This is a genomic window from Methylobacterium mesophilicum, assembly GCF_036441335.1.
Classification (GTDB): domain Bacteria; phylum Pseudomonadota; class Alphaproteobacteria; order Rhizobiales; family Beijerinckiaceae; genus Methylobacterium; species Methylobacterium mesophilicum_B.
On sequence record NZ_MLBW01000001.1, the window covers coordinates 224176 to 281846 of the forward strand.

Sequence of the window (57671 nt, forward strand, 5' to 3'; positions counted from 1 at the left end):
GCGCGATCGGCTTCGGCCCGTACTCGCCGGCGCTCGCGGGCGATCTCGCAGTGCTGACGATCGACGGGCGCGCGCCGCGCGATCCGGCCTATCCGAGCGCCGTGACTCTGGCGCTCATCTACAAGGCCGCCACGCGCGACGCGGCGGCGGCCGCGTTCGTCGCCTTCGCGACGTCCGATCGCGCCGGGCAGGTCATGGCGGAGCGGGGCGGCGCCCCGCTCAGGCCGTGACCGGGACCGTCTTCTCGCGATCCCTGCGCGCGCGCCTCGTCGGCGCCACGCTCTCGACGGCCGCGGTCGCGCTGGCGGCACTGGTCTTCCTGGTGGTCCTGCGCTCCGGGCAGACGCTCCGCGAGCAGGCGCAGGAGGTCTCGACCTGGTCCGAGGCCCAGCTATCCGACCGCCTGCTCAGCGACGCCAAGCTCGCCGCCGCCCGGCTCCAGATGCAGCGCGAGGACGTCGAGCGGCGCTTCGCCACCATGGCGAAGCGCTGGGACGTCGCCAAGGCGGTCTTCTCCGGCAACACGGTGGCGGCCTCGGAGCTGCTCCGGCCGGCTCTTGCCCTCGCCGATCTCGACGGCGCCATCGCCTTCGATCTGAATCTCCGCGCCCTCACCGCCGACCGCGTCGACGCGGACCTCCTCGCCGCCAACGCGGCGTTCGGGACGTCACCGGTCGCGCCGGCCCTGCGCGCCGTGCTCGCCCGCAACGACCGGGAGCACGCGGACGGGTTCGTGCTGTCTCTGCCGTGGGACGACGCGCTGGCGCGGGCGCTCGCCGCCAACGAGAGCGGCACGGTCGCCGACATCTTCGGCCAGCCGCTGTTCGACGATTTCGGCGAGGTGATCGGGGGCCTCGTCGGTTACCGCATCCTGCGCCCGCACGAGCCGACCCTGACGGCCTTCGCGTCGCTCAGCGGACGCGACGTCCTCATCCTCGCCGGCCAGAACCTCCTGTCCTCGGCCGGCTCCGCGGTCTCGAACGCCCAGCTCGGACCCGCGTCGGGTGCGCAGCTGCACGCCGTGCTCGGGGCCGAGAAGGTGGCGCGCTGCGTCCCGCAGCCGCCTGACATCCGCCTCTGCGTCGCGGCGCCGCTGCGGGAGCTGCAGCAACTCGCCGGCAAGGTCGTGGGCATCGGCGAGGAGAGCTCGCGCTCGCTCCTGCGGACGCTCAGCGTCGTCGCGGGTCTCACCCTGTGCCTGGTCGCCGTGGTCCTGCTCGTCCTGTCGAGCCGGATCACCCGCCCGCTGGTGCGCATCACCCAGACGGTCTCCGAGGTCGCGCGCGGCAACTGGCACGTCAGCGTGCCCGATATCGACCGGGCCGACGAGGTCGGCGATATCGCGCGCGCCGTCGTGGTGCTCGAGCACTCCCTCTCGGAGCGCGACCAACTGCGCGACGACGTGTTCCGTCAGAACACGGTCCTGACGGAGCGCGAGCGGCAGCTCCAGGAGCAGAACGAGCGGTTCGACGCGGCCCTGAACAACATGTCCCAGGGCCTGTGCATGTTCGGAGCCCGGGGCCGGCTCAAGGTCTACAACGCCCAATTCTGCCGGATCTACGGGATCGCTCCCGGCGCGCTGGATCTCGAACCGACACAGGACGACGTTCGCCGGCTCGCGGGTCTCACGGACGGGTCGGACGCGGAGGGCGGGTCGAGCCGCCGGACCCTCACCCGGACGCTCGCCGACGGCCGCTGCGTCGAGATCACGGTCGAGCCGATGGCCGATGGCGGCTGGGTGGAGACGCACGAGGACGTCACCGCGAGCGTCACCGCGCAGGCGCGGATCGCGCATCTCGCGACCCACGACGCGCTGACCGGCCTGTCGAACCGCGCCCTGCTGGCCGACCGCCTGGCGGCCGCCTTCGCGGACCGTGCGGGGGACGACCGGGCGGTGACGGTGATCTGCCTCGATCTCGACGACTTCAAGGGCATCAACGACACCCTCGGGCATCCGGCCGGCGACGAGCTCCTCCGGCAGGTCGGCCGTCGCCTGAGCGGCCTGTGCCCGCCCGGCGGCACGGTGGCGCGCCTCGGCGGCGACGAGTTCGCGATGGTGCTGTCCGAGGCAAATCTGCCGGACGGCGTCCTCGCCCTGGCCGAGCAGATCCTGATCCAGCTCAGGCGGCCGTTCTTCCTCGCCGGTCAATTCGTGTCCGTCGACGGGAGTCTGGGCATCGCGGTGTCCGGCGCGGAGGATACCGACGGCGACGATCTGCTGCGGCGCGCCGACGTCGCCCTCTACGCCGCGAAGGCCGACGGCGGTCGGCGCGTCCGGGTCTTCGAGCAGGAGATGGAGGAGCGCCAGAACCAGCGGCGCTGGCTGGAACGCGAGCTGCGGCTGGCGATCGGCACCGAGCAGATCGCGCTGCACTATCAACCCCTGTTCGACCTGACGACGAACGCGGTGACGAGCTTCGAGGCCCTGGCCCGGTGGCACCATCCGGAGCGCGGGATGATCTCGCCCGGCGAGTTCATCCCGGTGGCCGAGGCGACCGGGCTGATCGACGCCCTCGGCGCCTACGTGCTCGAGCAGGCCTGCGCCGATGCCATGACGTGGCCCGGATCCCTCCGGGTCGCCGTCAACATTTCCCCGATCCAGTTCCGGGAAGGTAATCTCGACCGTTTCGTCGAGGAGGTCTTGCTCAAGACCCGGCTGCCGAGCCAGCGGCTGGAGCTGGAAATCACCGAGTCGGTGATCCTGAGCCAGGATCAGGCGAGCTTCGACATGCTGAACCGCCTCCGCCGCCTCGGCGTGCGGTTCTCGATGGACGATTTCGGGACCGGCTACTCGTCCCTCAGCTCGCTGAACACGTTCCGCTTCGACAAGATCAAGCTGGACCAGTCCTTCGTCCGGAATCTTCTCGAGAAGGACGAGGCCGCGGCCATCGTCCACGTGGTGGCCGAGCTCGGCCGCAGCCTGAAGATCACGACGACGGCCGAGGGTGTCGAGACCCCCGAGCAGCTGGCCCGGCTGCGGGCGAGCGGGTTCTCGGAGGTCCAGGGCTACCTGCTCAGCAAACCGATCCCGGCCGCCGCGGTGGCCGCCTTCATCGACGCGCAGGAGAACCTCCACGTCGCGGCCTGACGGGAGACCGGCGCCGCTCCGTCCGGGCGCGGGTCGATGATCGCCCTCAACCGGTCACGCGCTCCACGCGCGCGAGCAGGCATCCGGGTCGGGCCGTGTGGATGTTGACGAAGCGGGTTCGCGGATCGCCGAGGGCACGACGGAGCGGGATCTCGGCCTCGCGCCCCGGACAGACCTGGCCGAGATCGTAGAGACAGAGATGGTCCGCGTCGTAGGCGCGGACCGACACGAGCGCGTTCGCGAGGACGATCGGCGCGACGGCGTCGACGGCTTCGGCACGCGGGCAATCGTCCGCGTGCAGGAAGATCGGGCTCGGGGTCCAGTAGATGCCGCGCGGCTCCGGCAGATCGTAGGATCCGAGCAGCATGGTCTCGCCGGGCCGGCCGAGCTGCAGGCAGTGGCGGCACGGAAAGCCGCCGCCCGCCGTCGCGGCGACGCGGCGGACCGGGTTGCCCCGGTCATCCAGGCCGGTGGCGCGGAAGCGATCGGCGGTCTCCGTCGCGATCGGTACGCAGCGAAATCGGGTCATGGGGCACCTCCGGGACGTGCCCTAAGCCCCGCGCCGGCGCGCCGCATCCCGCTTCTTGCTGCGCAATCCGGAGCGGCCTGCCTCCGCCGAGAGCGCTTCAGACCGGGGCCGGGTCGCCGGCGGCCAGGGCGTGGCAGTACACGTCGACCGCGCCCTTGCCCTTGAGCGTCACCGCGCCGATCGGGCGGACGTCGCGCGGATCCGGCAGGCGCGCGAAGGCCTCGCGGGACAGGTGCAGCGCGCACCCGTCGCCGAGGCCCGCGAGCCGGGCGGCGACGTTCACGGTGTCGCCCCACAGGTCGAAGGTGAACTTCGTCCGTCCGACGATGCCGCCGACGACCGGCCCGATGTGGATGCCGCCGCGGATCCGCCAGCCCGGCTCGCCCGCCGCGGCGATCGCCACCATGTCGGCGGCGCAGCCGATGGCGGCGGAGACCGGGTCGTCGTGGGGCCGCAGCAGGTTGGCCGTCGCCATGAAGGCGTCGCCGATCGTCTTGATGTTCTCCAGGCCGCGCGCCTGCGCGACCACCTCGAAGGCTTCGGCGAGGCGCTGGATCTCCGCGACGACGACGTCCGGGCCCTGGTCGTGGCACCAGGTGGTGAAGCCGACGAGGTCGATGAACAGGACGGCGACGTCGCCGAACAGCCGCGGCTTGACCTGCCCGGTCTCCATCAGCTCGGCCACCGCCGAGACCGGCAGGATGGCGTGGAGGAGCTCGTCGGCGCGCTTGCGCTCGCGCTCGATCGTCCGCAGATGCGCGACCTCCCGGTCGTGCGCCCGCTTCCGCTCGAGGCAGGACCGGATGCGGGCCTCGAGGATCACGGGCTCGAAGGGCTTCGGCAGGTAGTCGAACGCGCCGAGCTCGATGCACCGGACGATGCTGCCGATCTCCATCAGGGCGGAGATCATGACGACGGGCGTGTGGCGCCACGCCTCGTGGGCCTTCATGCGCTCGAGCACGGCGTAGCCGTCCAGGGCCGGCATCATCACGTCGAGGAGGACGAGGTCGAACGGCTCCTCGCTCAGGCGGTCGAGGGCCGCCCGCCCGTTCGCCGCCCGCACGCTGGTATGTCCGAGGAGTTCCAGCTCCTGCTCCAGCAGGTCGAGGTTGAAGGGCTCATCGTCGACGATGAGGATGCGGGCTGGCTCCACGGGTCCTCCCTTCCTGGCGTGCGGCGGCCGCGCTCAGCCGAGCCAGTGCTGAAGCTTGGCGAAGAGGAGGTCCTCGTCGACGGGCTTGGTCATGAAGTCGTCGCAGCCGGCGGCCCGCGCGCGGTCCTCGTCGCCGGTCATCGCGTTGGCGGTGATCGCCATCACCGGAATGGCGGCGGTGGTCGCGTTCGCCTTGATGCGGCGCGTCGCCTCCCAGCCGTCGACGAGCGGCAGCGACAGGTCCATGAGGATGAGGTCGGGCCGGTGCGCGATCGCCATGTCGACCCCGGCGGCCCCGTCGACCGCGATCAGGATCTCGTACTCGTCCTCCAGCAGCTGGGTCAGCAGATCGCGGTTGAGCGCGACGTCCTCGACGATGAGTATCCGCTTCATCGACGGATCCCGGACGATGCGGGTCGCTGCGCGCGGGTGGTCCCGAGCCTCATCGGCCACCGTCGGCGGTCTCGGTCTCCAGGACCGGCAGCACGCGGCGGACCTCGCGGACCAGGGCGGCGCGGTCGAGTCCGCCCTTGTCGATCAGTCCGAGCACGCGCTCCCGCAGCATGCCGCGCTCGGCCGTGTCCAGCGACGCGGCGGTCAGGACCACGACCGGGATGGACCGGGCGGCGGGATCCGCCTGCAGGGCGTCCAGGAAGGCGAGGCCGTCCATCCGCGGCATGAGCAGGTCGAGGAGGATGACGCTCGGCCGGGCCTGCGCGATGCGCTCCAGGCCGGCCGCCCCGTCGGCCACCCAGTCGACGGTGCAGCGCTCCGAGTCGAGCAGCTGGCGCACGAGGTCGGGCACGTTCGGATCGTCGTCGATCACCAGGACGCGCTCGTTGTCGGGGGCGATGCGTGCGAGGGCGCCGATCAGGGCCTCCCGCTCGAACGGCTTCACGATGTAGTCGGTCGCACCGAGCCGGAAGCCGAGCTCCTTCTGGTCGACGATGGAGATCAAGACGACCGGGATGTCCCGGGTCAGCGGATCGGTCTTCAGCGCGTGCAGCACCTGCCAGCCGTCGGTCCCGGGCATCATGATGTCGAGGGTGATCGCCCGCGGCTGCAGCTCCCGGGCCTTCGCCAGCCCTTCCTGTCCACTCGCAGCCCCGATCACCGTGTAGCCGGCATCGGCGAGATTCTCCTTGAGCAGGTAGACCACGTTGGGATCGTCGTCGATCGCCAGCACGACCTTGGCACCGGAGCGCGGCGCGGTCACGGCGGCGGGCACCGGCTTCGGTGGCGGCGCCTCGGCGCCGCCGGCGATCCGCGGCGGGATGGTGAGGGTGAAGGTCGAGCCCTCGCCCTCGCGGCTCTCGACGTCGATCCGGCCGCCGAGCAGGCGGGCGAGACGGTGGCTGATCGCCAGGCCGAGCCCGGTGCCGCTGTGGGACCGCGTCGCGCTGTTGTCGACCTGATGGAACTCCTCGAAGATCGCGTTCAGAGCGCCGGCCGGGATCCCGATCCCGGTATCCGCCACGGCGAACTCAACACCCGCGTCGACGGCGCGGACGCGCAGCGTGACCGATCCGGCTTCGGTGAACTTGATGGCGTTGCTGAGCAGGTTGATCAGGATCTGCCGCAGCTTCTCCTCGTCCGTGCGGAGCGCCGCGGGCGGGTCCCGGACGTCCCGGACGAGGCGCACGCCCTCGTTCTTGACGAGCGGCTCCACCGTGCGGAGGCAGAGGTCGAGGACCGGCTCCAGGGTGAAGTCGGAGGGCTTCACCTCCATGCGCCCCGCCTCGACCTTGGCGAGGTCGAGGATGCTGTTGATCAGCGAGAGCAGGTGCTCGGAGCTCGCCAGGATCTTCTCGAGATTCTCGAACTGCTTGACCGGCAGGACATCCTTCGCCCGCCGCATCACCAGCCGGGTGAAGCCGATGATCGCGTTGAGCGGCGTCCGCAGCTCGTGGCTCATGTTGGCGAGGAAGCTGCTCTTGGCGCGGCTCGCCTCCTCGGCCGCCTCCTTCGCCTCGCGCAGGGTCTCCTCGGCCTGCTTGCGCTCGATCACGCGGCCGAGCTGCGCGCCGATGTTGCTCATGACCCGGAGCAGCGAGGCGTCCGGCGGGGAGGCCTCCCGGGCGAAGAATTCGAGCACCGCGACGACGTCGCGCCCGACCGTGACCGGAAAGGCGAACCCCGCCCGGATGCCGTCCTCCGCGGCCGCCGGCGCGCGCGGGTCGGCGGCGAGCGACGGGTCGCCGACGCTCCATTCCGGCGCGCCCGAGACGAGGACGCGGCCGGCGAGGCCGGACCCCGCGCCCAGCCGCACGTCGGCCGTCGCGGACTGGAACCGCGCGACGTCCGCGCCGGCCTCGGCGTGCCAGATTCCGGTCGGGATCAGCGTCCGCGTCCCGTCCCGGGCCAGGATATGGGCGTGACCGACGGGCCAGCCGGCGTGCTGCGCGACGCGCTCGAGGCAGAAGCGCAGCGCGTCCTCGACCGTCGGCGCCTCGTTGGCGGCCGCGGCGGCGGCCTGGAGCAGCTCGACGAAGGCGGTCTGCTTCTGCAGCGCCAGCTCGGCTTCCTTGCGCTCGGTGATGTCGCTCCACGACTCGACCACCTCGACGGGCTGGCCGCCGGAGTCGCGCAGGAGGCGCTGCTCGTCCCGCACCCAGCGATAGGTGCCGTTCGCGTGCAGGAACCGGTACTCGATGACGTTGTGCCCGTCCGCGAGCAGGTGCGGGAACTCGGCGAGCACGCGGTCCCGGTCTTCGGGATGGAGCCGCTCCAGCCAGAATTCCGGGCCCGCCAGGTAATCGCCCGGCTCGTAGCCGAGGAGATCGCGCACGTTCTCGCTGATGAAGGTCGGCGCGTTCCGGCCGCCCACCTCGAAGCTGCAGATCATCGACGGGGACGCGGTCAGCAGGTAGGTCAGCCGCCCCTGCGTCGCCTGGAGCACCTGCTCGGCGCGCTTGATCTCGGTCACGTCGGTGTAGACGGCCACGACACCGCCGTCGTTGGTCTTGCGCTCGTTGACCTGGACCCAGCGCCCGTCGACGCGCTGATGCAGAAGCGGCCCGCTCGGCGCCCGGTAGCGGGCGATCCGCTCCGCGAGCCAGGCCTCGACGGTCATCCCGTCCGGGCGGACGATGCAGGTCTCACCGACGGCGCGCGCGATGGCCTCGAACGGTACGCCCGGCACGATGATCCCCGACAGACCGGGGTGGAAGTCCTGGAAATGCCCGTTGCACAGGACGAGGCGGTCGTCCGGATCGAACAGCGCGAAGCCTTCGGAGCTGCTCGCGATCGCCTCGACCAGCTTCTGCTTGGCGACCCCGGCCTCGTCCAGCCCCCCGGCACCGCGCCCCGTGGCGGGGTCGGCGGCGCGGCCTGTCTCGTCGGGTGATCCGGTCGGCGCGTGGGACATACCTCGAACCACTCCGACACCGATGCGCCATGGCGTGACGCCTGCCCGCGAGGCCTGTTCTACGCGGTGCCCGAAGGCGCGCAATTCATTATTCGCCACCGTTACATGGTCTATTTTCTGGATCAAGCTCTATGGCGACTGCTGTCCCGGAGCCTGTCGGGGTTCCGCCGTCGATGGCCCGTCTGTCGCCGGTCTGTCCGCCCGCGCCTGACATGCCCGCCCGGAACGCATCGGTGCCATGTCTCGGGGCGCCGACGCAGCAGGTCGAGAAGGTGTATCTTCCGTGAAAACGGAGGAAATGATGGCCTACAAAATCACTTTTCGCCGCGGAAAGCGCGAGAGCTTCACCAAACTCTGGCCGTGCGATCTCGAGGCGGCGACGGCCTACGCGCTGGCGCAGCTCCCCGTGCAGCAGCGCGAGAACGGGGCGACCTCGGTGAGTGTGGTCTGCGAGCGGACCGGCGAGGTCGTGTTCAACTCCACCGAGCAGCCCGAGATCGCGACCGTCTGAGGTCGAGCCCGACCCGCCACGGCCCGGCTCGTGGTCGGGCGCGGCGCACGGCCCGCGTGGCCGGCCGCGTGCGGGGCGCTCCCGGAGGGGCCGTGTGATGCCGTCGGATCCGATCCGAGCGCCCGAAACCGTCCCGGAATCGCCGGTCCCCGACGATCCGGAGTTCGGATCGTACAGCTCGCCACCCTGCTTCCTGCACGAGCTCGACCCGAGCTTCCTGGGCCTGACGGACGCGCCGGCGCCTGTTCCTGATGAGATCCCTATGCCGGACGCCCCGCGCGCGTCTTGGTCCCTCACGGCTGATCAGGCCGTGGTCGCGCCATCGGGCACCGGCCCGGATGGAGCTACCACATGCGAATCGTCCGCCACATCCTCGCCGAGTGCAGGGCCGACCACGTCTTCGCGCTGATGGTCGTCGCGCTCGGCGGCTGGTCCGCCGTGTCCCTCGCACTGCTCGCGCTGAACGTCTTCGAACCCCTGCAGGGCCGGTGAGCCTCGGAGCCTCGCCCGCGGATCGCGGCGCCGCACTGCCGATGGCCGGCACCGCGCCCGCCTCCCGCTCTCTCGCGCCGCTGGCGGGTCGCTGCGGCGTCTGCGGCCTCGACTACGGCGGAGTCCTCGGCCGCGAGGCCGGCGTGCTTCGGCTGGACCGCGCGCGGTGGCGCGCCCTCTGCCCCGGCCCTGCGCGCCGTGCTCGCCCGCAACGACCGGGAGCACGCGGACGGGTTCGTGCTGTCTCTGCGCTGACCGTTCCGGCGGCCTGCGCGGGCCTGCGCGCCAGCTTCGGCGCACGCGCCCGATCCTAACGCGGCCCTTATAGGTTCCGGCCCGGTCCTCGCTCGAACCCTAACGCGGTTCCCGGCGACACTGTCCCTCGGCCAAGGCCGGTCGCGGAGCCTCCGCGTCCGGTCCGCCGAACCGGACCTGACCACCATGCTCGACATCGTCTTCCTCGCGGGCGGGCTCGCCTTCTTCGCCGCGGCGGCCGGCTACGCGGCCGCCTGCGATCGGCTCTGAGCGAGGCCGCCATGACCCTCGACCTCGCCCTCGGCGCCTGCGTGACCGCTGGCCTCCTCGTCTACCTCACCTACGCCCTCGTCCGCCCCGAGCGGTTCTGAGCGGCCCGCAGGATCTCCCCCATGACCCTCAACGGCTGGATCCAGATCGCGCTCTACTGCGCGATCGTTCTGGCGCTCGTGAAGCCCCTCGGGTCGTACATGACCCGCGTCTTCACCGGAGAGCGCACCCTCCTCTCGCCCGTGCTCGGACCGATCGAGCGCGGGCTCTACCGCGTGTCCGGCATCGATGACCGCCAGGAGCAGCACTGGCTCGCCTATACGGGCGCGGTCATCCTGTTCCACGTGCTGGGCTTCGCGGTGCTGTACGCGATCCTGCGGCTGCAGGCGGTGCTGCCGCTGAACCCGGCCGACCAGGCCGCGGTGGCGCCGGACCTCGCGTTCAACACGTCGACCAGCTTCATCACCAACACGAACTGGCAGTCCTACGGCGGCGAGACCACGCTGTCGTACCTGTCCCAGATGCTGGGCCTGACGCACCAGAACTTCCTGTCGGCGGCGACCGGCATCGCGGTGGCCGTGGCGCTGATCCGCGGGTTCGCCCGCGCGTCCTCCGGCACGATCGGCTCGTTCTGGGTCGATGTGACCCGCGCGACCCTCTACGTGCTCCTGCCGATCTGCGTGCCCTACACGCTGTTCCTCGTCTGGCAGGGCATGCCGCAGACGCTCGGCGCCTACGCCGACGCCACGACGCTGGAGGGCGCCCACCAGACCATCGCGCTCGGACCGGTGGCGAGCCAGGTGGCGATCAAGATGCTCGGCACCAACGGCGGCGGGTTCTTCAACGCCAACGCCGCGCACCCGTTCGAGAATCCGACCGCCCTGTCGAACCTCGTCCAGATGGTCTCGATCTTCGCGATCGGCGCTGCCCTCACCAACGTCTTCGGCCGCATGGTCGGCGACGAGCGGCAGGGCTGGGCGATCCTCGGCGCCATGGGGATCCTGTTCCTCGCGGGCGTCCTCGTCACCTACTGGGCCGAGGCCCACGGCAGCTCCGTCCTGAACAGCTTCGGGCTGACCGGCGGCAACATGGAGGGCAAGGAGACCCGCTTCGGCATCGCCGCCTCGGCGCTGTTCGCGGTGATCACCACGGCGGCCTCCTGCGGCGCCGTCAACGCCATGCACGACTCCTTCACCGCGCTCGGCGGCCTGATCCCGCTGCTCAACATGCAGCTCGGCGAGATCATCATCGGCGGCGTCGGCGCCGGCCTCTACGGCATGCTGATCTTCGTCATCGTGGCGATCTTCGTCGCGGGCCTGATGGTGGGCCGCACCCCCGAATACCTCGGCAAGAAGATCGAGGCGAAGGAGGTGAAGATGGCCATGCTCGGCATCCTCTGCCTGCCGCTGATGATGCTGGGCTTCACGGCGCTCGCGACGGTGGTGCCGGCGGGCCTCGCCGGCCCGGCCAATGCCGGCCCGCACGGGTTCTCGGAGATCCTCTACGCCTACACGTCGGCGGCGGCCAACAACGGCTCGGCCTTCGGCGGGCTGACGGCCAACACGCTGTTCTACAACAGCACGCTCGCCATCGGGATGCTGGTCGGCCGGTTCTTCGTGAAGATCCCTGTGCTGGCGATCGCGGGCTCGCTCGCCGCCAAGAAGACGGTCCCGGCCTCGGCGGGCACGTTCCCGACCCATGGCGGCCTGTTCGTCGGCCTCCTCGTCGGCGTGATCCTGATCATCGGCGGCCTGACCTTCTTCCCCTCGCTGGCGCTGGGCCCCGTGGTCGAGCACCTCGCGGGCGCGGCCGGCCAGACCTTCGCGACGGGGGGCTGAGATGCCGCGCGCCCTCCCCGCCCGGCGCGTCGCGCGCCACCACCTCGTGCTGCACCGTCGGCCGTATCGCCCCGGCCGTGCCGGAACCCAGACCCTGCGGACGTCGGACCTCGTGCTGGCGCTCCTCGGCGTCGTCCTGCTCGGCGGCTTCGCCCTGCTGGCCGCCCACGCGCTGACCCTCGGCGCCTGGGGCTGAGCCTTCGCGACCGTCATCGCGAGCGCGGCGCAGCCCTGAATCGCTTCGCTCCGCTCGCGAGGACGGCAGCCTCACTTCCATCTCTCCTCCGGACATTCCCCATGTCTCGTCAGACGTCATCCCTGTTCAGCGCCGCCCTCATCGGACCGGCCCTCCTCGGCTCGGTACGGAAACTCGATCCGCGGGCCATGATCCGCAACCCGGTCATGTTCGTGGTCGAGGTCGTGGCTCTCCTGACCACCGTGCTGTTCGCCCGCGACCTCGTCACCGGCGGCAGCGACCTCGCCTTCTCCGGCCAGATCATCCTCTGGCTGTGGTTCACCCTGATCTTCGCCAACTTCGCCGAGGCCCTCGCCGAGGGTCGCGGAAAGGCCCAGGCCGACAGCCTGCGGCGGACGCGCACCGAGATGACGGCGAAGCGCCTCAAGGGAGCGGGCCGGGCCTACGAGACGGTGCCGGGCACCACCCTCAAGGTCGGCGACGTCGTCCTGGTCGAGGCCGGCGACCTCATCCCCTCCGACGGCGAGGTGATCGAGGGCGTGGCCTCCGTGAACGAGGCCGCCATCACGGGCGAATCCGCCCCGGTGATCCGCGAATCCGGCGGCGACCGCTCGGCCGTGACAGGCGGCACGCAGGTTCTCTCGGACGAGATCAAGGTCCGCATCACGGCCGCGGCCGGCTCGACCTTCGTCGACCGGATGATCGCGCTGGTGGAGGGCGCCTCGCGGCAGAAGACGCCGAACGAGATCGCCCTGAATATCCTGCTCGCCGGGCTCACCATCGTGTTCGTCTTCGCGGTGGCCTCGATCCCGAGCTTCGCGAGCTACGCGGGCGGCGCGATCCCGGTTATCGTCCTCGTCGCCCTGTTCGTGACCCTGATCCCCACGACGATCGGCGCGCTGCTCTCGGCGATCGGCATCGCCGGCATGGACCGGCTGGTCCGCTTCAACGTGCTCGCCATGTCGGGCCGCGCCGTCGAGGCGGCGGGCGACGTCGACACCCTGCTCCTCGACAAGACCGGCACGATCACGCTCGGCAACCGGCAGGCCACCGAGTTCCGCCCGGTCTCCGGCGTGAGCGCGCAGGAACTCGCCGACGCCGCGCAGCTCGCCTCGCTGGCGGACGAGACCCCGGAGGGCCGCTCCATCGTGGTGCTGGCCAAGGAGAAGTACGGCATCCGCGCCCGCGACATGGCGGCGCTGAACGCCACCTTCGTGCCGTTCACCGCGCAGTCGCGGATGTCGGGCGTCGATTTGGAGAGCGCCTCGATCCGCAAGGGCGCGGTCGACGCCGTGATCGCGTCCTTGTCCGGTCAGCCGGTGGCGAGCCGCGCCTCCAGCGCCGCGCTGGCCTTCCAGCCGGCTGCGGAGACGGGCGCCGTCAGGGAGACCCGCGCCATCGCGGAGGAGATCGCCAAGGCCGGCGGCACGCCGCTCGCGGTGGCCCGGGACGGCCGCCTGCTCGGCGTCGTCTATCTCAAGGACATCGTGAAGGGCGGCATCCGCGAGCGCTTCGCCGAGCTGCGCCAGATGGGCATCCGCACGGTGATGATCACCGGCGACAACCCGATGACCGCGGCGGCGATCGCCGCCGAGGCCGGCGTCGACGATTTCCTCGCCCAGGCCACCCCGGAGGACAAGCTCGCGCTGATCCGCAAGGAGCAGGCGGACGGCAAGCTCGTCGCCATGTGCGGCGACGGCACCAACGACGCCCCCGCCCTGGCCCAGGCCGATGTCGGCGTCGCGATGAACACCGGCACGGTGGCGGCCCGCGAGGCCGGCAACATGGTCGATCTCGACAGCGACCCGACGAAGCTCATCGAGATCGTCGGCATCGGCAAGCAGCTGCTGATGACGCGCGGCGCGCTGACGACGTTCTCGATCGCCAACGACGTGGCCAAGTACTTCGCGATCATCCCGGCGATGTTCCTGGGCCTCTACCCGCAGCTCCAGGCTCTGAACATCATGGGCCTCGCCTCGCCGCAGAGCGCGATCCTGTCGGCGATCATCTTCAACGCGCTGATCATCGTGGCGCTGATCCCGCTCGCCCTGCGCGGCGTCACCTACCGCGCCGTCGGCGCGGCCGCGCTCCTGCGCCGCAACCTCCTGATCTACGGCCTCGGCGGCGTCCTCGTGCCCTTCGTGGGCATCAAGGCCATCGACCTCGCCGTCAGTGCCCTCCACCTCGTCTGAACCGGTCCCTCGGAGACCCGCCATGCTGAAACAGCTCCGCCCAGCCCTGGTCCTGCTCACCGCCCTGACGGCGATCACCGGCCTCGCCTACCCCCTCGCGATGACCGGCCTCGCCGGCGCGATCTTCCCCGCCAAGGCCGCCGGCAGCCTGATCGTGCGCGACGGCACGGTCATCGGCTCCGGCCTGATCGGCCAGAACTTCGCCGGTGCCGGCTACTTCCACGGCCGGCCCTCGGCGACGACGGCGCCGGACCCCGCCGACGCCGCGAAGACGGTGCCGGCGCCCTACAACGCGGCCAATTCCTCCGGCTCGAACCTCGGCCCGACGAGCGCCGCCCTGGCGGAGCGGGTGAAGGCCGACGTCGACGCGCTGAAGGCCGAGAATCCGGCCGCCCCGGTCCCGGTCGACCTCGTCACGACCAGCGGGTCCGGCCTCGACCCGGACATCTCGCCCGAGGCCGCCTACTTCCAGGTTCCCCGCGTCGCCAAGGCCCGCGCTATCCCGGAGGACAAGCTGCGGGACCTCGTGACCGCCCGCATCGAGGGCCGCACCCTCGGCATCCTGGGCGAGCCGCGGGTCAACGTCCTGGCGCTGAACCTCGCCGTCGACGGGCTCGCAGGGCGCTGAGGCGAACCCGACAGCCGCCCCGGGGTGACACCGTGTCAGGCCGGACCGCTGTCGATCGGCCTGACGGACACGACGCAGGGGCGGTCGACAGCGGGGGCGGAGCGCGGCAATCCCGCAGCGGGACGTTTAGCGGAGTCCCGCTGCCCCGGGTCGCTTCGCTCCGCTCGCGATGACGCGACGATCCCGCGATGTCAGCGGCGTTTTGCTAAGATGGCGACCATGCCCGAGACCGGCCGCGACCCGACCCGCCCCTCTCCCGACGCCCTGCTCGAAGCGGCGCGCCGGGAGGAACGGACGCGCGGCCGGCTCAAGGTGTTCCTCGGCGCCGCCCCGGGCGTCGGCAAGACCTACGAGATGCTGACCATCGGCCGGGCGCGGCTGAAGGCGGGGACCGACGTCGTGGTCGGTGTCGTCGAGACCCACGGCCGGGCCGAGACCGAGGCCCTGCTCGACGGCTTCGAGACGATCCCCCGCAGGGCGGTGCCCTATCACGGCACCGTCCTCCAGGAGATGGACCTCGACGCCCTGCTGGCCCGCCGGCCGGCCCTCGCGCTGGTCGACGAGCTCGCCCACACCAACGCTCCGGGCTCGCGCCACCCGAAGCGCTACCAGGATGTCGAGGAACTGCTCGACGCCGGCATCGACGTCCTCACGACCCTCAACATCCAGCACGTCGAGAGCCTCAACGACGTGGTCGCCTCGATCACCCGAATCCGGGTGCGCGAGACGGTGCCGGACGGCGTCCTCGACCGCGCCGACGACATCGAGGTGGTGGACCTGAACCCCGACGACCTGATCCAGCGCCTGAAGGATGGCAAGGTCTACGTCCCGACCAACGCCGAGCGCGCGCTCAAGCACTACTTCTCCCGCGGCAACCTGACGGCGCTCCGCGAGCTGGCGCTCCGGCGCACCGCCGACCGGGTCGACGACGAGCTGCTCGGCCACATGCGGGCCAACGCCATCGCCGGGCCCTGGGCTGCGGGCGAGCGCGTGCTGGTCTGCGTGAACGAGGATCCCCGCTCCGCCGGCCTCGTGCGCCACGCCAAGCGCCTCGCCGACCGCCTGCACGCGCCCTGGACGGCGCTCTCCATCGAGGGCGCGCGGGCGGCGGCCCTCAGCGAGGTCGAGCGCGACCGGATCGCCGAGGCCCTGCGGCTGGCCGATCGCCTCGGCGGCGACGCCGTCACCCTGCCGGGCGGACGCCGGATCGCCGACGACGTGCTCGACTACGCGCGCTCGGCCAACGTGAATCACATCGTCGTCGGCAAGGCCAACCGCTCGTGGCTGTTCGAGCTGGTCAACGGCTCGGTGGTGTACGACCTCGTGCGGCGCAGCGGCGCCATCAGCGTGCACGTCGTCCCCGGCGAGGCCGTCCCAGACGGAACGCAGCCGCGCCGCGCCGTGGCGGTGGCCGCGCCGCGGTCGGGCCTCGACGCGCGACCGTACGCGATCGCGCTGGCGGCGATCGCCGCGGGCCTCGGCGCGGCCATCGTCGCGGAGCCCTACGCGGGCGTCGAGAACGCCGACCTGTTCCTGCTGACCGCCGTCGTGGCGGTGGCGGTGCGCTGGGGACTCGGACCGGCGCTCGCGTCGGTCGTGGCGGCCTCGCTCGCCTACAATTTCTTCTTCCTGCCGCCGGTCTACACGCTCACCATCGCCGACCCGACCAACGTCGCGGCCTTCCTTCTCTTCACCCTCGTGGCCGTCCTGGTCTCGAACCTCGCCTCCCGCGCGCGCCGCGTCGCGGTGGTCAGCCAGGGCCGGGCGCGGGCCACCGAGCGGCTGTTCGGCTTCTCGCGGAAGCTCGCCGCCTGCGGCACCCTCGACGACGTGCTCTGGGCGACCTGCGCCCAGGTCGCCGCGATGCTGAAGGTGCGCGTCGTCCTCCTCCTGCCCGACGGCCAGGCCGTGACCGTCCGGGCCGGCTACCCGCCCGAGGACATGCTCGACGAGGCCGACCTGGCGGCCGCGCAGTGGGCGTTCGACAATGACCGGCCCGCGGGACGCGGTGCAGACACGCTGCCGGGCGCCAAGCGGCTGTTCCTGCCGATGCGAACCGGGCGCGGCACGATCGGGGTGATCGGCCTCGATTCCGACGGCACCGGCCCGATCCTGTCGCCGGAGGGCCGCCGGCTCCTCGACGCCCTGGCCGACATGGGCGCGCTCGCCATCGAGCGGGTCCGGCTCGTGGAGGATCTCGACCGGGCCGAGCGCGCGGCCGAGACGGACCGCCTGCGCCAGGCGCTGCTCACCTCGATCAGCCACGACCTGCGGACGCCGCTCGCCTCGGTTCTCGGCGCGGCCAGCACCCTGCGCGACCTCGAGGCGGCGCTGCCCGCGGACGCGAAGGCGGAGCTGCTGGCGACGATCATCGAGGAATCGGAGCGGCTCAACCGCTTCATCGCCAACCTCCTCGACATGACGCGGCTGGAGGCCGGCGCGGTGGCGCCGAACCTCTCCGCCCAGGACGTCGCCGAGACGGTCGACACCGCCCTGCGCCGCACCCAGAAGATCCTGGCCGACCACCGCGTCGCCGTGGAGGTCGAGGCCGACCTGCCGGCGCTGGCGCTCGACCCGGTCCTGTTCGAGCAGGTCCTGGTCAACCTCCTCGACAACGCCGCCAAGTACGCGCCGGAGGGCTCGACCGTGACGGTCCGGGCGCGCCGCGCGGACGACCGGGTCCGGATCGCCGTGCTGGACGAGGGCGACGGCCTGCCCGAGGCGGATGTCGAGCGCGTCTTCGACAAGTTCTACCGCGTCCGGAAGGGCGACCGGGTCCGGGCCGGCACCGGCCTGGGCCTCGCGATCTCCCGGGGCTTCGTCGAGGCGATGGGCGGCACCGTCACGGCCGAGAATCGCCGCGACCGCGGCGGGGCCTGCTTCACGGTCAGCCTGCCGATTCCGGCCCGGAGCGCGCCCAGGGACATCGCCGCATGAGCCCCACCGTCCTGGTCGTCGACGACGAGCCGCCGATCCGCAAGCTTCTCCGCATGGGCCTGGCTACCCAGGGCTACGCCATCCTGGAGGCGCCCGACGGCCGGACGGCCCTGGCGCTGCTCGGCCGCGAGGGCGTCGATCTCGTCATCCTCGACCTCGGCCTGCCCGACATGCGCGGCCACGACCTGCTGCGGTCGGTGCGGGCGAGCCATCCGGACCTCCCGGTGGTCGTCCTGTCGAGCCGCGACGACGAGGGCGGCAAGGTGGAGGCGCTCGATCTCGGCGCCAACGACTACGTGACCAAGCCGTTCGGCATGGCGGAGCTGCTGGCGCGCCTGCGCGCCGCCATGCGCCACCAGCTCGCCGCGCGGGGCGAGCGGCCGATCTTCCGCGTCGACAACCTCTCGGTCGATCTGGTCCGCCGGATCGTGAAGATCGACGAGGCCGAGGTGAAGCTGACGCCGCGCGAGTACGACTTCCTTCGCGTCCTGGTCCTGCATGCCGGCAAGGTGCTCACCCACGCGCAGCTGATGCGCTCGGTGCCGTCCTCGTCCGACCCGCAATACCTGCGCGTCTACGTGTGCCAGCTTCGCCAGAAGCTGGAGGCAGATCCCGAGCGCCCGCGGATCTTGCTGACCGAGACCGGTGTCGGCTACCGCCTGCGCGCGCCCGACGACGAGCCGGCTCCGCCGCACCGCGGCGCCGGCGGCGCGACCGCCCACTGATCCCGAGGACGACCAGATGTGCTCCAGCGCCCGCGATCCCGCGCGATGACCGTGGATCGGATCCTCGCGCCCTCCGACGCGCTCGTCGGCCTGCGCGCCGCCGGCAAGGGCGCGCTGCTCGAGGAGCTGGCGCGCCGCGCCGCCGGCGCCCTCGGCCTCGCCCCGGAGACGATCCTCNGCGATGCGCGGCGCCCGGGACGCGGCGGCGCTCTACGCGGCCGCCACGGGCCGGTAAGGGCGCCGCGCGGCCGTCAGTGCGCGCCGCCGGTCTCGACGAACTTGAACAGGAAGACCGCGGCGATCGCCCAGACGATCGGCTTCACCTCCCGGGCCCGCCCCGCGAAGAGCTTCAGCGCCGCGTAGGTGATGAACCCGCAGGAGACGCCGGTGGCGATCGAGTAGGTGAAGGGCATCAATAGGGCCGTGACGCAGGCCGGCACGACCTCGGTGATATCGTCCCAGTCGAGCTCGACCAGCTCGCGCAGCATCAGGCAGGCGACGTAGAACAGCGCCGGCGCCGTGGCGTAGGCGGGCACCGCGCCCGCGAGCGGCGCGAAGAACAGGCAGGCGAGGAACAGCACCGCCACGGTGGCGGCCGTGAGCCCGGTGCGTCCGCCCTCCTCGACGCCGGAGGCGCTCTCCAGGTAGGCCGTGGTGCTCGACGTGCCGAGCAGCGAGCCCGCGAAGACCGACACGGAATCGGCCATCAGCGCCCGGTCGAGGCGGCGCATCCGTCCGTCGGTCAGGAGCCCGGCCCGGCTCGCCACGCCCATCAGCGTACCGGTGGCGTCGAACAGCTCCACCAGGAACAGGACCAGGATCACGTTGAGCAGGCCCGCCGAGAGCGCGCCCGGAATGTCGAGGGCGAACAGGGTCGGGGCGATCGAGGGCGGCAGGGAGACGACGCCCTGGAAGGCGTTGCCCGCGAAGACGAAGCTCAGCGCCGTGACGGTCAGGATGCTCGACAAGAGCGCCGCCCGCACCTTCCGGGCGGAGAGGACGGCCACCATCAGGAAGCCGAGAACCGCCAGGATCGCCTCGGGCTTGTGCAGGTCGCCGAGGGTGACGAAGGTCGCCGGGCTCGCCGCCACGAGGCCGGCATTCTTGAGCGCGATGATCGCCAGGAACAGGCCGATCCCCACCGTGATGGCGATCCGCATCGAGCGCGGGATCCCGTCGACGATCAGCGCGCGCAGGCCGGTCAGCGTGACGATCAGGAAGCACACGCCCGAGATGAAGACCGCGCCGAGGGCGGCCTGCCAGCTGAAGCCGAGCTGCTGGACCACGACGTAGGTGAAGTAGGCGTTGAGCCCCATCCCGGGCGCGAGGGCGATCGGGTAGTTGGCCCACAGCGCCATGATCAGCGAGCCGAGCGCCGCCACGAGGCAGGTCGCCACGAACACCGCGCCGCGCGGCATGCCGGCATCCCCCAGGATGCTCGGATTGATGAAGACGATGTAGGCCATCGTCAGGAAGGTGGTCAGCCCGGCCAGCAGCTCGGTGCGCACGGTGGTGCCGTGCTCGGCGAGGCGGAAGGTGCGTTCCAGGAAGCCCGGCCTCGCGGCCGGCACCGCGTCCCGCGCGCGATCCATCACGCGAGCCCGGTCCGGCCGGCCGCCACGGCGCGGTAGATCCGGTCCGGCGCGAAGGGCGTCGCGGTCAGGCGAGCCCCGGTCGCGTCCCGGATGGCGTTGCCGAGCGCCGCCGCCACCGGGTTGAACGGCGACTCGCTCATCGACTTGGCCCCGAGGGGGCCGACGCTGTCGTGGGTGTCGGCGAACAGGACCTCGGTGTCGGGCACGTCGGCGCAGGCGGGGATGTGGTAGTCGCGGAACGTCTGCGTGACGAGGCTCCCGTCGGCGGCGACCTGAACGTCCTCGTAGAGCGCCGCGCCGAGCGCCTGCGCGATGCCGCCCTCGACCTGGCCGCGGCACTGCATCGGGTTGATCACCCGCCCGGCGTCGGCGGCGTGCACACTCCTGAGGATCCGCACCGCGCCGCTCACCGGATCGACCGCAACCCGGAAGGCGTGGACGTTGAACGCCACCGAGCGCGGGCTGCCGTCGGCCCGTCCGGTCGCGTCCAGGGGACCGACCGCCGCCAGCGGCACCGGGCCGGCCGGCGTCTCGACCTGCGCACCGTCGAGGCGGCAGGATTCCGGGGCCGCACCCGCGATCTCCGCGGCCCGCGCGCGGATCCGGCCGGCGAGCGCCTCGGCGGCCCGCAGCGTCGCGAGACCCNCGACCCGGATTCGCGAACGTCCGGCACGACCTGGCCGAGCGCCTCGGCGGCCCGCAGCGTCGCGAGACCCGCCACGACGGTGCCGGTGCTCCCGTAGGCGCCGGTGTCGTGCGCCACGAGATCCGTGTCCGCGCCCGCGACGCGGACGCGCTCCGGCGCGGCGTTGAGCGCGGAGGCCGCGATCTGCCGATGCACCGTGCTGGTGCCGTTGCCGAACTCCGCCGTCCCGACCCGCACAGTGAAGTGCCCGTCGGCCTCCAGGCTCACCCGCGCGTCGGCGTGGTGGCCGCGCGGCGGGATCGTGTCGATCATCGCCATCGCCATGCCAGTCCCGGCGCGCCAGCCGGGTTCCGGCTCGGGTCCCGGGTCGGCCCGCAGCGCCTCCTCGACCAGGGTCAGGCACTGGTCGAGCCCGTAGCTGCCGAACACCACGTCGTGCGGCTCCAGGCTGTTCGACACCATGGCGTCGCCCGGCTTGACGGCGTTGCGCCGCCGCAGGGCGAACGGGTCGAGGCCGAGCGCGCGGGCGACCTCGTCCAGGGCGGATTCGAGCGCGAAGATCGTCTGGCTCAAGCCGTAGCCGCGGAAGGCCCCCGCCGGCACCGTGTGGGTGTAGACGGCGCGGCCGCTCACCCGCTTGTTCGGGCAGACATAGGCGGCCAGCACCTCGTGGCAGGCGTGGTGGATCACGCCGCCCGCGTGGTTGCCGTAGGCGCCGGTATCGGACAGGACGTCGAGGCTGAGCGCCGTGAGGGTGCCGTCCCGGCGGGCGCCGACCTTCACGTCCACCCGCATCGGGTGACGCGTCGTCGTCCCGACGAACTGCTCCCGGCGGGTCAGCTCCCAGCGCACCGGGCGCCCGGTGTGCAGGACCGCCAGGGCGACGAGGTCCTCGGTCAGCATCTCCTGCTTGCCGCCGAAGCCGCCCCCGACCCGGGCGCAGACCACGCGCACCGCGTCCATCTCCAGGCCGAACAGGTCCGCCAGCGCGTCCCGGGTCAGGAACGGCACCTGGGTGCTGGTGCGCAGCGTCAGGCGGCCGTCCTCGGCGCGCCAGCCGATGCAGCCGTGGGTCTCCATGGCGGCGTGCTGCACGCGCTGCGACCGGTATGTCCCGGCGTAGACGAAGTCCGCCTCGGCGAGGCCCGCCTCCACGTCGCCGACCGCGCCGTGCACCTCGCCGGCGAGGTTGGGGTGCTGTTCGAGGGGCGGTGCGTCCTCGCCCGGGCGGTCCCGCGCGTCGTGGACCCGGGGCGCGTCGGTCTCGAGGGCGCGTTCCGGATCGACGAGCGCCGGACGAACCTCGTAGGTCACCCGCAGGGCGCGGCATCCGGCCTCCGCGGCGGCTTCCGTCTCCGCCACCACGGCGGCGACGCGCTGCCCGACGAACCGCAGGATCGGGTCGAGCACCCGCGTGTCGCAGGCGTCGTCCCGCGGGTCCTCGTGGCGGGCGGTGGAGAAGCGGCGCGTCGGCGCGTCGGCGTGGGTCAGCACGGCCACCACGCCCGGCACGGCGCGGGCCGCCGTCGCGTCGATCGCGACGATCCGGGCATGGGCATGGGGCGAGCGCAGCACCTTGAGATGGAGCGTGTCGCCGAGCGGCGCGTCCATCGTGAACCGGGCGCGACCGGACACGACCAGCGGCGCGGCCGGTGCCGCGAGGTTGCGGCCCACGGGATCGCCGAGGCCGCCGCTCTCGACCGAGCGCGCGCTGCCCGCGATGGCCTCGCGCACGGCGCGGTATCCGGTGCAGCGGCAGAGATTGCCCTTCAGGGCGGTGCCGAGATCCTGCTTCTGGCCCTGGTCGAGGCTCGCCGCCGTCATGATCATGCCGGGCGTGCAGAAGCCGCACTGGAAGCCCTGGGCCGCCAGGAAGGCTTCCTGCATCGGGTGGAACGCCGCCGGCTCGGCCGCGTCGGCCCGGCACGGACCGGCCAGCCCCTCGATGGTCGTCACGCTCCGTCCCTCGGCGCGGAAGGCCGGCACCAGGCAGCTGTGGACGGGCTCGCCGTCGAGATGGATCGTGCAGGCGCCGCAATCGCCGGCATCGCAGCCCTTCTTGACGCCGAACCAGCCGGCCTCGCGCAGGTAGGTCCGGAGGCACTGCCCCGCCCGCGGCGCGCCCTCGTGCGCGGTCCCGTTGATCGTGAGCTTCATGACGCGGCTCCCGGCGACGGCGCCGCGTCGAGCGACCCGCGTATCTCCTCGGCGAAATGCCGGGTCATGTGGCGGCGCCAGTCGGGCCGCCCGTGGACGTCGTCGTGGTAGAGGCTGTCCGGTATCGCCTCGTCGAGCGCCCGCACCAGCTCGGCCGGACCCGGCAGTCCGTCGAAGGCGAGGCGGAGCGGGCGTTTGACGGAGGCCGTGACCGTGAGCGCGAAGGCGCCGTCCGCGCCGCGCGTCCCGATCAGCAGCGCGCCGGAGCGCCCGTTCGGGCTGAGGCTGATGCGGCGGAAGGCCGTGCGGCGCGCGAGCGCCGCGGCCGGCATGGACAGGCTCCGCAGGATCTCGCCCGGCGCGAGGGCGTTCCGCTGCGGCGCGAGGACGAAGTCGAGGACCGGGAGGTCCCGCTCGGTCCCGTCGGCGGACCAGATCGTGCAGGTCGCGTCCAGGGCCGTCGCGAGGGCGATCATCGGCCCGGCCGGGAGGGCGAGGCAGACGTTGCCGCCGACGGTCGCCACGTTCCAGATCTTGAACGAGCCGAGCAGGGCGCGGCAGCACTGGCTGACCAGCGGCGCCGCGTTCCAGTGCGGCGGCAGTTCCAGCCGGTCGAGCCGCGCGATGGTGCAGGTCGCCGCGAGGGTGAGGCCCTCCGCGTCGACCGTGTGCGGGACCCATCCGAGCGCCGCGAGGTCGACGAGGCGCCGCATCCCGACCTGCGGCTCGGAGAACAGCCACGTCCCGCCTCCCAGGCAGGCATCGCCGTCCGCCCAAGTCGGGAGCTCAGTCCGGCTCCGCGGCCGGACGACGGTCTCGATCGTGTTGAGGTCCATGCCCGCTCGCCGGTCCGGAGCCGGTTCGGCCCGGCCCTGCACTATGCCCGGTCACATGAGGCTGCGGTCAAGCCGCGGCGACGCTTTCGAGCCTTGGCGCCCCCACGCGCGTCGGCCTAGGATTAATCAGGATCGCGCGAGACGGCCGGTGACGGTCCGGTCGGAGATATCCATGGCGCTGACGGCATCGCGGTACGGCAAGGAACGGGTTCGCGTGCTCCGCCTCGCCCGCGACGGAGACCACCACACGCCGCGCGAGCTGACGCTGTCGGTCCTGCTGATCGGGCGCTTCGCGGCCTCCTGGACCGAGGGCGACAACCGCGCCTCCATCGCCACTGACAGCATCCGGAACATCGTCAACGTCACGGCGGCGCGGAACGTCGCGCTCGACGCCGAGGGCTTCGTCGCCGCCGTGGCACGCGTGCTGCTCGAGACCTACCCGCAGGTCGAGACCGTCACGATCGACGCGGAGGAAGTTCGCTGGCTCCGTCACGCGATCGCGGACGCGCCCCACGGCCATACCTTCACCCGGGACGGTAACGGCGCCGGCTTCGCGGGACTCACGGCCGACCGGACCGGGTCGACCCTGCGCTCCGGGTTGCGCGGCTACACCTTCATGAAGACCACGCAGTCGGGCTGGACGGGGTTCGTGGCGGACCAGTACCGGACCCTGCCGGACACGACCGACCGCATCGCCGCGACCAGCATGGACGCGACGTGGACCTGGGCGTCCGCCCCGCAGGATTTCGGTGCGGCCAATGCCCGGATCCTCGCGACGCTGCTGAGCGTCTTCGCCACTACCTACAGTCGGGGAATCCAGGACAGCATGTACCGGATGGGCGAGGCCGCCCTGGCCGCCGTCCCGGAACTGGCCGAGATCGGCTTCGTCATGCCCAACAAGCATTACCTGCCGATCGACCTCGCTCCGTTCGGCGTCGCCGACACGGGCACCGTCTTCCTGCCGACCGACGAGCCCTACGGCCGCATCGAGGCGACGATCGGCCGGACGGGCTGATCGGCCTGCACCGCCGGACGCGGTCGAATCCCGCACACCGTCGCCCGGCGTCGATCGGTGGCTGCGGTGCGTCGGCCCGGTCCTGCAACCGCAGGGTCGCAGACTCCGCGGGCAGGCGGTTTACGCACAACGCTGGATAGTCTCAGCCCTGATCTATGCTGTTCCGGCGCGCCCCGTAGATGTGTCCGTCCGGTTTGACCGATCAAAACTGCGGGACGCGAGTTCGGCGCGGCTTTTTCGGACTAACCAAACCACTTTAACGGACGCGCAACGGTGCGCCTCTATGGATGACATCACTTAAGCGGCGCCTCAACAGATGTCTGGGGTCGCCGAGCCCGATAAAGGGTGCGGCCTCGCTCGAGAATATCTTGAGCTGGTCGCCCGGGTGCGCGCTTCGGCCGCACCCGCAACATGACAGGCGGAGGAAACGATGTTCCAGGGCTCTGCGGCTCGGAGGGATCAGGCGGCCAAGCTCGCGGCCCTGGGCCGGTCCCTCGCCACGATCGAGTTCGCGCTGGACGGAACCATCCTCGACGCCAACCCGAATTTCCTGACCGCCATGGGTTACACGCTCGCGGAGATCCGCGGCCGGCACCACAGCCTGTTCGTCTCGCCGGACGAGCGGGCCAGCGAGGCCTATCGGCAATTCTGGGAGAGCCTGCGGCGCGGCACGTTCGCGAGCGCCGAGTACAAACGCCTCGCCAAGGGGGGCCGGGAGGTCTGGATCCAGGCCTCCTACAACCCGGTGCTCGACGCGCGCGGCAGACCGGTCAAGATCGTCAAGTTCGCCACCGACATCACCGCCCAGAAGCTCCGCGCCCTCGATCTCGAAGGGCAGATCAGCGCGCTCCACCGCTCGCAGGCGGTGATCGCCTTCGCGCTCGACGGGACGATCCTCACCGCCAACGCGAACTTCCTCGACGCGGTCGGCTACCGGCTCGAGGAGATCGTCGGCCGGCATCACAGCCTGTTCGTCGGCGAGGCGGAACGCGCCAGCGAGGCGTACCGGCTGTTCTGGGCCGCCCTGGGGCGCGGCGAGTTCCAGTCCGGCGCGTTCAGGCGCACCGGCAAGGGCGGTCGGGAGGTCTGGATCCAGGCGACCTACAACCCGATCACGGATCCGGAAGGACGGCCCGTCCGGGTCGTCAAGTTCGCCACCGACATCACCGCCCAGGTTCACGAACGGCAGCAGCGCGCCGCCGCGCAGCACGCCATCGGCGCCGAACTGGACGCGATCGGCGACGCCGTGGCGGATGTGACCCGCCAGGCCGACGCGGCGGTCGCGCGCGTGGGCCGGGTCTCCGGCGACATCCGGTCGGTGGCCACCGGCGCGGAGCAGCTGTCGAGCTCGGTGGACGAGATCAGCCAGCAGGTGAGCCACGCGGCCGAGATGGCCGGGCAGGCCGTGGAGCAGACGCGGCACACCGGCCGGATCGTGACCGGTCTCAGCGACCAGGCCGCGCAGATCGGCGAGGTCCTGGGACTCATCTCGGGCATCGCCGCGCAGACCAACCTGCTCGCCCTCAACGCGACCATCGAGGCGGCGCGCGCCGGCGAGGCCGGCCGCGGCTTCGCGGTGGTGGCCTCGGAAGTGAAGACCCTGGCGGCGCAGACCGGACGCGCGACGGACCAGATCCGCGACCAGATCGCCGCGACGCAGGCGGCGACCCGCGAGGCCGTCGACGCCATCGACGCGATCCAGGGTACGATCCTGACCCTGAACGCGGCCTCGTCGACCATCGCGGCGGCGGTGGAGGAGCAATCCGCGGTGATGCGCGAGATGTCGGGCAGCATGCAGACCGCCGCGCAGGACGTATCGGCGATCTCCGGCGGCATGACCACGATCGCGCAGGCGAGCGAGCGGGCGGACCGCGCGACGCGGCAGGTCCGTGAGACCGCGCGCGCCTTCGGCTGAGGCGATCCGGCGCGGGCTATCGGATCAGCCCGGCTCCCCGCCCTCGTCCGCGCGCGCGTCCGCGACGAGGCGCCCGATCCGCGGGATGAGCGGGCAGGTGACCGTGCAGCGCAGGCCGTCGGGCTCGAAGGCGAGCGCGACGGTCGCGCGCAGCTCGTAGCTCAACATCTCGGTGAGCACCTGCGTGCCGAAGCCGCGCCGACTCGGCTGCGTGACGCCCGCGCCGCCTGTCTCCTTCCAGACGAGCGTCAGGTTGCCGCCCGCGCTCTGGCCGTCGCCCGCGCTCTGGCCGTCGCCCGCGACGACCCAGGTGACGTCGACACCGCCCTTCGACAGACCGAAGACGCCGTGCTCGATCGCGTTGCTGCAGAGCTCGTGGACCGCCAGCGCCATCAGCTGCGCGGCCTTCGGCCTGAGACGCACGGTCGGGCCCTCCAGGGTCGCCTGCTCGCCCTCGCGGATCAGGTGGACCATCAGCTCGTCGGAGATCAGCGAGTGCAGGCTGACTTCGCCGAAGGTGTCGGCCGCGACCCGCACGCGCGCGATGGCGTCGAGCCGCCCCTCGAGGTGCGTCGCGTAGCCGTCGACGGTCTCGGCGGTCTCGGCAGAGAGGCGCAGGACGGCGCGCAGCATCGCCAACGTGTCGCGCAGGCCGTGGCGCAGACCGTCCGGCGTTCCCGACTCGTCCAGGAGGCGGCGCAGGCGGGCGTTGTCCGCTTCGAGCTGCGCCACGCGCGCGACCGCCGCTTCAGGCTCTGCCATGTTCGCTCTCTCAGCGCCGAAAGCCGTGAGGTTCCGTCTAGCTCAGATAACGTGCCGAAAACCTGCCCCAGCATCACAGACCGGGGATTTTTGCTCAAGCGCGCGGCGACAGCCGCCGCGAGAGCGGCTCACCGGACCACGCGCCGCCGCGGACATCGTCGTCTGCCGGCGGCCGGCTCGACGGTAAGGGCAGCGGTTCGCCGCGCTCGTTCCTCTCGCGACCGCGAGCGGATCCCACGCCGCCACGATCTCCGGCGCGGTCGGTCCCGTCGATCCGGAGGTCGCGCCTCCGTGATCGCTCGTCGCGATCGACGGAGAGGTGTGGGGATCGAACTCTTCGCGGTCAACGGAGCGACGACACCCGCGCCGGCGGGGTCCGGCGGTGACCGTGTACCGGTCCGGAGCGGATCCCGAGGCCGGCATCCGATCGGGTCCAGGGCGGCGCGGCCGCCGGGCGTCGCGAGAAGGCGAGCGGTAGGGCGACGAACGCGCCTGCCCAGGGGGGCTCGCATACGCCCCACGCCGGGCCCGCGTCCGACCCTTGTTCCGGCCCGGCTAACCCTATCCGGAGGCCTCGCCTACCCGTTCCGGACTCGATGCGCGGGAGTGATATGCGTGGCGGAACGAAGCTTGCGGAAGGCAGGACGGCTGAAACGGCTCTGGCCCGGGCGCGCGGCCGCCCTCCCGCCGGCACCGCGTTCGCCGGCTCTGGCCGACTTTCCCGAGCCGCCGCCCCATCGCGGTCTCACGGCCTCCGAGCTGATCGCCATGGCGCGTCAGGCCCGCGCCGTATCGGTCGAACGGGATCCGTCGAAAACCCCGAGCGTTTCCTGAGGTCCGTCGCTTTCTGCCGGGAGGTCGTCATGGGGCTGGTCGCCTTCATCGTGTTCGTATGCCCCTGGATGGGCATCGCCGGCCTGTTATGGATGCGCGCCCAGCAGGCCAAGCCGCTCTGACCCTCCCGTCACCGCGCCGGGGCACGGCGCCGGCCGCGGGCGTCAGACCGGCGGCGATCCGCAATGCGCGCGGCGACCGAGCGGTTGCTCGCGCGGCGGTCTGACGGGCCACGACCGCGCGTCATCGACCGCGGCGCGGGCGAACGCGCGCTGTCCGACACGGCAATACGAGATCGCGGCTCGCGACAGGTGCCGTTCCGGTCTGAGGCACCCACCCTGACGCGTTCGCGCGCGGCCGACGCGCCCTTCTTCCGAATGGCCAGCAGTGACGGTGCGCCGGCGCGTGCCAGCCGGTGGGCAGCCGCTCCAACGTCGTCGCCCCACCGGTCCGCGTTTCACCCCAATATTTCTCTCATCGAGCAAGTATCTCCGTCGCCGAGCGTCGTTCGACGATAGAAATTGCGGATATAAAATATATCGCGGCACACCATCGACGCTCATCGTACAGCATTCATCAGCATTGGAATTCTCGTCGCACCGGAGCGATTGTCTTCTCGTGCGGCAAGGATTAAGCTCGTCGTCGAGGTTACGCCTCAGGCAGAGGCTCCGGTGTCTTTCGATTTTCGGATCATAAAGTGCTCCGATCTGCAGTTTCGGACGATCGTGATCGGCTTCGCAGCTCTGATGTTCTGCTTCCCGATCGGAGTTGGGTGCGTATCAGCGTTTCAGATCGTCGCGCTCGACGCTTCGGGCCGATCTCTGGCAGCGGAGGCCAGGGCGGTCAGGCTCGTCGGCACCATGAAGCAGCTGAGCCAGGAGATCCGTGCTCTCGACCATCTGGCGCACGCCGCATCGACCGACGCGGCGCGTCGCGACGCCATCGACCGGGAGACGAAGGTCCACGAGGCCTTCAACGAGGCCTGGACTGCCTATGCGCCGATCGTCAGGACTGCGGATGAGCGTGCGCTCGCGCGAGCGCTGTGGGACGCCTGGCAGCATTTCCTCGCCGTGGACGCCGAGGTGGCCGCCCTCGACCGAGCCGGGGAACGCGATCTCGCCGACCGGGTCGTCACGAACGGGCTACAGGCCGAGGCGGCGGCCTTCACGCAGGCCGCCGACGCGGTCCTGGCCGCGCGCGACGCGGAGGTCGCCGCGCAGGTCGGCGCCGCCGAGACCGCCTACGCGACCTATTGGGTGGGACTCGCGACCGCTCTGTCGGGCGCTGCCCTCGCTGCCCTGGGCCTGGTGCGGCTCGCCCTGCGCCACGTCGCGCAGCCGATGACCGCGCTGGCGTCCGGCATGCAGCGACTGACCGACCGTGATCGCGTCGTCGCGGTTCCCGAGACGGCGTCATTCGCCGAACTCAGCGTCATGGTCGCCGCGGCGAGGGCCGTTCAGGACGCTCTGCGGCAGGCCCGGCGGCGGGACGCGGACGCCGATCAGGTGCGCCATCAGGTCGAGCGGCGGCGTATCGCGGTCGACCATGCCGCGGGACGGGTCGAGACCGCGGTCGGCGGCATCGTCGAGACGGTGGCATCCACCGCGGTGGCGCTGCGGGGCGCGGCCGACGGCGTCGGCCGGGCGATGCGGGAGAGGACGCGTCGCTCGGCAGCGGCGGGCGCCGCGCCCGCGCAGGTGCGATCCGATGTCGAGCGGATCGCCGTCACTGCCGGGGCGCTCGGCGCCGCGGTCGACGAGGTCGGCGCGCGGGCCGAGGGCACCGCGGCCCTGGCGGGAAGCACGGCGGCGGACGCCGCCCACGCGACCGCCCGCGTTCAGGCGCTCAGCGGCGCCGTCGACCGGATCGGCGACGCGGTCCGCATCGTCGCCAGGATCGCCGCCCAGACGAATCTGCTGGCCCTCAACGCCACCATCGAGGCCGCCCGGGCCGGCAACGCGGGCCGCGGCTTCGCCGTGGTCGCGTCCGAGGTGAAGGCGCTGGCCGCGCAGACCAGTCAGGCCACCGAGGTCATCGGCCAGCACGTCTCCGCGATCCGCGGCTCGACCGCCGAGGCGGTGTCGGCGATCGCGGGGATCGCGGCCCGGGTCGAGGACATGCGCCGCGCGGCGCATGCCATCGCCGATGCCGTGGCGCATCAGGGCGCAGCCGCGGGGGCGATCGTGCAGACCATCGCTGAGACGGCCGACGGGGCAGCGCGGTTCTGCGCCGACCTCGCTGGCGACGTCACCGGGACCGAGGCGGCCGATCCGGCGAGCGCCGTTCTCACCGCGGCCGACGGTCTGACGCAGGACGCCGGGCGTCTCGGCGAGGCGATTGCAGGGCTTCTGGAGGATCTCCGTGCGGCCTGAACCGTGGCGCCCGGACCGCGGGCTGGAACAGCCTTCATGACCTCGACGGATCGGGCCCGCTGCTTCCTTGGCGGATCGCTCCGAAGGGGCGCGCTGGTCCTCGCCCTCGCGGCTTGGGCGACGCCGTCCGCCGCCGCCACCATCGCGGTGCTGACGCCGGTGGCCGCTGCCCGGCACCTGCACGACGGCCTCGCCGAGCAGGCGCGGGCGCGCGGCGTGGAGGCACCGGTCGCCGACGCGCCCGACGGGGCTGGCGACGTGCAGATCGCGCAAGCGCGGCGCTCGATCGCCGCGTCGGTGGACGCGCTCGTGGTGCTGCCGGTCGACCTCCCGGCACGCGAAGCGATCATCCGCTTGGCCCAGGAAGCCGACATCCCGCTGGTTCTCATCGGCCAGGGTCCGCGGGCCGAGTGGCTCACGGGACGCGTCGTCCACGTCGTGCCGAACGACCTCGTCGCCGGACGTCTGCAGATGCGCAAGCTCGCCCAGATGCTCGGCGGGACCGGTCGGGTCGCCCTCGTCGCGGGCGATGCCTCCGATCCCGGATCGGTTCTCCGCAACAGGGGCGCCAGGGAGGTCCTGGCGGAGAATCCGGGCCTCCGTCTCGTCGCGGAGACGACGTCGGATTCGAGCCGCGCGTCGGCGCGGGCCACCGTCGCCGGGTGGCTCGCGCGAGGCATCGGCATCGATGCGATCGCGGCCGGAAGCGACGAGATGGCGATCGGCGCCGCCGAGGCGCTCGAGGCGGCCGGGATCCCGGCGGGCCGGATCCTCATCGGCGGTGCGGATGCCACCGCCGACGGCATGCAGGCGATGCAGGACAAGCGTCTCGCCGTGACGATCCACCAGGACGCCGCCGCCCAGGGCCGTCGCGCGATCGACGACGCCCTCGCGCTGATCCGCCGGGAGCCCGTCCCGCACTACGACTGGGTGCCGTCCGAACTCGTCACGGACCGGATGTCGACGACCCATTTCGCCCGCTAGACCCCGCCGGCTCGGCCGGTCAGTGCGCCATCAGGCTGCAGAGACTGGCCGCCCGCAGCACGTCACGGGTGGCGCCCCCGAAAGCCCACTCCCGCAGTCGCGAGTGGCCGTAGGCGCCCATGACGATCAGGTCGGCCTGCTGGTCGCGGGCGAAGCGCAGGATCTCCTCCCCGTCGCTCACCGCCGTGGTCAGCAGGTGGGTCGTGACCGTCGCGCCGTGCAATCTGAGATGGTCCGAGACCTCGTCGGCCCCCTCGAGGCGGGCGCCCGGACCGGTGGTCACGACGAAGACGTGCTCGGCGGAGCGCACGAGCGGCAGGGCGCCCGACACGGCGCGGCGCGCCTCCGGCGTATCCTTCCACGCCACGACGATACGGCGACCCGGTTCCCCGGCATGCTGCTGCGGGACGACCAGGACGGGGCGCCCCGCCTCCATCAGCACGGGCGCGACCGCCACGCCGAACGGGCTCGGATCGATCTCGGTCTCGCCGGTACCGCCGATCACGATCAGGTCGGCGGCGCGGCCCTTGTCGACGAGATGGGCGAACGGGCGATCCGTGCCGCCGGACCACACGGTCCGGGGCGCCGCGCCGGCGCAGCGGGCGAAGACGGCCTCCGCGCGCTCCAGTTCCTGCAGGATCGTCACCTTCGCGCGCTCGTACTGCGCCTGTGCGTCGCGGATGTCGTGGGCGAAGAGCGGCGCCGGCACCTCGGCGGCGGCGGCGCCGGTGAGCGTCGCATCGAAGCGGCGCGCCAGCGCGGCCGCGAGTCGGACACGGTCGGGCGTCGCCTCGGCGAAATCCACCGCGACCAGGATGTTGGCGTAGGTCATGGGTGTCTCCGCGCGAGCCGTCAGCGGGCCCCGTGGCGCCACCCTGGCCTGACGCGCGGCGGTCGACCTTGATCCAGCGCAATCGCCCCGAAACCGCCGGATCCGCGGCGCGGGCCTTGAGCTGAATCAAGGCGCCTCCGGTCGGCCCGCGGCAGAGCTGCCGCGTCCGTCCCCCTGGAGACCGCGATGTCCGCCCTCGAGCTGCCGAGCGCAGTCAATCTCGCGCGAGCCCAATTCGCGCTCACCGTCGTCTGGCATTTCCTGTTCCCGGCCTTCACCATCGGGCTCGCGAGCTATCTCGCCGTGCTGGAGGGCTTCTGGCTGCGCACCGGGAAGGCCGTCTATCTGGACACCTACCGCTACTGGCTGCGCATCTTCGCGGTCGCCTTCGCGATGGGCGTCGTGTCCGGCCTGGTCATGAGCTACCAGTTCGGCACCAACTGGTCGGTCTTCGCCGATCGGACGGCGCCGGTGCTCGGGCCGCTGCTCGGCTACGAGGTGCTCACGGCCTTCTTCCTGGAGGCCGGCTTCCTCGGCGTCATGCTGTTCGGCCTGGAGCGGGTCGGCAAGGGACTGCACTTCCTCGCGACCTGCCTCGTCGCCGTCGGTACCCTGACCTCCGCGTTCTGGATCCTGTCGGCCAATTCCTGGATGCAGACGCCCGCCGGCCACGTCGTCGCGCCGGACGGCCGCTTCAACCCCGCCGACTGGTGGGCGATCGTCTTCAACCCGTCCTTCCCCTACCGCTTCGCCCACACGGTCACCGGCGCCTACCTCACCACCGCGATGATCGTCGGCGCCGTGGGCGCGTGGCACCTGCTGCGCGACCGAGCCAATCCCCGGGCCCGGCTGATGTTCTCGATGGCCATGTGGATGGCCGCCGCGGTGGCCCCGGCCCAGCTGGTGATCGGCGACCTGCACGGCGGCAATTCCTACGCGCACCAGCCCGCCAAGGTCGCCGCCATGGAGGGGCATTTCCGGACGGAGCGCCGGGCCCCCGCGATCCTGTTCGGCTGGCCGGACGCCGAGGCGGGCGTGGTGCGGGACCGGATCGGCATTCCCGGGCTCGCCAGCCTCTACCTGACCCACGATCTCGACGGCGAGGTCCGCGGGCTCAGCGACATGCCGCGCGACCTCTGGCCGACCAACCTCCCCCTGGTGTTCTGGTCGTTCCGGGTCATGGTCGGCCTCGGGCTGCTGATGATCGCCCTCGGCCTCGCCGCGCTGTGGCTGCGCCGACAGGGGCGGCTCTACGACACCGCCTGGCTGCACCGCTTCGCCGTCGGCATGGGACCGTCGGGCCTGATCGCCGTGACGGCCGGCTGGACGGTGACGGAGGCCGGCCGTCAGCCCTTCACCGTCTACGGCGCGCTGCGCACCGTCGACAGCGTGTCGCCGGTGGCGGCCCCGGCGGTGGCCGCCTCGCTGGCGGCGTTCGCGGCGGTCTACCTCGCGGTGTTCGGCGCGGGCATCTGGTACCTGCTGCACCTGTTCAACCAAGCGCCGCACGCCCGCGAGCCCGGGCCGCCGCCCGGCCAGCCGATCCGCACAGCCGGCATCACGCCCGCCCCCGCCCTCGTCACCGGCGCGCCGAGTGCCGGCCGCCCCCTCGCGCAGCCCGCGGAGTAGTCCCGATGGTCCTCGATCTCACGCTCATCTGGGCGCTCCTCATCGCCACCGCGGTCTTCCTCTACGTGGTGATGGACGGCTTCGATCTCGGGGTCGGCATCCTGTTCCCCGCGGTGCGCGGCAAGGCGGACCGGGACGTCATGGTCAACACCGTCGCGCCGGTCTGGGACGGCAACGAGACCTGGCTGATCCTGGGCGGCGGCGGTCTGTTCGCGGTGTTCCCGCTCGCCTACGCCACGATCCTGCCGGCGCTCTACATGCCGTTGATCCTGATGCTCCTCGCGCTGGTCTTCCGCGGCGTCGCCTTCGAGATGCGGTTCCGCGCGGCCTCCCCAGCGAGCCAGCGGAGCTGGGACCGGGCCTTCTCGTGGGGCAGCTACGTGGCGACCTTCTGCCAGGGCATCTGCCTCGGCGCCCTGGTCCAGGGCATCCGGGTCGAGGGTCGCGCCTACGCGGGGGGCTGGTGGGACTGGCTGACGCCGTTCTCGGTGCTGACCGGGGCCGCCCTGGTGGCCGGCTACGGCCTGCTCGGCGCCTGCTGGCTGATCTGGAAGACGGAGGGCGAGCTCCAGCTCCGGGCCTACCGGCTCGCGCGCCGGCTCGGTTTCGTCACCCTGGCGGCCATCGTGGCCGTCTCGGCCGCGATGCCGATCCTGAGCGGGGCGTTCCGGGCGCGCTGGCTGTCCTGGCCGAACATCGCCCTCGCCGCGCCGGTCCCGGCCCTGGTGGCGCTGCTGGCGTGGCGCTTCTTCGTCGCGCTCGATCGACGGGCCGAGGTGTCGCCGTTCCTCTGTGCCCTGGGCCTGTTCCTGATGTCGTATGTCGGGCTGGGGATCAGCCTCTGGCCGATGATCGTGCCGCCGGCGATCTCGATCTGGGACGCGGCGACCCACCCGAGCAGCCAGGCGTTCCTGCTGGCCGGCGCGGTGGTCCTGGTGCCGATGGTCCTGGCCTACACGGCCTACGTCTACTGGCTGTTCCGCGGCAAGGTCGCGGCGGGCGCGACGGGCTACCACTGAGGCCACGGCTCGGCCGGGTGCGGGCGGCGGGGATCGGCGCGGGACGCGCCGGTCCCCGAGATCGCGCGCGTCGCCTCACGGACCGGCACGGGCGCCCTTGATGAACCGCGCGACGTCGTCGGCGACCGAGTACCGGAGGCTGAACGGGAAGCTCATCGCGTGGACGATCTGTCCGTGGCCGAGACCGGGATAGACCTTCACGGTCTCCTTGCCTTCGAAGCCCCGGAGCGCGCGGTCGAGCGCCAGGGTTCCGGCGGGGTTGACGTCGAGATCCGCCGCGCCGGTGGCCAGCAGCATCGGCGGGTGGGACTCCGTCGCCTGGTTGACCGGCTGGAGGGCCGGGTCGCTGCCGACGAACACTTGGCGATCCAGCGGGTCGTTCAGCGCCGACGTCGCGTAGGGACCGGCCAGCCCGACGATCCCGGCGAGCTTGGCGGGACTGGAGCCGGCCCGCTCCAGCCAGGTCGGGTCGAGACCCAGCATCGCGGCGGCCCAGGCCCCGGAGGAATGCCCCACCACGGTGACGCGCGCGGGATCGCCCCCGTACTCGGCCGCGTGCTTGACGGTCCAGGCGACGGCGGCGGCGTTGTCGGCCAGGATGTCCGGGAGGGTCGCCGCCGGGACGTGGCGGTACTCGGGGATGACCGCGACGACACCCCGCCGCGCGAAGGCGGCGCCGACATAGGCGACCTCGTCCTTGGACCCGGTCCGCCAGCCGCCGCCGTACAGGAACACGGCGACCGGGCGCGGCTTGCCCCCGGCAGGCCGGTAGATGTCGGCCCGGTGCGCGCTGCCGTCGGCGTACGGAACGCCCTTGTCGACGTGGACTTCGAGCGGCGCGAGCGCGTTCAGGACCGCCAGGGTCAGGCCGACGAACTTGTCACCCAGGTAGCTCAGCATGGACGCGGCCTCCGCGTGGTTCGGAGTTCAGGCGGGTCTCGGGACGGGCCGTGCGGTCGCTCGCCCTAGGTCAACTCGACGACGCCGAGGCGGTCCGTCACCGGGACCGGCACCCGCCTGTCCGCGGGGAGATCCACCGCGCTCACGGCGCCGTCGTCGTCGAAGCGGTGGAGGCGCACCCGTCGGGGCTGCCGGGACAGGCGGAACTCGGCGGTCCGCGCCGGCACGTCCGGCCGGTTCGCCCGGCTGCGCCGGTCCCAGCCATCCAGGCCGAGCCAGATCGGGACGAGGGTCGCCCCGTCCCGCCGCGCGAACCGCGCGGTGACGAGATCGGGAACGGGGCCGGCGAGGGTGACGTCGCGGTCGGCCGGAACGGCGGCGACCTCCCCGGCGGGGGCGCCGAACAGCCGGACGAGGTTGCGCACCGCCGCGAAGGCGGGCGTGGGACGGCCATCATGGGCGAGAAGGCCGAAGCGGCTCTCCGGATCCGCGTCGCCGCGATCGAAGCTGGAGATCAGCTCGTACAGGTAGGTCCGCCGCACACCCTGCAGGTAGCTCCAGAGCAGCATCCGCGGGAGGTAGCGGGCGCGCAGGCCGGGCGAGATCGGCAGGTGCGCGCTGCCGGTGGCGAGCGCCGTGTGGTAGCCGTTCTCGGTCGCGATCACCGGCGCGTCACCGAAGACCGGGCGCGCGGCCGTCACGAAGCGCGCGAGGCTGCCGCCACCGTCGGTTTCCGGATGCTCGGCCCCCGGATAGGCGTGGATGTTGGCGAGGTCGACGACCGCCGCGAGGTTCTGCGCCGCCGCGACGTTGCCCTGGATATAGCTCGGCCCGGCCACGCGGACGGCCCCGGCCCGGGCGTCCGCCCGGACCGCGCGGAACAGGGCCGCCTGATGGTCGGCCGAGAGCCGCGCGAGGCCCGGTCGGGCCGCCACCGGCGGCTCGTTGCCGCCCTCCGCTACGAGGAGCCCGTCGCCGGCCCAGCCCGCGATCTCCGAGAAGCGCTCCGGGGGGACGCGCGGCCCCGGGGTGAGCCCGTCGTAGAAGACCAGGCTGAACCGGTAGCCGCGGTCGGCCAGATCGACGATGCGCTCGAACTGCCCGGCCGGCTCGTCGCCGACGAGCACGATGTCGTCGCGCAGGTGGCGGATCCCGAGTTCGTCGAGGGCCTGAGCGCAGGCGGCGAACCGGTCGACGTAGGGACTGCCGCGATGGCCGAGATGCACGTTGACGCCGATCGAGTCGATCAGCGCCTCGCAGCGGTGCAGCGGCTCGGCCGCGGCGGCGCGGCCGGCCGTCAGGGCACCCGCCGCGAGGGCGAGGGCCGNGGCGAGCCGCCGGGCGGACCGGGGCGAACAGCCCGGCGGATCCGGCGGATCGCGGCGTCGATCCCGCGCCGGGCGAGGACGGCGGCGATCGCGGCGATCCGGATCTCGCCGCGGATCAGCCGCCGCCACGTCGCGCCCCGCCTGAGGAGGGCCGCGTAGGTGGACGCGCTCCCGAAGGTCTGCCGGATGACCTGATCGAGATCCTGATCCGGATCCCAGTCGAAGCAGTAGAGGTTGAGTAGGAGCGCCCCGTCGACCCTGCGGTCCCGACACAGGGCGTGAAAGGCCGCGTAGGCGCCGCTGCACCCGCCCACCAGAAGGATCGGGCCGCCCGTGCCGGCGACCTGATCGACGGCCGCCGCGACGTCGGCGAAACCGTCCGCGGCGAAGAGCGGCTTGCGGCCGTCCGCTCGGTCGTCGCTGTCGCCGATGCCCAGCAGGTCGAACCGGAGCGACGCGATCCCCTCCGCGGCGAGGCGCCGGGCGAGGTCCGTGGTCTGGCGCCCCCAGCCGGAACGCACGCTCATCCCGGTCGAGACGAACAGGATCGTCGGCGCCGCGCGCTCCGCCCGGTCCGGCCGGCACCGGATGCCGCGCAGGCCGCGCCCGAAGCGGACCGGCGCCTCGGCCCAGCCCGGACCGCTGAGACCGTTCGGGAGCGCGTCGGTGGCGATCATGCCGCGGCGTCGCGGCGCCGCGGCCGGCATGCCGTCGGTCGCGAAGCCGATCACGCGGGCGAAGTCCGCCGCCGGGACATCGGAGAAGATCGGGTCGGCGACGAGCGCCGCGAGACCCGGGAACGGTGCCGTCACCACGTCGCAGCGGAGAGCGCCGAGGCGGGCGGCCAGCGCCTTGATGTCAGGCGCCAGGAGCAGGGCGTGGCCGGCGGGCGCGTGCTCGAGCCGTGTCAGGTTCAGGTCGGCGAGATCGGCGAGGAACGCCGCCTCCATGCGGAAGCCGCCGACGGTGAGGCTGTCCGGCTCCTGTGCCGGGGCGGACCCGTCCGGCAGCCGGCCGATCGTCTGCGCCCGCAGCCGCATCTCGCGCAGATAGGCGCGCCCGGTCGTGACCGGCGCCAGCAGGACGAGGCGATCCACGGCCTCGTTCCGGCCGGCGAGCGCCGCGAAGGTCGCGCCGAGACGCAGGCCGACCACCACGATCTCGGTGACGCCGGCCGTCGCGCGCAGGAACCGGACGGCCTGCCCGACCGCCGCGACGCAGCCAGCGACGCGCATCTCGCCGGGATCGGCCGAGTCGCCCTCCCCCGGGTAGTCGAAGCGCAGCGTCGGGCAACCCGCCGCGGCGAGGCCCTCGGCCAGGGCGCGCCAGGGCCGATGCGCGGCCATCTGCTCGAAGCCGTAGGCGCCGCAGAGGACCACGCCCCGCGTCCCGGCCGCCGGATGGAGCCACCCGAACAGCCCGTCGAACGTCACCGGCACCGCGGCCTCGGATCCGCCCTCACCCGTCATGACCGAATTCCACGATCTCGTCGCTGTTGATCGCCCGCACGCGTCCGCGCGGGAGCCGGCCGGCCTCCGCGAAGGTGATGATCCGGCTCGCTCCCGGCGCGAGATGGAAGCCGTTGTCCTCCGGCCGCGCGCCGGGAGCCAGCACCTGGACGCCGCGGGCGAAGCGCTCGGTGCTGATCCGCAGACCCCACCCAGCCCCGTTCGCCACCGGCTCGGCCCGGAGGCCGACGGCGGATCGATCGAGCGGCCCTGCATCAAGAATGTGGAAGCTCTCGGCGATCACGCGCCCGTCGGCCTCGCTCAGCCGCGCGTGCGCGAGATCGTGGATCCGGGGCCCGAACCGGTAGCTGTCGGTGGCGTCGAAGAAGCGGCCGAGCAGTGCGGCGGCGGTGAGCGTGAGCGCCGCCCGCGGACCGGCCAGGAGGTCGCGCTCGGCGCGCGCGGCGACGCGGCCTCCGGCCTCGCAGAACGTCAGCGTCAGGGTCAGCGCCCGCGGCGCGGCCGTCTCGTTCAGGACGTGGACGTGCAGGCCGTCGAGACCCTCGTCGGTGAGGAGCACCTGGACCGGGCGGAAGGCACGCTTCAGCGCGTACCAGGCGGATTTCGGATTCTGCGTCCAGTCGACCACACCCCAGCCGGCGCCCGGCGCGAGGTCGCGCAGCATCAGCACGAGCCCGCCGGCCGTCGGCGAGCGCGGCCGGCGCCACTCGGCGAAGGTCGCCTCCATGACCTCGGCCACCGCGGCGCGGCCGAGCTCGAGGTAGCGGTCCGGGTCTTCGGCGCGCAGCGTCGCCGGATCGACGCCGTAGAGCGCGCCGACGTAGTGGTCGCGCACCGTCTCGAAGTCCCAGTCGGCGCCGCGGTCCCGCGGGATGCCGGCCGGCCAGAGCGGGTCGGCCGGTCCGGTCGGGCCCGGCGTGCCGGGTTCGGGCGGGTTGGCGAAGGCGAGGCACTCGCTGGCGAAGCCGACCTCGGCCCGGCGGGCATCTTCCAGGGGCCGTCGATAGGCGCCGACGCCGAAATAGTGCGTGCAACCCCCGCGCGGCGAGAACGGCAGGTCGCCGCCGGAGGGCGAGTTCGGCACGACGACGAGATCGGGGCGCCGCTCCGACACGCGCTGCGGCAGGGTCAGCGTGCAGAAGGTGTCGGCCCAGACGGCGCGCGGCGCGCCGAGCATCGCCGCCTGCTGCCAGACCTCGCTGCCGCCGCAGACCACGCCGAGCGACGGCGCGGTCTGGGTCCGGTCGAGGAATCCGGTCAGCTCGCGGTCGAGCGCGGCCGCGAAGGCCGGATCGGCGTGCGGGTAGTCGAAGTTGGCGAGCATCAGGTCCTGCCAGACCAGGATGCCGAGCTCGTCGCAGAGATCGTAGAAATCCGGCGTCGGATAGAGCGTCGTCCCCGGGACGCGCAGCATGTTCATGCCGGCCTCGCGCGCCAGCCGGAGCAGGGTCTCGGTGCCGCCCGTGCCCAGCCCGACGAGGTCCGGCGGGGTCCAGACGGCGCCCCGACAGAAGACCGGCACGCCGTTCACGACCAGCGACAGTCCCTCCTCGAAGGGCCGCGCGAGCGACAGGGTCCGGAAGCCGACGCGGCCCAAGTCGACGCAGGCACCGTCGACGCGGACCTCCACCGGGTGGAGGTTCGGCACGCCGTGGGTATGCGGCCACCAGGGCGCGATGCCGGGCAGAGCCAGCGCGCCCGCGAACACGCCGGGCTCGACCTCGGCGAGCGGGGCTTCGCCGTCGCCGCACCGGAGGATCACGGTGGCGACCGGCGCGTCGACCCGCAGGCGCACATCCAGGCGACCGATATCGCCGTCGCGGATCGCGCGCACCTCCGCGGCGCTCGCGCGGGGGCGGACCGGCTCGACGGTCAGCGGACGGTAGGGCCCGACGAGATCGATCTCGGGACACCAGCCCGGCATGAAGCCGAGGACGCTCGTGCGCGCATGGCGCAGCGACCCGGGTGTGATCATCCGCGGCCGCCAGCGCCCGCGCTTGGCCGGACGGTCGAGCTCCGCACGGAGCGCGCGGAAGCACAGCGCGAGGTCGGAGGCGCCGCCGAGGTCCACGTCGACGGTGTGCTCCTCGAACATCGAGCGCGCGCACAGGACCGGGACCCCGTCGAGCCAGATCTCGGCGCGCGTGGCGAGGCCCGCGAAGCGCAGCCGGGCCCGCCCGCCACCTGTGATGCGGGTCCGATACCAGACGTCGCGGTCGTTGATCGGCTCCGGCGCCGCCTCGCTCCAGCGTCCGGCCGCCCGCAGGGCGGCGGCGGCCGTACCGGGAACCTCGGCGGCGATCCAGTCGGTGATCCCGTCGAGATCGCCGGGGCCCGCGCAGGCGCCCGGCGGCGTCGCGGCGGTCGAGCGCGCGGTCGAGATCCGCGAAGACGCGGTCGTAGGTCGCCGCGAGCCGGTCGAGGCGCGGCGCCAGGCCCTCGGCCGAGCGGCGGTGGAAGGCGCGGGCGAGCTGGAACTGGAAGGCCTTGGCCTCGCGGCTCAGGTCCGCGGCGGCCGCGGCGGCGGGCGCGAACCCGCCCATGTCCCGCGCCTCGAGCCACGCGAGATGGCTCGCGAGCATCTCGAAATTGGCGCCGAGTTGGCGCGTGGTGTTGAAGGCGTAGGCGTGGAACACGCTGAGCGGACGGACGACCAAGTCCCCGGCCGTCGCCGCGAGGGCGTCGCGGAATGCCAGAACCGGGTTGCGCCGGGGGGCCCGGGCGCGATGCCGGACGAGCAGGTCCCGCGCGACGGCCGGCAGCTCCGCCGTGCCGAGCGGCGGAGCGACGGTCTTCACGAACTCGGCGTAGGGCGGCAGAGTCGCCGGCCCGAAGATCCCGGCATAGTCCGTCCCGGAGAGCCGGAAGCGACCCGCGTTGTGCAGATAGTCGAGTTCCTGCGCGGCCGGATCGAGCGCCAGGATGCCGATCGTGGTCTTGCCGTGCTCGCGGCCGTAGGTGGTCCCCTGGGTGTCCGGCAGGTAGATCGCGTCGACTTCGACCAGGACCGGGCGGCCGGCCGCGGCCTGGATCACGGCGTGGTTCTCGAGGCCGCCGTAGACCGCGAGTTCCAGCACCTCGAGGCCGTAGAGACGCTCGATATCGCCGGTCGGCGGCTTGAAGAAGGTGAACTGGTCGCCCTCGAAATCCTGCCGCAGCGTGAAGCCCAGCATCGCCTCCGGGACGAGGCCGCGGCCGTGCAGGAGCTCGATCCACAGGTCGACGTAGCAGTTCGTCTCCGGCCAGTCGCGGCCGGACTCGTGGAGCGGATGCGGGACGTAGGGTCCCGCAGCTCCGAGACCGTCCGGCAGGCGCAGGGCAGCGGTCACCGCGTCAGCCCCACAGCTCGGCGCGCACGGCCTCCGGCCAGGCGGCGAGATCGAGCCCGTGGTGGCGCAGGAGCGCCAGGGTGATCCGCTCCAGGCCGAAACCGACGCAGGCCGTGTGGGCGACCGCGCCGTCGGCCTGGCGCAACTCCCAGGTGCTGCCGAAATGGTCCTGGTGATAGTTGAAGCTGAGACAGGCCGTCGGCTTGTCGACGCTGTTGACCGGGACATTCAGCTCGAACTTCAGCCCCTGCGCCCGCTGGTTGTTGGCGAGCATCCGGCCGGCGCGGCCGAAGAACGGGTCGTTGGCCGCGTCGATCGCGAGGGGGAGACCGAGGTCGCGGATCATGGCCGTGCCGCGCTCGAGCCAGGACTCGCGGAAGGCCAGGACCTGCTCGGGGCTTCCCATGCGCACGTACTCGCGCATCCGGAAGAGCTGCATCCGGGTCGGCTCCAGCGACGGCTCGCGCCGGAAGCAGTAGGATTGCAGGTCGAACAGGCGGCCCTCGGCCGGCAGCGCGCCCCGCGCGGCGGCGACCGGGTATACCGGGTAGCAGGCCGCGGGCGTCAGCACGATGTCGGTGGCTTCCTGCTGCCCGGTCCAGTCGGTCCCGGCCTCCAGGCAGGCGAGGATCTCGGCGTGGCCGCGCGCGTCGCCGCAGAAGCTGTGGACGGTGCCGGCGAGGTTGGGGAAGCCCTTCAGGTAGCCGCTGCGCTCGAAGGCCGGGCGGCTCATGGCCGGCGGGAAGCGCAGCACCTCGGCCCCCTCGGCGGCCCCGAGGCGCGAGATCATCCGGTCGAGGGCGTCGACGACGCTCTCGAAGGCGCCGCTGCGGCCGTAGAGGCCGTCGACGCCGGTCCGGACGAGCAGGCCGCGGTCGAACAGGCGGTCGAGGAAGGTCGGGCCGCCGGACGGCTCGTCCTCGCGCAGGACGTCGCCGGGAGGAGAGGAGATCGATTCCATCACGCGCTCATGAGCTGGCCGCTGCCCTTCTGCACGAGCAGGAGCTTGGCGGTGTTGGCGAGGATGCGGTCGTTGCCGATCATCAGCGGCGCGGAGAGGACGTCGCGCAGCGGCCGGCCGAGGCTGTACGGCGTGTCGTTGCGGTAGCCGGCGAGGCCGACGATGGCGAGCGCCCGCCGCACGATGTCGACCGCCAGGTCGGAGACGGTGATCTTCAGGTTGTTGAGCATCACGCAGAATCCGACGGAGCCGATCGTGTCCGCGTCCCCGTGGGCGTCCTCGAAGCGGCGGAGCGCCGACACGATGGTGCCGCGCATGGCTTGGTGCGCGTTCGACACCTCGGCGAGGCGCGTCGCGGTCGGCGGCACCTGCCCGGGCCGGCGCCGCGCCTCGGCCTGCACGAAGGCGCGGGCGCGATCGACCGCGTAGGTCGCGATGCCGTACCAGACGCTGCTCCACAGCAGGTGCGAGGAGGCCAGCATCGACTGGGCGGCGATCTCCGCGAACGGCTTCGGCAGGATCTGCTCGACCGGGACGTTCCGGGCCTCCAGGCGGAAGCCGTCGCTGCAGGTTCCGCGCATCCCGAGCGTGTCCCAGTCCCCCGTGCGAACGAGAGAGATCTGGTCGGCCATCAGCGCGACGAGGACCTGATCGGACGTCGCCGCGTCGGCATGGCGCCGGGCCGTGGCGAGGATCAGGTCGGCCTTGGCGCCGTAGGAGATCACCGACGCGTCCTTGCCGAGGGCGAAGACCTCGCCGGTGGTCTCCACGGCGCAGAGGCTGTTGCGCAGGTCGCCGCCGATGCCGGCCTCGGTGGTCGAGGAGGCGACCAGCAGCTGCTCCCGCGCGATGCGCTCCATCAGGCGACCGTGCCACGGGCTGTCGAGGCCGTGGGTCACGAGGCTGGACACCTTGATGTGGTGCATCGCGAAGACCATGGCGGCCGCGCTGCAGGCCTGCCCGAGCGTGCTGCACGCCTCGGCGATCTGGACCAGCCCGGCCCCCTCGCCGCCGAACTGCCCGGGGATCTGGAGACCGAGCAACCGCTCGGCCTTCATCGCGGCCACGGCCTCCTCGGGGAAGCGGCCTTCGCGGTCGACAGCGTCGGCGTGGCGCGCCGCGACCGCCGCGGCCCGCTCGGTGCGCGCGGCGAGCGTGCTCATGCGGCTTCCTGCTGGATCAGGGTGGAGACGGCCTCGCGGATCGCGCGGATCGACGCGAAGGACTTGCGGTTCAGGAGCTCGTCGGGGAACTCGATGTTGAAGCGCTCCTCGAGACCCAGCATCAGCTGGACCGAGCCGAACGAATCGAGCCCGCGGTCGAACAGGCTGTCATCCTCGGAGAGCTGGTCGGCCTTGCCGGCGAAGGCTTCGTTCGAACCGAGAATCTCACGGATGTCTTGTGCGATGTCCAAGGCGGCACTCCTTATTCCGGTTGTCACGACGCTATTGAACAGATCGGCCCGCCGTCAAATTATCTATTGATTAATAGTAAATAGCGGTCCGCTGAGGGCATGACGGGGTCGCGCACCGTGCAATCAGAAACCGGTTGCGTCCGGCGGCCTATATTCGGCGGCGCCACCTTTACGATCACTTTCCAGCTCTTGCTTTCGTGATCATCCGTCCAGAGATTTCCCGGATTTAGCAACTCGTGCGTGTAAATGTCCGGCGAAATCTCGGGTCCGGCGGGGGAGCCATTTAGGACGATTCCGGACTCATCGTGACGCGGCGCTGCCATCTCGGCCATAAGGGCACGACGTCGCCCGTCCCGGGCGGGCCCAGCGATCAGCCGGCGCGCGATGATCTACAACCTTCAAATCCTGCGCGCCGTCGCCTCGTACCTCGTCTTCCTCACGCATTTCGGCCTCTACATCGGCCCCGTTCTGCCGCGACCGGACCTGCTCGCGTTCGGCGCCAGCGGGGTCGACGTGTTCTTCGTGCTGTCCGGGTTCATCATGTTCGCCAGCACGAGCGGGCGCCGCGAGAGCCCGGGGGCGTTCCTGCTCCGCCGCGCGTCGCGCGTCGTCCCGGTCTACTGGCTCGTGACGCTCGGGCTGACGGCGATCGCCCTGACCGGGCTGAAGCCCATCGGGATCGTGGAGATCCGGCCGGACTACGTCGTGCAGTCCCTGCTGTTCCTGCCGTTCTCGCGGGGCGGCTACATCGAGCCGCTGAACTCCGTGGGCTGGACCCTCAACTACGAGATGTTCTTCTACGTGGTCTTCGCGGGACTGCTGCTGGTGCCGAGGCCGGCCGTGAGGGCCCTCGGCGCGGCCGCGATATTCCTGGTGCTGATCCTGCTCGGATCGCTGCCGGCATCCGGCCTCTACTGGGCCTACTACACGAAGCCGATCCTCATCGAATTCGCCGCCGGCATCGGGCTGGGATACGCCTATGCGCGGCTCGGGCCGCCGCCCGCGGGCTTCCCGGTCCGGCGCGTCGCCGGCGCGGCGTTCGCGGCGGCCCTGGCGCTCATCCTCGGCGGACAGATCGTGACCGACGCGCTCGGCGTCAGCCCGGAACTGTCGGGCTTCGCCCGCCCGCTGGTCTGGGGGACCGCGGCCGTCCTGATCGTGGGCGCGATGCTGCTGCTGGAACGGGCCGGCATCGTGCTGAGGTCGCGCTGGCTGTTCTCGCAGGGCAACGCCAGCTATTCCTTCTACCTCGTCCACAATCTGCTTCTGCACAGCGCCGCCAAGATCGCCACGCTCGCCGTCGCGCCCGGCCTGGCGCGCGCCGTTCTGATCTTCGCGCTCGCGTTCCCGGCAGCGGTCGCTGTCGGCGAACTGCTGTTCCGGTACGTCGAGACGCCGGTGATCGCGATCCTGCGGCGCCGGCTCCGGCGGCGACCGTCGCCCGCTCCCCTGACCGTTCCGGCCGCTTCGTAGGCCGCGCGGCCGGAGCCCGTTCGGCCGTCTGCCGGCACTCCGCGGCGGGCGCCCGCGAGCCTGGAAGGCGAAGACGGCAGGTGAAGATCCGCACTTCGTTTAACGTTAATTGTTGACAAAAATTAAGTTTATAGACCGCGTTTTCGACCTATACGAGCTCTATTTTCGACTGTTGCCGGATCGGTGACCCCTTTTTTAGAGATCACGTCTCTATTACTCTCTCGCGTGTGCCTCTGCTCGCTGTCGGCGGCGGGACGGGCAGGACGGAATGCATGTTCCAGCGTCCGGCGCACCGACGAGGAAGCTGTGATGCGTGTCGCGATTGTTCACGACTGGTTGTACATCGTCGGTGGCGCCGAGCGTGTTCTCGAGCAGCTGCTGCGGATCTATCCGGACGCGGATGTCTTCGCGCTCTTCGACTTCCTGCCCGAGGCGGACCGGGCGCGGCTGGGCTACAGCCAGGCGCATACGAGCTTCATCCAGCGCATGCCGTTCGCGCGGACGCGGCACCGCAACTACCTGCCCCTGATGCCGCTCGCGATCGAGCAGTTCGATCTGTCCGCCTACGATCTCGTCATCTCGAGCAGCTACGCGGTGGCGAAGGGCGTCCTCACCGGGCCCGACCAGCTCCACGTCTCCTACATCCACTCGCCCATGCGCTACGCCTGGGACATGCAGCACACCTACCTGCGGGAGAGCGGCTGCGACGCGGGCATGAAGAGCGTGCTCGCGCGGCTGATCCTGCACCGGATGCGCGTCTGGGATTTCCGCACGGCGGCCGGCCCCAACGCGATCGTGGCCAACTCCGCCTTCGTCGCCCGCCGCATCCACAAGGTCTACGGCCGAACCGCCGAGGTCATCCACCCGCCGATCACGCTGCCGAGCCAGCGCTACGAGGGACCGCGCGGCAACCACTTCCTCGTGGCCAGCCGGCTCGTGCCGTACAAGAACGTCGAGGCGGTGATCCGCGCCTTCGCGCTACGCCCCGATCTCGAACTGGTCGTGGCGGGCACCGGGCCCGACGCGGCGCGGCTGCGCGAAATCGCGGGGCCCAACGTGTCGTTCTCCGGCTTCGTGCCCGACGCGGAGCTGCGCCACCTGATGGCCACCGCGCGCGCCTTCATCTTCGCGGCCGAGGAGGATTTCGGGATCATCGTGGTCGAGGCCACGTCGGAGGGCACGCCGGTGCTCGCGCTGGGCCGCGGTGGCGCCCGCGAGACGGTCCAGACCCGCGGCCCGCAGCGCACGGGCATGTTCTTCGACGCGGCCGAGCCCGAGGCGATCGCCGAATGCGTCCAGCGCTTCCTGCTGCAGGAGAGCCACTTCACCCGCGAGGCCTGCTGGGCACAGGCCGAGATGTTCTCCGCCGAGCTGTTCCGAAGCCGGTTCGCGACCTTCGTCGACGAGCAGATGGCCCTGCACCGGGCTGCCTGCGAGACGCGCCCGCGGATCCTGCCGCGCCTCGAAGCGGTCGGCTGAGGGGGCCGCATGTCCTTCCTGACCGTAGATCTGGCCGACCGGGCGCCGGTCCGCACCCTCCCTCAGGAGCCGGCGCGGGGCGGTCCGCTGGCCGCCGCCCTCTCGCGGATCTGGCATCGCCGCTACCTGTTCACGGCGGTGTTCGCCACGGTCCTCGGCCTCGCCGTCACCGCCCTGCTGATGATCCAGCCGCAATACGTGGCGAGCGGCTCGGTGATCGTGGCCGAGGCGGAACCGGGCGCCAACAACGCCTCCATGGCCTGGATCCAGAAGATCGGCGACCCGGCCGACATCGAGAGTCAGATCCTGGTGATCCGCTCGCCGCGGCTCCTGCGGCTCGCGATCGACGACAACCTCGTCGCCGCGGTCCTCGCCGAGTGCCGCTACGCGGCCACGGGCGGCCATCCCGACCGGATCAGCGAGAAGAAGGAAGCCGCCTGCACGAAGCTCACGACCGACCGCAACGCGCTCGTCGAGTATCTGCAGAAGCGCTACTCGGTCCTGAGCTCCGGCCGCTCGCGCATCATCACCATCGGCTACAAGTCGCCGCTGCCCGAGACGGCGCAGACGATGGCCAACGGCCTGATCAACGCCTTCCTGGACGACCAGCGCGAGGCGCAGGCCTCGAGCCGCAAGGCGGCGGCCGACTGGCTGCACACCGAGATCAGCCAGCTGGACGCCTCGATCCGGGCCGACGAGACCCGGATCCAGACCTTCCGGCGCCGCAAGGGCCTGCTGAAGGGCTCGCTGGCCCCGATCAGCGCGGAGCGGCTCACCAGCATCAGCCAGCAGCTCGCCGCGGCCGAGACCGCCAAGGCGGACGCTGCCGCGCGGCTCTCCGAGATCGAAGCCAAGGGGGCCCGCGGCGCCGACAGCGCCCCGGCCGTCCTAGCGAGCTCGACGATCGTGTCGCTGAAGCAGCAGCTCAGCGGCGTCAGCGCGCAGCTCGCCAACCAGAGCACCCTGCTGGGCGCGAACCATCCGGTGATCCGGGCGCTCGAGACCGAGCAGGCGAGCCTGCGCGGGCGGATCGAGCAGGAGATCGGCAACGTCGCCAAGGGCCTGCGCAAGTCCTACGAGGCCTCGAACGCCCTCGCCAAGTCGCTGCGCGCCCAGCTCGAGACAGCGAAGACGGACGCCGCCGCCGCCATGGACGACGAGGCTTCGATCGAGGGCATGGTGCGCAACGCCGAGATCAAGCGCACCCGCTACGCCGATCTGGTCAAGCGCGCGGGGGAGCTGGAAACCGAGCGGCGCATCCTCACCGGCAGCACGCGGCTGGTCAGCCTCGCCGAGCTGCCGCAGGAGCCGTTCTCGCCCAAGGCCGTGCCGTTCCTGGCCGGCGGAATCGTGCTGGCGGGCGTGCTCGCCGCCGCCGCCGCGCTGCTGCGCGACTACACCGACCGGCGCGTGCGCACCTCGGCGCAGCTCATGGCCGGCACGGGCGCCCCGGTCTTCGCGCAGCTGCCGAGCCTGGAGCCCGCCGGCCTCGTCGGCCGCTTCTCCGAGCGCCAGCGCGAGCTGGACCTCGCGGAGGCCCTGGCGCGGGCGCGGGTCGACCCGGTGATGCAGAACGTCCTGCGCAACCTGCACGCCCATCTCGTTCTGGCGGGCGCCGGCAAGTCCCGCGTCATCCTGGTGACCTCGGCGAAGCCGCGGGAGGGTAAGTCGTTCACGGCCTTCGCGCTCGCGGCCATCGGCGCCGCGAGCGGCCGGCGGGTCCTCGTGGTCGAGTGCGACCTGAGGCGGCCGAACTTCGAGGCCTCCCTCGGGCTCGGCCGCGGCCCTGGCCTCGGCGGCGTCCTCCGCGGCGAGATCGCCCCGGCCGAGGCCGTGGTCCAGGCCGGACGCTTCGACGTCATCCCGGCCGGGACGCCCACCGCCGACTCCACGGAGCTCCTGATGGGCGACCGGATGGCGGATTTCCTCAAGTGGAGCCGCCGGTACGACCTCGTCCTCCTCGACACGCCGCCCACCAGCCTCCTGATGGACGCGCCGATGCTCGCGCGCCACGTCGACGGCGTCCTCTGCTGCGCCCGCTACGGCCGCTCGCAGCTCTCCGACACGGTCGAGACCGTGGCGAACCTGCGCCGCGCCGGCGGACGCGTCCTCGGGATCGCCATGACGATGGTCCGCCCGGGGATCCAGTCGACCTACGACGTGATGCCGCTGCCCGATTCCCGCACGGCCGCGAGCGCCCGATGACCGAAGTGCTTCCTGCCGACGCGCTCGCCGGGCGCGCCCCCCTCGACCGGGCCCAGGGTACGCGATCCGGGGTCGCCGCGCGGCCGCGGGTCCTGTTCGTGAGCCACACCGGCATTATGTCGGGGGCCGAACTGGTGCTCCGCGACGCCGTCCGGCCTTGGGCGGGCTCCAGCGCCTTCCTGTTCGAGGACGGCGCGCTCACCGAGGCGCTGCGCGGCCAGGGCCTGGAGATCCGCCTCGCGCGCCGCCGGTCGGCCCTGGCGGGGCTCCGGCGCGACGTCTCTCCGCTGAGCGCTCTGCCGGTCCTGGGGCAGCTCGGCGCCCTGGCGCTGGAGATCGCCCGGGCGGCCCGGTCCTGCGACGTGGTCTACGCCAACTCGCAGAAGGCTTTCCTGCTCTCGTCCCTGGCGGCCCGCGCCGCCGGGCGTCCCCTGATCTGGCACCTCCACGACATCCTCGACGGGGCGCATTTCGGCCGGGCGCAGCGCGCCGTTCAGATCCGGCTCGCCAATCTCTGCGCCGCCCGGGTGATCGTGCCCTCGGAGGCCGCCGCGCGGGCCTTCGTCCAGGCCGGCGGCCGCCGGTCCCTGATCCGGGTCGTGCCGAACGGCCTCGACGTCGATCCGGAGCCGTCCTCCGCCGCCGCCCTGCGCGCGGAACTCGGCCTGCCGGACGGCCCCCTCGTCGGCGTGTTCAGCCGCCTCGCGCCGTGGAAGGGGCAGGACGTCCTGATCGAGGCGCTGGCAGCCCTGCCCGGCCTGCGCTGCGTCGTGGTGGGGGCGCCGCTCTTCGGCGAGGACGCCTACGCGGCCCATCTGCGCGACCTCGCGGCGCGGCGCGGGCTCTCGGAGCGCGTGCTGTTCATCGGCCAGCGCGACGACGTCCCCCGGCTGATGCGGGCGGTCGACGCGGTCGTGCACCCCTCGGTCGATCCCGAACCGTTCGGCCGCACGTTGGTCGAGGCGATGCTGGTCGGCGTGCCGGTCATCGCCACCGACGCCGGCGCCTCCGCGGAGATCCTCGACGGCGGCGCGGCCGGGACGCTGGTGCCGCCGCGGCGGCCGGACCGCCTCGCGGCGGCCCTCTCGACGCTGTTCGCCGATCCCGACGCCTCCGCCGCACGCACAGCGCGCGCGCGCGAGCGGGCGTTGTCCCGCTACGGCGCGGAGCGCATGCAGCGCGATCTCGCCGCCATCATCCTTCAGGTCGCCGGCCGGGCCTGACGGGCCGGCGATCCCCCTCCCCGTTCGGAGCCGTCAGACCCGCCATGCCGCGCGTCCTCGTCAACATGCCGAGCCAGCATGCCGGTCGGCCGTCGGGCGTCGCGCTCGTCGCCTTCCGGGTGATCGCCGGACTGGTCGCGCGCGGCACCTTCGCGGTGGTGCTCCGCTCCCCCTGGCACCGCGACCAGCTGCCGGCGGCGATCCGCGACCGGGTCGACGTCGTGACGGTGCAGCGGCCGCGGATCATGCTGCTCGACGTCCTGCGCCAAGCCGTCGCCGTCCCGCGGCTGTGCCGGGCCCGCGCCATCGACGTCGTGCTGAACATCGACCCGTACGGGGCGGCCTTCGGCGGCCGCGCCCGCGTCAGCGTGGTGCACGACCTCTATTTCCGCACCCTGCCCGAGCGCATCCGCTCCCGCGAGGCCCTGACCACCGACCCGATCTTCCGCCTGGTCCTGGGCAAAAGCGCCCGGGTGATCGCCGTGTCGGAGGCGACGCGGCGCGATCTGGAGTACCATTACCCGCGGCTCCGCGGGCGGACGCGGACCGTGCCGTCCGCGGCCATGCTGGACCCCTCGGCGGGCGGATCCGCCGCCGGGGTCCCGGCGGGGCCGTACGTGCTGGCCGTCGGCAACGCCCTCTACAACAAGAATTTCGCGACCCTCGCGCGCGCCGTGGTCGGGCTCGGGCGGCCGGGGATCGGGATCGTCCACGTCGGTGAAGATCCCGACGAGGCCATCGCCGCCGCGCTCGGCGCCGCGCCGGTCCCGCTGACCCGCCTGTCGCGGATCGCCGACGACAGGCTGGCGGCCCTCTATCGCGGCGCGCTGTGCCTGTGCGTCCCGTCCTTCGCGGAGGGATTCTGCCTGCCCGTGCTGGAGGCGCAGGCCCTCGACTGCCCGGTGATCTGCTCGGACCGCTCCGCCACGCCCGAGATCGCCGGGGCCGGTGCCCTGACGTTCGACCCCGCCGACGCGGCGGCGCTGACCGAGTGCCTGCGCGGCCTGCTCGACGAGCCCGGGCTCAGGGACGCGCTGATCGCCCGCGGCCGCGACAATGTCCGGCGCTACGACTGGGCCGAGACCGCGCGCCGCTACGAGACCTTGCTGCTCGAGGCGCTGCGGGACGGCGCGGCGGCGCGTTGCGCCCGGGAGGTGCCGCATGCGCATCCTGCACCTTAGCTCGCTCTACGCGCCCGAGCAGATCGGCGGCGCCGAGCTGATGGTCGAGACGCTCGCCCGGACCCAGGCGGATCTCGGCCACGGCGTCGCCGTCGCCTGCGCGGCGCGAGCCGAGGGCGGACCTGTCCTTCAGGACGGCGTCACCGTTTACCGGACCGGGTACGGGACGCCGTTCCACATCCTCGACTGGCCGCAGCGCGGGCGGGTCGAGCGCCTCCGCTACAAGGTCGCGGCGCAGTGGAACCGCCACGCCGTCGACCGGATGGCGCAGGCGGTCCGGGACTTCGCCCCCGACCTCGTGAACACGCACTCCCTCTCCGAGCTGCCGCCCGCGATCTGGCCCATGCTTCGGCGGCTCGGCGTGCCGGTCGTGCACACGCTCCACGACTTCACCAGCCTCTGCAGCAACGGCGCGATGGTGCGCCACGGGCATCCCTGCGCCCACCAGCACCGCAAGTGCCGCCTCTACGCAGTGCCCCACCGGCGCTGCCAGCGGGCCGTGACGGCGCTCGCCGCCGTGGGCTCGGACATCCTCGACCGCCACCTCGCCGCCGGCCTCTTCGCCCACGTGCCGCCGTCGCTGCGCCGGGTGATCTGGAACCCGATCCCGCCCGGCTCGCCGGTGGCCCGGGCGACGCGGGCGCCCGGCGCGCCGATCCGGTTCGGCTATCTGGGCCGCATCGAGGGCGCGAAGGGCCTCGACGTCCTCCTCGAGGCCTGCCGGCGCCTGCCGGAGGCGGGCTGGCAGCTCGCCGTCGCGGGTCGCGCCGTGGACGGGCTGGACCGCTACCGTTCCCTGGCCGAGGGCCTGCCCGTGACCTTCCCGGGCTACGCCGAGCGCGACGCCTTCCTCGACGATCTCGACTGCCTCGTAGTTCCGCCGATCTGGCCCGAGCCCTTCGGCCGGACGGTGGCGGAGGCCTACGGCCGCGGCGTCCCGGTGATCGGCGCCGCCACCGGCGGGATCGGCGAGCAGGTCGGGCCCGGCCCCTGGCTGGTCCCGCCGGGGGACGCGGCGGCGCTCGCCGCCGCGATGGCCCGGATCGTCGCGGAGCCGGCCCGCCTCGCCGAGGGGCTCGCCCGCGCCGCCCGGATCCGCGCCGGCACCGATCCGGTCGCCGTCGCGACCGCCTATCTCGACCTCTACGCCGCGACCCGCGACGCGGCCCGCACCGAACCGCTTCCCGAGCTTCCCGCCCACGCGGAGCGCACGCCTCTTAGCGAGTGCCGTTCATGATGACCCCCACCCTGTCGTCGAACTACGCCCGGGTCCTCACCGAGGAGCCCCGCGCCCAGGGCCAGGACCGGCCGAGGGAACAGGCCGCCGCGCGCGGGGTGACCGGCCCCCTGCGGATCCTGCATCTCAGCGCCCTCTACCCGCCCTACATCGTGGGCGGGGCCGAGCGCTCGGTCGAGCACCTCGCCGAGGAACTCGCGGCGGCCGGCCACACGGTGGCCGCGGCCTGCATCGCCCGGGAACCCGAGCCCAAGAGCCTGCGCGGCGGCGTCACCGTCTACCGCATGGCCCACCACAACGATTTCTGGCTGGAGGACTGGCCCCAGGCGAGCCGGTTCGGCCGCGCCTGGGCCAAACTCAAGCAGCAGTGGAATTTCGCCGTGGCCGCCGAGTTCGGCCGCGTCCTCGACGATTTCCGGCCCGATGTCGTCAACACGCACTCGCTGCTCGACGTCTCGACCCTCGTCTGGCGCGAGGCGGCCAAGCGCGGCATCCCGATCGTCCACACGGTCTGCGAGTACGATCTGATCTGCGGCAACGCCGCGATGTTCAAGAACGGCAAGCCGTGCGACCGCTGGCACCTGGGCTGCAAGGTGGTCAACGCCGCCAAGCAGATCACCAACCGGTCGGTGGACGCCGTCGTCAGCGTCGGCACCGAGATCCTCAAGACCCATGTCGACCACGGGTTGTTCGCGCATCTCGCGCCGGACCGTCGCCGGGTAATCTTCTACTCCTGCACCGTCCCCGAGGGCGACCCCGAGGCCCGCCGCCGGATCGACCGGACCGGCAAGCCGATGACCTTCGGCTATCTCGGCCGGATCAACACCGAGAAGGGGGTCGGCACGATGATCGACGCCTTCCGGCGGATCGGTCCCGGCGACTGGCGATGCCTCGTCGCCGGCCACGCGATGGATGACTCGATCGCGCGCTTCAAGGCCCAGGCCGAGGGTCTGCCCATCGACTTCGTCGGCTGGGCGAAACCCGCGGAGTTTCTCAGCGCGATCGACGTGCTCATCGTCCCGTCGTTCTGGGCCGAGCCGTCGCCGCGGACGATCTACGAGGCCTACACGATGGGCGTTCCGGTGATCGGGGCGGCCTCGGGCGGCATCCCCGAATTGATCGGCGAGGACAACGCCGACTGGCTGTTCACGCCGGGCGACGACGCCGACCTCGCCGCGCGGCTGCGGACCGTGCTTGCCCGCGGCCGCGGCGACCTGCCGGACGAGCGCGCCTTCCAGCACGTCATCCGCGAGTCGACCTCGGAGCGCGTCGCCGAGAAGTACCTCGACCTCTACGCCGAACTCGTCGCCGAGCGTCGGGCGAGCCGCCCGTGAGCGCCGCCGCGCCGGTCCTGTCGGAGGCGGCCGCCGCCGAGGAGGAGCCGGGGCTCGCCTCCGGCGCCGCGGTGACGCGCCGCTCGTTCGACGCCGCGCGCTGGGTGGCGGTCGCCTCCGTCGGCAACGTGGTCCTCAGTTTCGGGGTGTTCCTCGTGCTCGCCCGTCTCATCGGGCCCGCCGAGTTCGGGATGGTGGCGATCGCCGCCGTCTTCATCGACATCCTGCAGATCGTCGCCCGCTGCGGCCTGCCCGACGCGGTGGTCCAGCGCGCCGATCTCGACGAGGACTTCGCCGCCACCGCCTTCTGGGTGATGCTCGCCACGGGCGTCCTGTGCGCCCTGGGCCTCGTGGCCCTGGCCGGGCCGATCGCCTGGATCTTCGACCTGCCGGCGCTGCGGCCGGTGCTGTGCGCGCTGTCGGCCTGCTTCGTGATCACCGCCGCGGGCGCGATCCACGAGGCGCGGCTCCAGCGGAGCTTCGGCTTCCGCAAGCTCGCCCTGCGGGCGCTCGGCGCCAACGTGCTCGGCGGGGCCGCGGCCCTCGTGCTGGCCCTCGACGGCTACGGCGTCTGGAGCCTGGTGGTGCAGCGCCTCGTCGCAGCGACCGCGACCACGCTCCTGACCTGGGCGGCGGCCCGCTGGATCCCGCCCCTGCGGCTGCATCTCGCCTCCGTGCGCGAGCAGATCGCGTTCGGCTCGCGGCTGTTCTGCACCTACCTGCTGCTCGTCGCGTCGATCCGGAGCCAGGAGGTGATCGCCGCCTACTTCCTGTCAGCGACCGATGTCGGATACCTGCGCCTCGCGTGGCGCTGCATCGACCTCGTGAGCCAAGTGGCGGTCATTCCCCTGACCACCGTCGGGCTGACCACCTACGCGCGCCTCCAGGACCGGCCGGACGAGCTGGCCACGGCCTTCCACGGATTCACCGAGGCCTCCGCGTTCCTGGCCGTGCCCGCCTTCTTCGGCATGGCGGCCGTGGCCCCGACCCTCATCCCGTTCCTGTTCGGCGACCAGTGGCACGACGCGGCGCCGGTGCTGCGGACGCTCGCGCTCCTCGCCCCGGAATTCGTCGCCACCTCGATGCTGTGGATGATCTTCACGGCCCTGGGCCGCAACGGCACGGCCCTGCGGCTCGCCGGCGCGCAGTTCGGACTCGGCGCCGCGGCGGCCTTCGTGACCGCGCCCTTCGGCCTCGCCGCCCTGGTCGCCGGGCACGTGGTGCGGGCCTACCTGTTCACGCCCGCGATCGTCGCCAGCGCCGGGCGCGTCGTCCCGATCGCGAATGGGCGGCTCGTGCGGCTCCTCGCGCCGATCACGCTCTGCGCCGGCGCGATGGCCGGGCTGGTGCTGCTCGTCCAGGGGCCGGTCCACGCGGCCCTCGGGGACCGGGTCGGCCTGTTCGCGGCGGTCGGCATCGGGATCGCGGCCTATCTGGGCCTGGCCTGGATCGTCATGCGCGGCACGCTCCGCACGGCCATCGGCCAGTTCCTGAGGCGTCCCGCCTGATCTGCACCCTCCGCCAACCTTTGTGGGCGACACTGCCCGCCGGAGGCCGCGGCCGGCGGAGGGTTCATCGGCGGCCGGTGCGCGGGGACGGTTCTGGGTGATGGCGGGACAGGCGTTGCCGATCGAGACGCGCGCACCGGCCGCGTCCCTCCTCGCGGACCGCGTCGCCGTGTTCCTGCTCGGCGCCGCCCTGAACTTCAACGTCCTGACCTCGACCTTCGGGCTGCCGTTCCAGCGCCTGTCCGACCTGCTGCCGTTCCTGCTCATCCCCTGGCTGGGCCTGCGCCGCGTCGTCGTGGCGGAGGCCCTGCGGCAGGCCGCGCCGCTCGCCGGCATCCTGGCGCTGATCGCGGCCTCGCTGGTGCTGAAGGCGCACAAGCAGGCGGGCGACGTCTACCTGACCCTCGTCCTGCTGCTCTACGTGGTCCAGGCGTTCATCCTGCTGGTGATGTTGCGCGACCGGCGCGTCGAGGACGCGTTCTGCGTCGGCCTGCTCGCCGGCATGCTCGCCTCCCTCGCGGTCCTGCTGCTCGCCGCCTCGGGCATGCAGCTCGACCGTTTCGGACTCGCCGTTCCCACGGACGGGCTCGACGAGGAGCTGAAGCTGTTCGTGCAGGACAAGCAGGGCGGACTCTGGGCCTCGGGCAACGAGACCGGCCACGTCTTCGCGCTGGCCGGGGCCGCGGCCCTGCTGCTCAGCCTGCGCTATCGCCTGAAGATCGTCTATCTCGCCTACTTCGCGGCCCTCCTGGCGAGCTTCCCGTTCACCAACAACCGCGCCGGCCTGTTCATGCCGGTCCTGTTCCTCGGCCTGCTGATGCGGCGGAACCTCAAGGCGCCCGCGGTGCTCGCCGCGCTCGGGGTCCTGGGCGTCCTGCTCGTGGCCTGGGCGGTGACGGGGGAGATCCCGCTGCCGGGGACACTGTCCCAGGCGATCGAGCGACGCTTCGCCGAGGACCACAACGTCACGGGCAATTTCGACGAGCGGTTCCTGTCCGGCGTGACCGCGCTCCAGCTCGTCGTCGCGTACCCGTTCGGGGTCGGCGAGGTCGCCCGCCGGGAGGAGCTGCAGGCCCTGACCGGGCTCGTGACACCCCATAACGGTTTCGTGTCGCTGGCGCTCCAGAGCGGCATCGCCACGGCGCTGCTGCTCGTCGCCGGCCTCGGGCGGATCCTGCTCGCGCCCGCGGCCTTCGGACCGTTCCTGACCTACAGCGCGGTGTTCCTGATCCCGTCGCTCATGTTCGAGGAACTGTCGGTCAACCAGTACTTCCTCTTCTTCATGGGCTTCGTCCTGGCCTCCCTCGCGCTGCCGCCGGACCGCCCGCAATCGGCCCCTGATTAGGGACCGCGCCGCGGCGGATCGCGGCGCGGCCCGCCGGCTCAGCGCATGACGAAGGGGTTCTCCGGCGCGTCGCGGCTCGTGGAGATCCAGACGCTCTTGGTCTCCAGGTACTCGCGGATCGACTCGATGCCGCTCTCGCGGCCGATGCCCGAGCGCTTCATGCCGCCGAACGGCATCATGTAGCTCACCGCCCGGTAGGTGTTCACCCAGACGGTGCCGGCCCGCAGCCCCTTCGACATGCGCATCGCGCGGCCGATATCCTGGGTCCAGACGCCGGCCGCGAGCCCGTAGATCACGTCGTTGCCGATCTTCAGCGCCTCGGCCTCGTCTTCGAAGCCGATGATCGACAGGACCGGGCCGAACACCTCCTCCTGGGCGATGCGCATGTCGTTGGTGACGCCCGTGAAGATCGTCGGCTCGACGAACTGGCCGCCGAGCACGCCGGGACCGGAGGCGGGTTTGCCGCCGAAGACGCAGCGCGCGCCCTCGCTCTCGGCCAGCGCGATGT

42 protein-coding genes and 2 pseudogenes (2 of these 44 only partly in view) are annotated in these 57671 nt (G+C 72.3%); 26 read left to right on the plus strand and 18 right to left on the minus strand.

The window, feature by feature from the left end; translation table 11 throughout:
• Both MMR14E_RS01075 and MMR14E_RS01080 read left to right on the plus strand, forming a co-directional pair.
• Positions 1-230, plus strand: partial view of a PstS family phosphate ABC transporter substrate-binding protein gene (locus MMR14E_RS01075; protein ID WP_331312409.1) — the 3' portion only. 580 nt of this gene lie to the left of the window's left edge; only the last 230 of its 810 coding nucleotides appear in the window; its start codon lies beyond the left edge, outside the window; it ends in the stop codon at positions 228-230.
• Positions 227-3088 carry a putative bifunctional diguanylate cyclase/phosphodiesterase gene (locus MMR14E_RS01080; RefSeq protein ID WP_331312411.1) on the plus strand — a complete coding sequence of 954 codons (2862 nt, stop codon included), beginning with the start codon at positions 227-229 and terminating at the stop codon, positions 3086-3088. Before MMR14E_RS01075 ends, MMR14E_RS01080 begins: the two co-directional genes overlap by 4 nt.
• A gap of 46 nt (positions 3089-3134) precedes the next feature.
• Here MMR14E_RS01080 and MMR14E_RS01085 read toward each other — a convergent pair whose 3' ends face one another.
• From MMR14E_RS01085 to MMR14E_RS01100, 4 genes are all read right to left on the minus strand, one after another.
• The gene (locus MMR14E_RS01085; RefSeq protein WP_331312412.1) at positions 3135-3617 is read right to left on the minus strand and encodes a DUF1203 domain-containing protein; all 483 of its coding nucleotides are present in this window, start codon (positions 3615-3617) and stop codon (positions 3135-3137) included.
• Positions 3618-3714: 97 nt separating this feature from the next.
• Positions 3715-4770, minus strand: coding sequence for an adenylate/guanylate cyclase domain-containing protein (locus tag MMR14E_RS01090; protein WP_331312414.1), 1056 nt, complete (start codon positions 4768-4770; stop codon positions 3715-3717).
• 33 nt (positions 4771-4803) lie between these two features.
• Entirely contained in the window at positions 4804-5163 is a 360-nt protein-coding gene (locus MMR14E_RS01095; protein ID WP_331312415.1) for a response regulator, read from the minus strand.
• 49 nt (positions 5164-5212) lie between these two features.
• Entirely contained in the window at positions 5213-8137 is a 2925-nt protein-coding gene (locus MMR14E_RS01100) for a response regulator (protein ID WP_331312416.1), read from the minus strand.
• Positions 8138-8438: 301 nt separating this feature from the next.
• Here MMR14E_RS01100 and MMR14E_RS01105 point away from each other — a divergent pair, with 301 nt between their 5' ends.
• From MMR14E_RS01105 to MMR14E_RS01145, 9 genes are all read left to right on the plus strand, one after another.
• Positions 8439-8648, plus strand: coding sequence for a hypothetical protein (locus tag MMR14E_RS01105; RefSeq protein ID WP_331312417.1), 210 nt, complete (start codon positions 8439-8441; stop codon positions 8646-8648).
• A 351-nt stretch (positions 8649-8999) separates the two neighbouring features.
• The gene (locus MMR14E_RS01110; protein WP_331312418.1) at positions 9000-9140 is read left to right on the plus strand and encodes a hypothetical protein; all 141 of its coding nucleotides are present in this window, start codon (positions 9000-9002) and stop codon (positions 9138-9140) included.
• 536 nt (positions 9141-9676) lie between these two features.
• The gene (locus MMR14E_RS01115) at positions 9677-9766 is read left to right on the plus strand and encodes a K(+)-transporting ATPase subunit F (protein WP_020091582.1); all 90 of its coding nucleotides are present in this window, start codon (positions 9677-9679) and stop codon (positions 9764-9766) included.
• 21 nt (positions 9767-9787) lie between these two features.
• Positions 9788-11503 (plus strand): potassium-transporting ATPase subunit KdpA, encoded by a 1716-nt coding sequence (gene kdpA / locus MMR14E_RS01120; RefSeq protein WP_331312419.1) that lies wholly within the window; start codon positions 9788-9790, stop codon positions 11501-11503.
• Between the two features lies 1 nt (position 11504).
• On the plus strand, positions 11505-11699 hold the full coding sequence (locus MMR14E_RS01125) for a hypothetical protein (protein ID WP_331312420.1): 195 nt from the start codon (positions 11505-11507) through the stop codon (positions 11697-11699).
• Between the two features lie 101 nt (positions 11700-11800).
• On the plus strand, positions 11801-13891 hold the full coding sequence (kdpB, locus tag MMR14E_RS01130; protein WP_331312421.1) for a potassium-transporting ATPase subunit KdpB: 2091 nt from the start codon (positions 11801-11803) through the stop codon (positions 13889-13891).
• 22 nt (positions 13892-13913) lie between these two features.
• The gene (locus MMR14E_RS01135; protein ID WP_331312422.1) at positions 13914-14519 is read left to right on the plus strand and encodes a K(+)-transporting ATPase subunit C; all 606 of its coding nucleotides are present in this window, start codon (positions 13914-13916) and stop codon (positions 14517-14519) included.
• 219 nt (positions 14520-14738) lie between these two features.
• Positions 14739-17456, plus strand: coding sequence for a sensor histidine kinase KdpD (locus tag MMR14E_RS01140; protein ID WP_331312423.1), 2718 nt, complete (start codon positions 14739-14741; stop codon positions 17454-17456).
• Positions 17453-18181, plus strand: a complete 729-nt coding sequence (locus tag MMR14E_RS01145) for a response regulator transcription factor (protein WP_331312424.1) — start codon at positions 17453-17455, stop codon at positions 18179-18181. The genes MMR14E_RS01140 and MMR14E_RS01145 overlap by 4 nt, the downstream gene beginning before the upstream one ends.
• A 251-nt stretch (positions 18182-18432) precedes the next feature.
• On the opposite strand, the gene MMR14E_RS01150 is transcribed toward MMR14E_RS01145, so the two are convergent.
• The 3 genes and pseudogenes from MMR14E_RS01150 to MMR14E_RS01160 form a co-directional block, all read right to left on the minus strand.
• Entirely contained in the window at positions 18433-19773 is a 1341-nt protein-coding gene (locus tag MMR14E_RS01150; protein WP_331312491.1) for an NCS2 family permease, read from the minus strand.
• Positions 19773-22579: pseudogene (locus MMR14E_RS01155) on the minus strand (molybdopterin-dependent oxidoreductase). The gene MMR14E_RS01150 and the pseudogene MMR14E_RS01155 overlap by 1 nt, the downstream one beginning before the upstream one ends.
• Entirely contained in the window at positions 22576-23415 is an 840-nt protein-coding gene (locus tag MMR14E_RS01160) for an FAD binding domain-containing protein (protein ID WP_331312425.1), read from the minus strand. The pseudogene MMR14E_RS01155 and the gene MMR14E_RS01160 overlap by 4 nt, the downstream one beginning before the upstream one ends.
• A 172-nt stretch (positions 23416-23587) precedes the next feature.
• Here MMR14E_RS01160 and pucL point away from each other — a divergent pair, with 172 nt between their 5' ends.
• Both pucL and MMR14E_RS01170 read left to right on the plus strand, forming a co-directional pair.
• Positions 23588-24430 (plus strand): factor-independent urate hydroxylase, encoded by an 843-nt coding sequence (gene pucL / locus MMR14E_RS01165; protein WP_331312426.1) that lies wholly within the window; start codon positions 23588-23590, stop codon positions 24428-24430.
• Positions 24431-24860: 430 nt separating this feature from the next.
• A complete protein-coding gene (locus MMR14E_RS01170) occupies positions 24861-26345 on the plus strand; it encodes a PAS domain-containing methyl-accepting chemotaxis protein (protein ID WP_331312427.1) in 1485 nt (494 codons plus the stop codon).
• A gap of 24 nt (positions 26346-26369) precedes the next feature.
• On the opposite strand, the gene MMR14E_RS01175 is transcribed toward MMR14E_RS01170, so the two are convergent.
• Positions 26370-27107 (minus strand): HWE histidine kinase domain-containing protein, encoded by a 738-nt coding sequence (locus MMR14E_RS01175; RefSeq protein ID WP_331312428.1) that lies wholly within the window; start codon positions 27105-27107, stop codon positions 26370-26372.
• 1694 nt (positions 27108-28801) lie between these two features.
• Here MMR14E_RS01175 and MMR14E_RS01180 point away from each other — a divergent pair.
• A complete protein-coding gene (locus MMR14E_RS01180; protein ID WP_419539275.1) occupies positions 28802-30313 on the plus strand; it encodes a methyl-accepting chemotaxis protein in 1512 nt (503 codons plus the stop codon).
• Between the two features lie 36 nt (positions 30314-30349).
• Positions 30350-31297 (plus strand): substrate-binding domain-containing protein, encoded by a 948-nt coding sequence (locus tag MMR14E_RS01185; protein ID WP_331312430.1) that lies wholly within the window; start codon positions 30350-30352, stop codon positions 31295-31297.
• A 19-nt stretch (positions 31298-31316) separates the two neighbouring features.
• Here the strand turns inward: MMR14E_RS01185 and MMR14E_RS01190 are convergent, their stop codons facing one another.
• Positions 31317-32129 (minus strand): universal stress protein, encoded by an 813-nt coding sequence (locus MMR14E_RS01190; protein WP_331312431.1) that lies wholly within the window; start codon positions 32127-32129, stop codon positions 31317-31319.
• Between the two features lie 186 nt (positions 32130-32315).
• Between MMR14E_RS01190 and MMR14E_RS01195 the strand changes: the two genes are divergently transcribed.
• Both MMR14E_RS01195 and cydB read left to right on the plus strand, forming a co-directional pair.
• Positions 32316-33758, plus strand: coding sequence for a cytochrome ubiquinol oxidase subunit I (locus MMR14E_RS01195; RefSeq protein WP_331312432.1), 1443 nt, complete (start codon positions 32316-32318; stop codon positions 33756-33758).
• Positions 33759-33763: 5 nt separating this feature from the next.
• The gene (gene cydB / locus MMR14E_RS01200) at positions 33764-34777 is read left to right on the plus strand and encodes a cytochrome d ubiquinol oxidase subunit II (protein ID WP_331312433.1); all 1014 of its coding nucleotides are present in this window, start codon (positions 33764-33766) and stop codon (positions 34775-34777) included.
• A 75-nt stretch (positions 34778-34852) separates the two neighbouring features.
• Here the strand turns inward: cydB and MMR14E_RS01205 are convergent, their stop codons facing one another.
• The 8 genes and pseudogenes from MMR14E_RS01205 to MMR14E_RS01240 all read right to left on the minus strand — a co-directional run bounded on the left by MMR14E_RS01205 (position 34853) and on the right by MMR14E_RS01240 (position 44172).
• Complete coding sequence (locus tag MMR14E_RS01205; protein WP_331312434.1) at positions 34853-35677, minus strand: alpha/beta hydrolase; 825 nt, start codon at positions 35675-35677, stop codon at positions 34853-34855.
• 65 nt (positions 35678-35742) lie between these two features.
• Positions 35743-36903, minus strand: coding sequence for a hypothetical protein (locus MMR14E_RS01210; RefSeq protein WP_331312435.1), 1161 nt, complete (start codon positions 36901-36903; stop codon positions 35743-35745).
• Positions 36904-36974: 71 nt separating this feature from the next.
• Positions 36975-38474 (minus strand): alpha/beta fold hydrolase, encoded by a 1500-nt coding sequence (locus MMR14E_RS01215; RefSeq protein ID WP_331312436.1) that lies wholly within the window; start codon positions 38472-38474, stop codon positions 36975-36977.
• A complete protein-coding gene (locus MMR14E_RS01220) occupies positions 38464-40857 on the minus strand; it encodes a glycosyl hydrolase 2 galactose-binding domain-containing protein (protein WP_419539278.1) in 2394 nt (797 codons plus the stop codon). The genes MMR14E_RS01215 and MMR14E_RS01220 overlap by 11 nt, the downstream gene beginning before the upstream one ends.
• Positions 40841-41803 (minus strand): annotated as a pseudogene (locus MMR14E_RS01225) (DUF1839 family protein); the annotation flags it as partial. The pseudogene MMR14E_RS01225 and the gene MMR14E_RS01220, both read right to left, overlap by 17 nt.
• 4 nt (positions 41804-41807) lie before the next feature.
• A complete protein-coding gene (locus MMR14E_RS01230) occupies positions 41808-42764 on the minus strand; it encodes an amino acid--[acyl-carrier-protein] ligase (RefSeq protein WP_331312438.1) in 957 nt (318 codons plus the stop codon).
• Positions 42764-43927 (minus strand): acyl-CoA dehydrogenase family protein, encoded by a 1164-nt coding sequence (locus tag MMR14E_RS01235; RefSeq protein ID WP_331312439.1) that lies wholly within the window; start codon positions 43925-43927, stop codon positions 42764-42766. The genes MMR14E_RS01230 and MMR14E_RS01235 overlap by 1 nt, the downstream gene beginning before the upstream one ends.
• Positions 43924-44172 (minus strand): acyl carrier protein, encoded by a 249-nt coding sequence (locus MMR14E_RS01240; protein ID WP_331312492.1) that lies wholly within the window; start codon positions 44170-44172, stop codon positions 43924-43926. The genes MMR14E_RS01235 and MMR14E_RS01240 overlap by 4 nt, the downstream gene beginning before the upstream one ends.
• Positions 44173-44562: 390 nt before the next feature.
• On the opposite strand from MMR14E_RS01240, the gene MMR14E_RS01245 reads away from it, so the two are divergent.
• The 9 genes from MMR14E_RS01245 to MMR14E_RS01285 all read left to right on the plus strand — a co-directional run bounded on the left by MMR14E_RS01245 (position 44563) and on the right by MMR14E_RS01285 (position 57163).
• Positions 44563-45651, plus strand: coding sequence for an acyltransferase (locus MMR14E_RS01245; protein ID WP_331312440.1), 1089 nt, complete (start codon positions 44563-44565; stop codon positions 45649-45651).
• A 309-nt stretch (positions 45652-45960) separates the two neighbouring features.
• Positions 45961-47130: a glycosyltransferase gene (locus MMR14E_RS01250; RefSeq protein ID WP_331312441.1), complete on the plus strand. Its 1170-nt coding sequence runs from the start codon at positions 45961-45963 to the stop codon at positions 47128-47130.
• 9 nt (positions 47131-47139) lie between these two features.
• Positions 47140-49335, plus strand: coding sequence for a polysaccharide biosynthesis tyrosine autokinase (locus MMR14E_RS01255; protein ID WP_331312442.1), 2196 nt, complete (start codon positions 47140-47142; stop codon positions 49333-49335).
• The gene (locus MMR14E_RS01260; protein ID WP_331312443.1) at positions 49332-50558 is read left to right on the plus strand and encodes a glycosyltransferase; all 1227 of its coding nucleotides are present in this window, start codon (positions 49332-49334) and stop codon (positions 50556-50558) included. Before MMR14E_RS01255 ends, MMR14E_RS01260 begins: the two co-directional genes overlap by 4 nt.
• Before the next feature lie 44 nt (positions 50559-50602).
• The gene (locus MMR14E_RS01265; RefSeq protein ID WP_331312444.1) at positions 50603-51739 is read left to right on the plus strand and encodes a glycosyltransferase family 1 protein; all 1137 of its coding nucleotides are present in this window, start codon (positions 50603-50605) and stop codon (positions 51737-51739) included.
• Positions 51720-52976, plus strand: a complete 1257-nt coding sequence (locus MMR14E_RS01270; protein ID WP_331312445.1) for a glycosyltransferase family 4 protein — start codon at positions 51720-51722, stop codon at positions 52974-52976. The genes MMR14E_RS01265 and MMR14E_RS01270 overlap by 20 nt, the downstream gene beginning before the upstream one ends.
• Positions 52977-53086: 110 nt before the next feature.
• Positions 53087-54310, plus strand: a complete 1224-nt coding sequence (locus MMR14E_RS01275; protein WP_331312493.1) for a glycosyltransferase family 4 protein — start codon at positions 53087-53089, stop codon at positions 54308-54310.
• Positions 54307-55818 (plus strand): lipopolysaccharide biosynthesis protein, encoded by a 1512-nt coding sequence (locus MMR14E_RS01280; RefSeq protein WP_331312447.1) that lies wholly within the window; start codon positions 54307-54309, stop codon positions 55816-55818. The genes MMR14E_RS01275 and MMR14E_RS01280 overlap by 4 nt, the downstream gene beginning before the upstream one ends.
• Positions 55819-55933: 115 nt before the next feature.
• Complete coding sequence (locus MMR14E_RS01285; RefSeq protein ID WP_331312448.1) at positions 55934-57163, plus strand: hypothetical protein; 1230 nt, start codon at positions 55934-55936, stop codon at positions 57161-57163.
• A 38-nt stretch (positions 57164-57201) separates the two neighbouring features.
• Here the strand turns inward: MMR14E_RS01285 and MMR14E_RS01290 are convergent, their stop codons facing one another.
• Positions 57202-57671, minus strand: partial view of an aldehyde dehydrogenase gene (locus MMR14E_RS01290; RefSeq protein ID WP_331312494.1) — the final stretch only. It continues 991 nt past the right edge of the window; only the last 470 of its 1461 coding nucleotides appear in the window; its start codon lies beyond the right edge, outside the window — the gene reads right to left on this strand; its stop codon occupies positions 57202-57204.

Bases quoted from the DNA above. Each gene is read 5' to 3' on its own strand.
- MMR14E_RS01085 (WP_331312412.1), bottom strand. From the start codon at position 3,617: ATGACCCGATTTCGCTGCGTACCGATCGCGACGGAGACCGCCGATCGC.
- MMR14E_RS01095 (WP_331312415.1), bottom strand. From the start codon at position 5,163: ATGAAGCGGATACTCATCGTCGAGGACGTCGCGCTCAACCGCGATCTG.
- MMR14E_RS01100 (WP_331312416.1), bottom strand. From the start codon at position 8,137: ATGTCCCACGCGCCGACCGGATCACCCGACGAGACAGGCCGCGCCGCC.
- MMR14E_RS01105 (WP_331312417.1), top strand. From the start codon at position 8,439: ATGGCCTACAAAATCACTTTTCGCCGCGGAAAGCGCGAGAGCTTCACC.
- MMR14E_RS01110 (WP_331312418.1), top strand. From the start codon at position 9,000: ATGCGAATCGTCCGCCACATCCTCGCCGAGTGCAGGGCCGACCACGTC.
- MMR14E_RS01115 (WP_020091582.1), top strand. From the start codon at position 9,677: ATGACCCTCGACCTCGCCCTCGGCGCCTGCGTGACCGCTGGCCTCCTC.
- kdpA (WP_331312419.1), top strand. From the start codon at position 9,788: ATGACCCTCAACGGCTGGATCCAGATCGCGCTCTACTGCGCGATCGTT.
- MMR14E_RS01125 (WP_331312420.1), top strand. From the start codon at position 11,505: ATGCCGCGCGCCCTCCCCGCCCGGCGCGTCGCGCGCCACCACCTCGTG.
- kdpB (WP_331312421.1), top strand. From the start codon at position 11,801: ATGTCTCGTCAGACGTCATCCCTGTTCAGCGCCGCCCTCATCGGACCG.
- MMR14E_RS01135 (WP_331312422.1), top strand. From the start codon at position 13,914: ATGCTGAAACAGCTCCGCCCAGCCCTGGTCCTGCTCACCGCCCTGACG.
- MMR14E_RS01140 (WP_331312423.1), top strand. From the start codon at position 14,739: ATGCCCGAGACCGGCCGCGACCCGACCCGCCCCTCTCCCGACGCCCTG.
- MMR14E_RS01145 (WP_331312424.1), top strand. From the start codon at position 17,453: ATGAGCCCCACCGTCCTGGTCGTCGACGACGAGCCGCCGATCCGCAAG.
- MMR14E_RS01150 (WP_331312491.1), bottom strand. From the start codon at position 19,773: ATGGATCGCGCGCGGGACGCGGTGCCGGCCGCGAGGCCGGGCTTCCTG.
- MMR14E_RS01160 (WP_331312425.1), bottom strand. From the start codon at position 23,415: ATGGACCTCAACACGATCGAGACCGTCGTCCGGCCGCGGAGCCGGACT.
- pucL (WP_331312426.1), top strand. From the start codon at position 23,588: ATGGCGCTGACGGCATCGCGGTACGGCAAGGAACGGGTTCGCGTGCTC.
- MMR14E_RS01170 (WP_331312427.1), top strand. From the start codon at position 24,861: ATGTTCCAGGGCTCTGCGGCTCGGAGGGATCAGGCGGCCAAGCTCGCG.
- MMR14E_RS01175 (WP_331312428.1), bottom strand. From the start codon at position 27,107: ATGGCAGAGCCTGAAGCGGCGGTCGCGCGCGTGGCGCAGCTCGAAGCG.
- MMR14E_RS01180 (WP_419539275.1), top strand. From the start codon at position 28,802: ATGAAGCAGCTGAGCCAGGAGATCCGTGCTCTCGACCATCTGGCGCAC.
- MMR14E_RS01185 (WP_331312430.1), top strand. From the start codon at position 30,350: ATGACCTCGACGGATCGGGCCCGCTGCTTCCTTGGCGGATCGCTCCGA.
- MMR14E_RS01190 (WP_331312431.1), bottom strand. From the start codon at position 32,129: ATGACCTACGCCAACATCCTGGTCGCGGTGGATTTCGCCGAGGCGACG.
- MMR14E_RS01195 (WP_331312432.1), top strand. From the start codon at position 32,316: ATGTCCGCCCTCGAGCTGCCGAGCGCAGTCAATCTCGCGCGAGCCCAA.
- cydB (WP_331312433.1), top strand. From the start codon at position 33,764: ATGGTCCTCGATCTCACGCTCATCTGGGCGCTCCTCATCGCCACCGCG.
- MMR14E_RS01205 (WP_331312434.1), bottom strand. From the start codon at position 35,677: ATGCTGAGCTACCTGGGTGACAAGTTCGTCGGCCTGACCCTGGCGGTC.
- MMR14E_RS01230 (WP_331312438.1), bottom strand. From the start codon at position 42,764: ATGGAATCGATCTCCTCTCCTCCCGGCGACGTCCTGCGCGAGGACGAG.
- MMR14E_RS01235 (WP_331312439.1), bottom strand. From the start codon at position 43,927: ATGAGCACGCTCGCCGCGCGCACCGAGCGGGCCGCGGCGGTCGCGGCG.
- MMR14E_RS01245 (WP_331312440.1), top strand. From the start codon at position 44,563: ATGATCTACAACCTTCAAATCCTGCGCGCCGTCGCCTCGTACCTCGTC.
- MMR14E_RS01250 (WP_331312441.1), top strand. From the start codon at position 45,961: ATGCGTGTCGCGATTGTTCACGACTGGTTGTACATCGTCGGTGGCGCC.
- MMR14E_RS01255 (WP_331312442.1), top strand. From the start codon at position 47,140: ATGTCCTTCCTGACCGTAGATCTGGCCGACCGGGCGCCGGTCCGCACC.
- MMR14E_RS01260 (WP_331312443.1), top strand. From the start codon at position 49,332: ATGACCGAAGTGCTTCCTGCCGACGCGCTCGCCGGGCGCGCCCCCCTC.
- MMR14E_RS01265 (WP_331312444.1), top strand. From the start codon at position 50,603: ATGCCGCGCGTCCTCGTCAACATGCCGAGCCAGCATGCCGGTCGGCCG.
- MMR14E_RS01270 (WP_331312445.1), top strand. From the start codon at position 51,720: ATGCGCATCCTGCACCTTAGCTCGCTCTACGCGCCCGAGCAGATCGGC.